The following is a 57,671-nucleotide window of genomic DNA, read 5'->3' as shown; positions in this document are numbered from 1 at the left end:
GTGCTTTCCGCCGGGGCATCGGCCTTGGTCTCAGCTTCGGTTTCGACCGGAGCCGGAGCTGGCGCGGCCTCGGCCGGCTGCTCCGCTTTTTCCGGCTTAGCCTCTTTGGGCTTCGGCTCGGGCATGGGCGCAGCGGCAAAGAGACTGCCGTCGATGAATTCGGTGACGTAGCCCTCGGTGACCAGCCAACGCAGGTCGAGGTGCATGCGCTTGACCTTGGGCTGATCCTCCGGGGCAAACGGCGACACGGTGCCGGACGCAGCCGGCGCGGGAGCCGGGGCCGGCGTTGGCTCGGCGGCGGGCGCCTCACCTTCGGTTTGCTCCGCCGCAGCGGGCTCCGTGGGCGGAGCAGTTTCCGCGGCGGGTTCGACAGGAGTCGGAGCCGGCTCGGGGGCGATCGTATCGATGCCGAGGAATTTCTCCGGCAGCTCGCTCACCTTCACCATCGGATGCGTTTCGATGAAGTTGATGAGTTCGTCGATCGAGTCGGCAAAGGTCTGGCCAGGCACGCGGAACTTACGCTTCACCGCGCAGACGTAGCTCACGCCCTTGGAGCCCTTCTTGAAGATCGTGAAGCCTTCGCGGCGGAGACGGCCGCGCAACGCGTTGGCCGTGTCCAGCGGGAAGCGTTGCTGGCGCTCGAGCGCACCGAGGACGGCCCGTTTGATTTCGCCGTCGGGCAACTTCTCCAGCGCGTGACCGTGGAAACGGCCGTGCTCGTAAGTGCGCACGGCCTTGTCCCGAGCGTGGGTGAGCAGAAAAACCTTCGCGTCGGTCAGAGAGTCGAAGGACAGCGCGTTCGAAGCCGGCGCGGTTGCCGCGGCGGCCTCCTCAACGGCCGGCGCTTCGGTGGCGGGCACCTCGGCGTCGGTCGATTCCGTCGTCACTTCGGATTCGGTCGCTTCGGCAGCAGGCGCCACCTCGGCCTCCGCCTCGGGTGCGGCTTCGGTCGCGGCGGGCGCGGACTCCGGGGCCGCCTCGGTGGCGACCGGCGCACTACCCGGACCGATCCAGGTGTAGCGGGTCACCTTCTTCATCGACTCGAGCCAGGCGTTGACGACCTCTTCGTCGCGCACCGATTCGATGCGGTTGCGGAAGTTGTCGAACGACATGCGGCTGAGGCGCGTGGCGTGGTGCTGCTGCACGATCTGGTTGTAGAGGTGGTAGTTCGGCGGGCCGAGCAATTCACCGGTGACGCCGCACTTGTTGATGACTTGGAAACTGCCCTTGGGCGGATCGGTCTCGACCTCTTCGGTGCGGAAGAACTTGTCCACGTGGTGCTGCATCACGTGGTTGATCGCCGCATCCTCTGACTCGAAGGGCAGACTATCGGGCACCGCGACGTAGAAGGGCTTTTTCTCGGCCGCATCCGCCGGGTTCTGCGCCGGCTTGCGCTCGAGCACGACGACGAAACGGTCGTGTTTGCCAATGACGGTCTTGGCGATGTCGAAAAGTTCGAAGGTGCGGCAGGACGCACGGATGGTCTTCGACAGGGCGGCGAAGCTCACGTCTTCCGGATAAAAGGTGACGTCGAAGAACGGGCTCACGTAGGGCGCCGCCGGAGCCTGCGGGCCACCGGGTCCACCACGACGGCGATCACCGCCGCGCGGGCCACCCGGGCCACGACCACCCCCGCCGGGACCGCCACGACGTTCGCGATCACCACGACCGCCACGACGTTCGCCACCACCGTAGCCACCGCCGCCACCAGGACCACGGTCCCCGCGCGGACCACGACCCTCTTGCCCCTCGGTCGGTGCACCGGCCGGACGCTTGAAGCCGCGGCGATCCTTGCGTTGGTCGCGCGGACCACCCTCGCGTCGGGGACGGTCGTCGCGGCCGCGTGAGCCGCCGCCCTTCTCGGGTTTGTCCTGGGTCCATTGCGTGCCGAAGCTGAAACTCTCGAGTTGGGTGAGATCGAGTTTGTTGAAGTCCTTCTTCGGTTCTTCGTTCGTTGGCTTGTCGTCCATGCGAAAACGGGCTGGGGCCCGTGCTAGATAGTGGTGTTTGAGTGGTGTCGGCAGATGAGCACGGAGGCTCAGGGGCGGAGTGTCCACGGCGCCCGACCGCACGCAAGCACGATTCCGCCTGCGCACCCGCCCGCGGGACGAAGTGTCCGGCGGCGAGTTTCGATGCCTAAAGTCGAGCCGTCTGCGAACCGATGAACCCCATGTCCCTTTCCGCGAAGATGCTTTCCAAACGCGATTTGCCCAATTCCCCACGCTTGCGTGATACGCCCAAATCCCTTGGCTCTTGGCCGTCGTCACCCCCCGCCCGTTCAACCATGGAAGAATCGCCCCAGTCGGACGTCATCCCGCCGCCGCAGGCTCTGCCCAAACCCGACCAGACCGAACTGCTCTCCATCGTTTCGCTGTCGCTCGCGAAGGAGTTGAGAACCGTCGTCTTCGATGACGACCATGTCATCGTGAAATACGTGCCGGCGCGCACCTACCTGGCGCTCACTCCGGCCCAGTGGAAGGTGTTGCGCGTCTTCGCCCATCGCACGGCGACCGTGCCGCAGGTTTTGTTCGAACTGATTTCCGACCGCCGCTGCATCCCGCTGCGCGAATTCTACGAGGTGGTGATCAAAGCCTACGAACGCGGCATCCTCCAAGCCGCCGGGGAAGCCCCGCTCGCCGAGGTGCCGGCCGAGGACTGGAGCCATCGCGCGTCCGGCCGCAAAGTGCGCCCGATGGTCATCGTCGCCGCGCTGGGTGCGGTGGTTTCGATGGTCCTGAAACCCTTTTCGTTACCCACCGCCTGGTGGGAGCTGTTGACGGGCTGGCTCATCGCCTGTGGCAGCGCCAGTCTGGGCTACTTCCTTTCCTGCTGCGTCGCCCGCGACGAGGAATCGGAGATCTACCACCCCGGCTGGCGATTCAAGACCCTGTTTCCCCATTGGCACGCTGACCTGCACGACGCGGTGATGGGCGGCCGCGACACGGTGGTGAATGTTTCGCTCGCACGCATGGCACCGTTGATCGTCGCGATGGGCATCGTGCCCTTCGTGCATCCCGGCATCTCCTTCCTGCTCTTCTGCGCGTTCATCTACCAACTTTCCCCCTTCTGGTGGTCACCGGGGCTGACCCTGTTGCACGCGCGTTACGGCAAACCTTCGCTGGACGCGTTTCGGTCCTTTGTCTTCGAACCCAATCGCAACCGCTGGTTCGCGCTGCGCACGCGACTGAAGCACACCGACGTCAAATTTCTCAATCTGCACCTCGGCATGACCGTGGGTTGGTTGCTGCTGGTGCTCCTGGCTGGTTCGCTGCCCCTGCGCGCCAACGCCGTCGAACTTTGGCAACAATACCAGGCCTCCGGCGGACTCCACTTCACCGCGCTCGCCATGCTGGCCCTGCTCGGACTCATGGTGGTCGGTTCCATCGGCACCGCGGTTTGGCTGGTGACCCAGTCGCTCGTCGATCGCGTCCGGGCCTGGATGCAAAAATCTCTCTCCCCCAAGCCGGTGCCCATTTCGCCCGAGGCGGTCCTCGAAACCGTCGCCACTTCCCTGTTGTTCAAAGGCTTCAGCCGCGAGGAACGGGCCCGTATCGCCGAAATCGCCGAGCCCTGTGAATACAAGAAGGGCGCCATGATTGTGCGCGAAGGTGAACCCGGCGAAGAAGTGTTCCTGGTCCACAGCGGCCGCGTCGAAGTGTTGCGCGATACCGACTCCGGACGCCCCGAGTGGGTCGCGACCCTGGAGCGCGGCGACGTCTTTGGCGAACGGGCTCTACTGGAGGCGGGCGTGCGCACGCGCTCGGTGCGCGCCCTCACCCCCTGTGTGCTGCTCGGCCTGCACCGCAAGACCTTCGAAGAGCTGGTGCTGTCCCGCCTCAACCGCACACAGATTGAGGAAATCCTGCAGAAGGTGGCCTTCCTCCACCGTATCGAACTTTCCGCGACTTGGAGCCCGCAGGCCATGTTCGCCTTTGCCCGCCGCGCACTCATGCAGAGCTTTGAGGTCGGCCAGACCCTCATCCGCGCACACGACGACAATCAGTATTTCTTTCTGCTCTACGAAGGCGAATTGTCGGTGGTGAAAAACAAAGAGGAGGTCGCCCGCCTCAAAGCCGGCGACTTCTTCGGCGAAATCAGCGCCCTGCAAAACAGCACCGCCACCGCCACGGTCAAAGTCCGCACACCGGCCAAGTGCCTCGTCGTCGCCAAACGCGAATTTCTGCAGTTCCTCGTGAACGACTTTCTCGTCGGCCTGCACTTCGAAAAGATCAGCTCCGACCGCCTCGGCGAACCCATCTTCCCCCTCAAAGGCCGCAGCTTCGACGTGCTGCGCTGAGGCACCGGTTCAACATTCGCCCTACCCGGCACACTCAGGGCACAAAAAAACCCGCACTTCGCGGGTTTAAAATGGTGCTCAGGAAGGGACTCGAACCCTTACACCTTTCGGCACACGCCCCTCAAGCGTGCGTGTCTACCAATTCCACCACCTGAGCAGGTTTTGAAGAGGGGAAGGCGGACTAAGAAAGATGCTCCGCACCTTGTAAAGCCCCGAAATGTATTTTCTAGATTCGACTTGGGGCCGGTTCCGTCCGACCCCTTTTTGACCGTATCTCCTCCGCCCATGACGATCGACGCCATTCAGCGCGCCCTGCTCGAGTCCTACGAGACCCAGGGGGGCATTAACCATATCGACGGCAGTAACTTGCCGTCGGATGAGTCCATCAATTGGCTCGCGGCCGAGATCATGCATCTGCTCTTCCCCGGCTTCTTCGAGCGCAAGCCGCTCGCCAAGGAGGACGTGCCCGCCATCACCGCCGAGCGCCTCAAAAACGTCTGCTTCCGCCTCGAGGAGGAAATCGCCAAGGCCCTGAGCTTCGACGGCGATCCCGACCCCGCCCGTCACGCGGCCGATCTCGCCCAACAACTCCTGCTCAAACTCCCCGCCATTCGCGACGTCTGCCAGACCGACGTGCAGGCCGCCTACGAGGGCGACCCCGCCGCCCGCAGCGTGGAGGAGATCATTCTCGCTTACCCCTGCGTGTTGGTGATCTCGATCCAACGCGTCGCGCACGAGCTCTACAAACTCAAGGTTCCGCTGCTGCCGCGCATGCTCACGGAGTATGCCCACGAGCGCACCGGCACCGACCTGCATCCCGGCGCCCAGATCGGCACCCACTTCTTCATCGATCACTGCACCGGCGTCGTCGTCGGTGAAACGACCCGCATCGGCAATCACGTGAAGATCTATCAAAACGTGACGCTCGGCGCGAAGTCCTTCGAGCTCGATGACGACGGCAACCCGGTCAAAGGCGTGAAACGTCACCCCGACATCGAGGACCACGTCACGATTTATCCGAGCGCCACCATCCTCGGCGGCAAGACCGTGATCGGCCGCGGCTCGATCATCGGGTCGAACGTCTGGCTGATGAAGTCCGTCGATGCCGACAGCATCGTCTACTACGAGGGCGATCGCACCTCGGTCGTGCGCAACCAAAAGGACCGTAAATCACCCAAGGGCACGCCACCCGACGCCGCCCTCGACTGGTCGATCTGAACGCTCGCCACCCGGCGGCGTCAGCTCGCCACATCCACGCGGAAAGGCTTTGCCTCGAACGGGTTGTTGCGCTTCTGCAACATCGTGAAACCCCAGTCGCTACTCCGTTCCCTCATCCTCTTGATTGCTTGGTTGGGCGCGGCCCATGCCGCGTCGGCCGCAAAGTGGGAATCGATGGACCTCCCCCCCGGAGCCCGATCGATCACGAAGCTGGCGAACTCGGCCACCGTCACGATCGGACTCATCAATTCCCACCTCTACCGCACCACCGATGGCTCGACCTGGGAGGAAACCGAGCTGACTGCCTCGGTGTGGAACATCGGCCACGCCAACGGACACTTCTGGGCCCTCACCGTCGACGCGATCTACTTCAGTCAACACGGCAAAACCTGGACGCGGGCGGGCACCCTGCCCACCGACATCGGCACCCCGAGCGAATTTCAACTCACGCCCTTCGGCGCCATCTGCACGGGGCGGATTTTTGATTCCTCCACCGGCGTGACCACGGTCACCAGCGTCCTGCGGATCAGCTCTGACCTGGAGAACTGGGAGCCGGCCGGCGCCCTGCCCGAGACCAACGACAAACGCTACCCTTCCCTGTCTCGGTCTGGCGTCGTCCAAGGCGGTGAAACGACCGTGGTCAACTACTGGGTCTACGGCGACGGCATCCCCAACAATTGGCCCATGCGCCTCCTCGCTTGGAGCAACGACGGTGGCCGCACGTGGACTCAGTCCGTCGCCGAGGACGACCAAGCACCCGAAACCTTAGCCTACGCCAACGGCGTCTTCGTCGGCATTTGGCTCGGAGGTCCCATTCTTCGCAGCACCGACGACGGCCGCAGTTTTCAGATCGTGCGCAAACCAGTGCCGGAAACCTTGTATAGTGAAGTTTGGACCGGTGGCGGCCGTTTCTTCACTCGCGCCGCAGCAACTTCGGAGGCTCGGCTCTACAGTTCCATTGACGGTGAAACCTGGACTGATGCCGGCACGGTGCCAGTCAGTCACTTCACTCCTCTGACCGGTGCGGCCTACGGTGCAGGTCGCTACTACCTAAGTGGCATGACCGGCGAGGCGGGTCTCGAACCGTTTGCCATCGTTTCCAATCTCGCGCCGCCGCCGGTGCTCACTCAGCAACCCGTTCCTCAGACCATCGCGGCCGGTCGAGCCCTCCACCTTTCGGTCCAATCCACCGCGGGCACGGCGACGAGCTATCAATGGCAACGTAACGGGGCCGACATTCCCGGCGCCACCGCCCCCGAATATTTTGTGCCCCGCGCCGCCTCAGCCGTGGAGGGCATATACCAATGCGTGGTCCGCAACGCCACTGCGACCATCCTTTCCGGCCGCGCCACCGTGACCACCATTCCCGCGACCGCTGGCGGACGATTGGTTAATCTTTCCGTCAACACGCTCACCGGTGCCGGCGACGAGTCGGTCAACGTCGGCTTCGTCGTCAGCGGCCCGTCCGCCAAACCCCTCCTGGTGCGGGCCATCGGGCCAACCTTGGCCGATTACGACTACACCGATCAATTGCCCGACCCGAACCTCGATCTGTTCACCGGGGGCGCCTCCATCGCCTCCAATGACGATTGGAACACCGACGACGGCCGTGGTTTGGGCGCCTTTCCGTTGCCTGCCGGCTCCCGCGATGCCGTGCTTCGCGACGACCTCGCGAGCGGCATCTATTCGATCGTCATCAATGGCAACGGCCAGGTCGCGGGCCGTATTGTGACCGAGGTCTACGACGCCAACCTCGACTCCGCCGACTCGTTGCTCACCAACCTTTCCGCCCGCGCCGTCGTGGCCAGCGACCAGACCTTCATCGTCGGCTTTGTGGTCGGCGGCACGACCGAACTGGATCTCATCATCCGCGCCATCGGCCCCGGGCTCGCCGCCCACGGGATCGAGAACGCGATGGGCGATCCGGAGGTCACGCTCTTTCGCGGTTCCGACGTCATCGCCACCAACGACGACTGGTCGGGCGACTACGGGCAGGCCCTGGGCGCCTTTCCCCTGGAACCGGGGTCCAAGGATAGTGTGCTCTCCGTCCGCCTCGCGCCGGGGCTGTATTCCGCCCACATCCGTTCCGCCGCAATCAGCGCGCCGGGCGGCATCCTGCTGCTCGAACTTTACGACGCCGACTGAACGCGGCCGCCGCCGTCGCTCAACGCCGCTGGCGATCCGCCAAACCGCGGGCGAGTTCGGCGGCGAAGAAGGGACCGCGGTAGATCATGCCGGAGTAGACCTGCACCAGCGTCGCGCCGGCATCGAGCTTCTCGCCGGCGCTCGCCGCATCGGTGATGCCGCCGACGCCGATGATCGGCAGCCGGCCGTGCGTGGCGCGCGCAATGTAGTTGATGATCTGGGTCGAACGCCGGCGCAGCGGCGCGCCGCTCAATCCACCCGTTTCCTGCACCGCCGCGAAGGGGCCGGGCCGCGCGATCGTTGTATTCGTGGCGATGATACCATCGAAACCAAACTCGGCGATGACCTCCAACACGCTGTCGATCTGGCCGTAGGTGAGGTCCGGCGCGATCTTCAGCAGCAACGGACGACGCGCCGCGCCGCGCGCCTGGTTGGCCGCACTGACCTCCCCCAGCAGCTCCCGCAGCCGCGCCTCGTCCTGCAGCTTGCGCAGGTCCGGCGTGTTGGGACTGGAGACGTTGAGCACAAGGTAGTCGGCGAACTCGGCCAGCTTGCCAAAGCTGCGCAGGTAATCGTCGACCGCCTTGTCGAGCGGCGCGGCCTTGGACTTACCCAGGTTCACGCCGAGCGGGATTCGCCGCTTCCCCACCCCCGGCTGCCCGGCGAGTCGTCGGGCCACCCGATCGGCGCCTTCGTTATTGAAACCCATGCGGTTGATCACGGCCTCTTGCTCCGGGTAACGGAACATGCGCGGCGCCGGATTACCCGGCTGGGCGAGCGCGGTGACGGTGCCGATCTCGACATGACCGAAGCCCATCGCCGCCGCCGCCGGCCAAGCTCGGGCGTTCTTGTCGAAGCCCGCCGCCAGACCGATTGCATTGGGGAACTTGAGCCCAAAGGCTTCGACTGGCTTGAAGCGCGACGCCGGCAGCCGGTTCCACGCCTCCATGAGTCGGCACGCCGGCTTCAGCCAGCCCAGTGCAGCCATCGCGGTGGCCCCCACTTCATGCGCCCGCTCGGAATCGAGCTGGAACAACATCGGACGCATTACCTTCTCATAGAGAAAATCCATCGGCGCCGGACACTGAAACTCCCCGCGCAAAACGCAAGAATGCGCCCGCCGCCGCCGCAAATCTCCCCGCGCCTTCCCACTAGAAATCCACCTCACAAGCATCCAGCGCTTCACTCCGGGAAAAAACGGCCGAATTCCGTCTCAAGAAAAGTCACGCGAAAGTGGTTTTCGTGGTTTGACTCGCGCAAAGCACACCCTTTTTCCTCCGACCAACCTAGACACCCGTAACATGGCAAAATCCTCCTCCACTCTCGATTGGTGCATCGTTCGCCTTGGTGAAGACCACAACTGGTGGGTCGACGAAGTGAGCGATCCCGTCCGCTGGGACGTCGATGGCTTAAGCATCGTCGACCCGCGCCAAGTGGATTACTTGGTCGAGCTGGTGGATCCGCTGCGCGACTACGGCTTCGACCAGGACACCCTCGACGTCGCCTTCATCCCCTTCCGCATCGAGAAAGATCTCGGCGAGGGCCGCGTGCGCCTCAAGCGCGTCAAGGACTCGCTCTTCGAGAGCGACGAGAAACTCTTCGCCCTGCCCGATATCGTCGACGACGAGAACGGCCCCTACGCCGATCTGCTCGACCACCTCACCCGCTGCCGCGTGAAGATGCTGAATGACGTCTTCGACTTTGAGTCCAAGCTCACCGTCGACGAGGTCGAGGACGAGATCCGCGAGGACCAGAACGCCAGCTTCATCGAGGGCAAGGCCATCCACACCTTCGAAGAGCTCACCGCCATCCTCGATTACGTCCCGGCCGGCTACGACACCGACGACGAAGACGGCGACACTTCTTCCGACGAAGAGGACATCGACGACGAGGATCTCCCCGACATCGACGAAGAGGACGAGAGCGCGCTCAAGGGCGACGCCTCCCTCAAGTGGGACGACGACGAAGAGGAGGAGGAATCCGACGACGAGGAATCCGAAGGCGACGACGAAGACTCCGACGAGGAATCCGACGACGACGAAGAGGAAGAAAAGCCCCGTCGTGGCGCTCGCCGCGGCTGAGTCCCGCCCCCCTCCACCTCACCTTTGCACAGCGCGACCCCTCCCGTGGGTCGCGCTTTTTGCTTCCGTCCGCTCCCTGCCTCGCTGAACTTCCGGCATGCGTCTCCGCTTGCCCCGCCTTCAAGCCGTCACGATCCCCTTCGTTTGCTGCTGGCTGCTGCTCGGACTCAGCGGATGTGAATCGACCGGCGGCACCGCCGGCGGCGGCGGCAACCCGCGCCTGCCGGAGTCGGCCAGCGCCGCGGTGCTGCGCGCCGGCGACAGCCTCGGCGTGTCGCTGCAGGGCATTCCCGATCCGAGCGTGCACAACGTGCAGATCGACGACCAGGGTTTGATTTCCCTGCCCTACATCGGCGGCATCCCGGCCGGTGGACTCACCGCCTCCGATCTTTCGGCCCGGATTCGTCAGGCTTACATCGATGGTCGCTTCTATCGCGCGATCGACGTTTCGGTGAGTGTGACCGAGCGTTACGTCTACGTCGGCGGCGAAGTCCAGCGCCCCGGCCGTATCCTTTGGACGCCCGACCTCACGATGACCAAGGCCGTTCAGGCCGCCGGCGGTTTCACGATCTACGCCAAGGAGAGCGCCGTGAACGTCACCCGGGAGCAATCGGCTTACCAGCTCGACGCCCGCCTGGCCCAGCGCAGCCCCGCCGATGACCCGCGCCTCATGCCAGGCGACTCGATCCAGGTCGACCGCTCGGCGTTCTGATCACCGGGGCGGCTTGGCGCCGAAGACCTGCTCGTAACCCGCCGCCAACTTGGCGCGATCGACTGGCGCGACGTGAGGCGAGGCCATCATCTGCCGATACCAGCGATCCGCCGCGCCTTGATCGCGCACGGCGCAGGCCGAGGCAGTCAGCAGCACCAGCGCGATCGGGTTTTGCGGTTCGACACCGAGTGAACGCTCCAGCATGGCGACGCCTTCTTCTCGTCGATCGAGCGCGAACAGCACTTGCCCGGCCTCGATGTAGGCGATCGTCGCCGCGGGCTCGGCGGCAATCACCGCCTCGAAATTCGCCAAAGCGTCGGCCAAGCGCCCGCGCCCCTTAAGAGCCCGCCCATTTTCCAAACGCAGCGCAGCCGACGCCGGATTCGCCGCCAAGGCCTCGCGCAACAAGCGGGCGGCTTTGCTGGTTTCACCGATCGCCTGGTTCAAGGTGATGAGCCGCAGCCACGCCTGCACCAGCGAGGGATCCAGTCGCACCGCCGCTTCGTATTCGGGCAGCGCGTCGACTTGCCGCCGCAGACCTTCCCACAGCACGGCCACGCGAAAGTGGATTTCACCGTCCTCCGGCGCGAGTTCGAGCGCCCGTGCAATATGACGCTCAACCGACTCCTCGTCCTCCAGCATTGGCCCCGCGGACGCGGCGTCCAGAACTCGACCGGCGTCGTGGGCCCAGGCCAGGTGCGTTGGGTCCCAGGTATCAACCGGGCGTGACCATGCCGGGTTGTCCGGTTCCCTCGCGCTCAATTCGGCATAGGCGACCGCCGCTTCGGCGGCGTAACCATTCGCCTGATACAAGCGGGCCAGCTCGGCCAGCCCCGTGAGTTCGCCCTGCCGTGCCGCTTGCTCCGCCGCCTGCACCCGCGCCACCAGCACCTCCGACTCTTCGCTCAGCGCTGGCCTCGGCGGCACCGCCCCTGCAACCGCCGCCCGATCAAGGGCCCCGACCGCATACCAGACCGCCACGATCAGGATCGCCACTCCACCGCACAGCCACGCCAGCCGACGGTTCATCGTTCAGGGCGCCGGGTTCGCGTCCGTCGGTCCGAACGCCTTGACCACGTAGGCCGCCAGCGCCTCCACCTCGGCGTCGGCCAAAAAACCGAAGGGGGGCATCTCCCAGCCCATCGGATTGTCGCGCCCCTGGAGGGAGGCCGAACCGCCACGAATGACGGCCGCGACGCGCTCCACGCCCTCCGCCACGATCGGGCCGTCAAGGATGCCGGGCTGGAAATTGGGCACCCCGCCACCATCCACCATGTGGCAGGTGGCGCAATGTTCCTGATACAGGGCCGCGCCGTCGGGCGCCGGCGCACGGGGCGGTGGCGCTGGCGTGGCGGCAGCCACCGGCACAGTCGGCGCGGCCGGTTTCTGCAACAGCAGTCCCGCGCCGATCACGCCGACGCCGAGAACCACCAAACCAACGCTCAACCGCGACGAGGAGCTCATTCGCCCGCGTAAAAGACGCGCCAGATGCGGTTGCCCTGGTCCGCGCCAATGTAAAGCGAACCATCCGGTCCGGCCGCGACGCCCATCGGGCGGAAGTCCGCATCACGCGGGCTGCTGATCTCGTCCTTGCCCATAAAGTCGTCGGCGAAGATCGACCACTCCCCCGTCGGCATTCCGGCATCATCGCAGGGGATGAAGACCACGTTGTAGCCTTTCTGCGAGGGACGGTTCCACGAACCGTGGAAGGCGAGGAACAGACCGCCGTGATAGGAGGCCGGGAATTGTTCGCCGCCGTAGTAGGTCATCTGCATCGGCGCCCAGTGCGCCGGGAAGGCGATGGTCGGGTCCTGGAATTTGCCCGGCGCCGGCGTCTTTTTCCCGTCGCCGCCATACTCCGGCGAGAACAGGCGCTTTTTCTCGATCGGGCTGTAGTAGGTGTAGGGCCAGCCGAGATTGGCGCCCCGCGACAGGACGTGAAACTCCTCGGCCACATGCTCCGCGTTGTAGGCGGTGTTGAAGACGTCGGGCTTCACCACATCGAGCACGTCGCGGCCGTTTTGCGCGCCGAAAAGTTGTTGCGAGACCGGATGCCACGCCAGCGACAGGATGTGGCGATGACCGGTCGACCAGTGTTCGCCCTGCGCCTGGGTGAGCGGCGCCTTGGCGGGGTCGAACTTCCAGATGCCACCGTGCTCGCTGAGGAACGTATCCACCTCGGCGTCGCTCAAGCCGGCCGCACCACGCGCCCGGTCGGGCTTGCCCAGCGAGTTGGAGGGCGATCCGACCTCCACATAGAGCATACCGGCGCCGTCGAAGGTAAACATCTTCGAGGCGTGCTGGCGCTGATCCGGCAGGCCGGTGACCACGGGCTCGATCGTGCCGCTCGGCACGAGTTCGCCGGCGGCCCGCTTCATCCGATAAACGGCGTCGTTGGTCGAAAAATACAGGTAACCACCGTGCACCGCGATGCCACTGCCCCCCCCATCCGTCGCGATGGTTTCCGTGACGTCGGCCACGCCATCGCCATCGGTGTCCCGCAGGGCGCGGATGCCGCCGCCGCGGAGGCGGCCGTAGAGGTCGCCATTGGGCGCCACCGCGATCCCGCGCACCCCATCGACGTTGTCCGCCACGACCACCGCTTTGAATCCGGCGGGCAGCGTGATGTCGCCGTTGTTGGGGCTGGCCGCCAACTCGGCGCGGGCCGCCACGGTGAGGGTGAGGAGCGATCCAACGATCGCAGCGTATCGGGTAAAGGAGGGCATCATGGTCGGGCAACCATAGGCGCCGGACAGATGCGCGCAACCTCCCCCGGCAACCCGTCTCGCCACGCCGAGATTGACGTTCAATACCCCCTGCGGCCCTGCGGTCGGCTCTGAAAAGCACGATCGTGACCGTCTTACGATGTTGCTCGCGACCGTTCCGCTCAGTTTCCTCCCTGCCAGTCCTCTGGCCCGTGCTTAGACCAACGCAACTTGTCTTTCTGGGGGCGGTTCTGCTCGCCGCGTTGGCGAGGAGCGAAACCGTCGGGGACTTCGTGCCCGCCACCCCGAGCGGCACCCTCGAGACCGGCGCCCCGAGTTTTACCATCATCGCCCCGCAATCCCTCGGCATCAGCAGTCCGCTGATCGACATGCACGTGCTGCCCGACGGGCGCCTCCTGGTCATGGCGAAGAGCGAAATGGCCATCGGGGACGGCGTCCGCTGGGTGAAGATTGAGAAGGCGCCGTCCCAGCCCAGCATCAACCTGGAACGCGTCATCGTCGGCGAAGATGGCACCATCTACGCCGGTTATTCCAACGCCTTCGCCCGGCTCAAATTCGACCCGGAGGGCACGTGGAGCTTCGAGCCGATCGCCCCCATTCCTCCGGTCGAAAGCTACGGCGACCCGCAGCTTACACATGTTACGGCCGCCGGCGGCAAGTGGTTCTGGTGGTGGGGGGCGGGACCCATTTTCCATTGGCAACCAGGCACCACGCCGCAGGTCGTCGGCATCGCTGAAAATCCCCGGGCCTTCTTTGCCGTGAACGGCGTCGTGCACATGAGCGACGGGGCCAACGGCAACCTGTATGCCTTCGACGGCGAACGCTTCACGTCGAAGCTCGGCCCGCCGGATCACTACGCCGAGAGCACCATCACCTCGAGCGCGCCGCTCGAGACTGGCCGCGTGCTGGTGGGCACCACCGGCCGCGGCCTGCTCACTTGGGACGGCACCGCGCTGCGACCCTTTGCCACCAAGGGCCTGCTCTCCCGCCCGCTCGGCATCACCAGCCTCTGCGCCGTCGGCCAGGGATTGTTCGCCGCCGCCTCCAACAATATCGGACTCATCTTCTTCGATCGGCACGCCCGCGTCATCCAGGTGCTCGACCGCAGCAACGACCATCGGCTCGCCCGTATCTCCAAGCTGATCCCGACCCCCAACGGCGCCCTCTGGGCCGTGCTCAACGACGGCATCGCGTGCATCGACTTTCCCTCCCGCCTCTCTCATTTCGAGGCGTTCATCGACACCGGCCTCGCCTACGCCAAACCGTTTCGAGTCGGCGACGACCTTTGGCTGTTGTCCGACGGGCATATTCAGCGCGGCCTCTACGACGAGGACCGGCGCATTCGCGGATTCACCATCGATTCCCCGCCGGGCTACGCCAACGAACTGGCCGTGCTCGATGGCGTCCTGCTGGCCGGGACGCGCGAAGGTTTGTTCCAGCGACAGGCCGATGGCACCTGGCAGAAACTCAGCGCCGCCTCCAGCCCCCTCATCCGGCTCGAACCCGTGGCACGCGGCCGCTGGCTCTACGCGGCCGAGGAGGAGGTGGGCTGGATCCTCGCCGACGGCCAAGGTTCGTTCACCACCGAACGCATCCCCCGGCCCGGTTTCGGCCACGTCTACGGCGCCATCACCGATGCGGCCGGCGACTTCTGGGTCGAGCTTGGCACCGGCAAGGTTGCCCGGGTGCGCCCGACCCTGCCCCAACCGACCGTGGATGCCTTCGGGCCCGGCAGCGCGCTCGGCGCACGCTGGCCCAACCTCTTCAAACTCGACGGCGAAGTCAGGGTGAACGCCCCCTGGCATATCTATCGCCTCGACCCGCTCACCCATCAACTGCGGCTCGACGAAGCCTTGCTCGAACGCATCCCCGCGATGAGTCAGGTGCTCGGTCGTCCGACCACCGACTCCCTGGGACGCCTGTGGATCACCCATGAAGGTCGCCTGCGCATCTACACGCCTGACGGCAATCGCTACCTGCCGACCAACGAGATCCTCCCCCTCGAACTGCAGCCGCTGCACATCTACCCCCAGACCGACGGCGTCGTCTGGCTGCACGAGCCCCAACGCCTCGCCCGCTACGACCCCAGCATCCCCCTCCCCCCACGCCCAGCGCCACGCGCCATCATCGCCCGCATCCAGCCGGTCGATCGCGGCCTGACGTTGTATCCACCTTTCGATGACGACGCGCCGCTCGACCCCGGCACCGACGCCCTCGTGATCCAATTGCAGGCCACCGGGGCGGCCAACGGCGAGACTGCCACCTTCGAATACCGGCTCGACGGTCGCGACGAGGCCTGGCTCGAGCTGGAAGCCGACGGTGTGCTCACGCTCGCCAACATCGCCGCCGGCGACTACCGGCTGCGCGTGCGCCCCCGCACCGGCGACGACGTCGGCGACGAGATCGCACTCGACCTGCACATCTCCGCCCCCTGGTTTCGCACCCCGTGGGCCCTCACCGCCTTTGCCCTCTGCGGCGCCGCCATCATCGGACTCACCGGTTGGCTCTCCTCCCACGTCGTTCGCCAGCGCAACGCCACCCTTGATCGCATGGTCACCGCCCGCACCGATGACCTGAAACGGGCCAACCAGGAACTCGCCCTGCAAGTGGAGGAAAACGAGCGCAAAGCCCACGAACTGGAGGCCAGCCAGGGCGAAATCCGCCAACTCAACGCTGCCCTCGAGCAACGCGTGCACCAGCGCACCCGCGAACTGCGCGAGGCCAACCGCGACCTCGAAGCCTTTTCCTACTCCGTCGCCCACGACCTGCGTTCCCCGATCGGCAACATCTCCAGTTTCGCGAAACTCCTAAACTCGATCGATCCACCCGAACCCGGCTCGGAACGCGACCAGGTCACCCGCCACATCATCACGGAATGCGACCACCTGATCGAGCTGGTGCAAAGTTTCCTCTCCTTTGCCACTGTGCAGAAGTCCGCGATTCGGTGGGGCCAGATCGACCTCACTCTCCTCCTCACCGACATCCGCGAACGCCTGATGCGCGATTGTCAGGATCGCTCGGTGACCTGGAAGATCGCCGCCCCACTCCCCACCGTGGCCGGCGACAGCACGCTGATCCGGCAAGTCTTCACCAACCTGCTCGGCAACGCCCTCAAGTTCACCGGCGAGCGCGAGGTCGCGGTCATTGAAATCACGGCGCACGTGACGCACGACGGCGCCCACGCCGAGATCAGCATCGCCGACAACGGCGCCGGTTTCGACCCCGCGACGATCCGACTCTTCGAGCCCTTCCAGCGGGCGCACGGCTCTCGCCGTTTCAAAGGCACCGGCATCGGCCTCGCCAACGTCCACCGCATCGTGACCCGCCACGGCGGCGCCATCACCGCCACCGCCGCCCCCGAACAAGGCGCAACCTTCGTCGTCACCCTACCGCGCAACCAACCCTTCGGCGGCACCCACCCGCCGATCTAGAGGCAAGCCTCCGCACGCGGCCCCGGCACCCTCACTTCAGCGCTTTCGCCATGTCTTTGGCGAAGTAGGTCAGGATGAGGTCGGCGCCGGCGCGCTTGATGGCAAGGAGCGACTCGTGGCGGATCTTCCCGAGGTCGAGCCAGCCCAGTTTGGCGGCGGCGTGGATCTGGGAGTATTCGCCGGAAACCTGGTAAGCGGCGACCGGCTTCGTCGTCGCGTCGCGCACATCGCGGATGATGTCGAGATAAGCACCGGCCGGTTTCACCATGATGAAGTCCGCGCCCTCCTCTTCGTCGAGCGCGGCTTCGTTCAGCGCCTGTCGACGGTTCGCCGGATCGAGCTGATAGGTTGCCTTGCTCAGCAAACGCGTGCCCGCGGCCTGCGCACTGCCCACCGCGTCGCGGAACGGGCCGTAGTAGGCGGAGTTGAACTTCGCCGAATAGGCCATGATCGCCGTCCCCGCAAAGTCATGCGCATCGAGCGCCTCACGGATCGCGCCGACGCGGCCGTCCATCATATCCGACGGCGCCACGATATCGACGCCCGCCTCGGCCTGCAGCACCGCCATCTCGGCCAGGATTTCGACCGTGCGGTCGTTATCCACGTCGTCACCGATGTCGGTCAACACGCCGTCGTGGCCGTGCGTGGTGTAAGGGTCGAGCGCGACGTCGGTGATGACCGCGAGCTCCGGCAGTGCCTTCTTCACCGCCCGCACGGCGCGGAGGATGAGTCCGTCTTCGTCGAGCGCGCCCGTGCCATCGGCGTCCTTCAGCTTCGGGTCGAGCTTCGGAAAAAGCGCCACCGCCCGCACCCCGAGTTTATTGAGCGCCCGACACTCCTTGACTAGGTCCTTGATGTTCAGGCGAAACACGCCCGGCATCGAACCGATCTCCTCGGGCGCCGGCTGACCATCGACCACAAACAGCGGCGCGATGAAATCCTCGGGACGCAGGAACGTTTCCCGCACCATGTCGCGCAGACCGGCGGTGCGGCGCAGGCGACGGGGACGTTCAACGAGATCGAGCAGGGCTTCGTGGGACATGTTTGCCGGTTTACAGGGCCGCGCCGCCAGCGCCACCTCAATTCTTCGAGCCGGCGGAAACAACTCCACCGTCACCCGCTTGCCTTTGCCATTCGGTCGCCCGGCGTAGATGGCCGTCACGCCGGCGAGCGTTGAAGTCGGTGCCCGCGCCGGGGTCGCCACCAGTTCCACCATCAAGGCCGGCGCATTGTTCAGCTCCACCGCAAAGGGCACCACGTAGTTCGCCGCATCCGCTGCCGTGGGACGCAGACGCCGACCATCGAGGTTCATGTTCACGCTGACCTGGCCCAGGCCTTTGATCAGCGCCCACCACGGGATATCCACCACGTCCAATAAAATCTCCTTCAACCCCGGCGTGCGGGCCGCGATCCCGAAGAACTCCACCAGCGCTGGCAGCGACCCCACCACCGCCCGCTCATCGTCAGCAGTGACACCACGCTCCTCCAACCGCGCCCGCGCCGCCGCCGTCTCCTCTTCCGGAAAAGGTTCACCGCGCATGCCGATGCCCACGCGCCCTTCCTCGTCCCGCAAACGCAGGATGGTCGCCGCCGCGCGATCCAATCCCGCCTGCAGGAACTCCACGTTCACCTGAAACCGGGCTTGCTTGGTCTCGGCTCTGGCGATCGCGCGCTCCACCTGCCGTTCGTCGCTCGCCAAGGGTCCCACGATCTGCACCTCCATGATCAAACCCTGCTGGGCAAACGCGTAGCTGCGACCGGTGGAGGTGAAAAGCTGGAAGGGCTCCCCGGTGGCCGCTTTCTCGATGTCCGCCTGCTCCTCCTCAGTGGCCGCGACGACTTCAAACCGGGCCAACCACTGGTCCACATCGTCTCTGTCGCGCATGGAAATCAACACCACACAGTGATCGCCCCACTCCGGTCTCACCCGGTCGGGCGCGTGCGCCACGCCCGCCAGAGACCAGCCGCGTTGCGCCGCCGCCGCGACAATGGCCGGGCCCGGGGCAAACGACTCCGCGTCCGGAAAAACCGGATCCTTCGCCGCCACGTTCAACGCAAGAAAGCTCCACAATAACAGCCGACGCACGCCTCTCTGACGCAGAGACCCGCCATTTGTTCATTTATCGAAAACCCGGCTCGGAATTTCTTTTCGTTTGTTTGCGCCTCGACCGCCCGCTAGCGCGGGAACCTGTCTCGTCGGCCTCCGCTTCGCTCCGTCGTGTTTTGAAATTATTCGTGTTTATTCGTATCCAATCGTGGTTACCTCGTCGTTTCCTATGGCCCTGCAGCTCTTCGATTCTCTGTCCCGCACCATCAAACCCGTCGCGCCCGCCCATGCCGACGGCGTGTATCGTTTCTATAACTGCGGCCCGACCGTCTACGCCGAGGCTCACATCGGCAACTTCCGCACCTTCGTGGTCAACGACCTCATCCGCCGCCTGCTCGAGCTCGAGTTCGGCGCAGACAAGGTGAAGCACGTGCGCAACCTCACCGACGTCGACGACAAGACCATCCGCCGGGCCCGCGAGGAAGGGCGCCCGCTGGGCGAAGTCACCAAGATCTGGACCGACAAATTCCACGCCGACTGCGACGCCCTCAATTGCCTGCGCCCGCACGTCGAACCCGCCGCGACCACCCACATCAAGGAGCAGGTCAACATGATCGAGGTCCTGCTCGAAAAAGGCCACGCCTACCGCGCCGCCGACGGTTCGGTCTACTTCAAGGTGTCCTCGTTTGATGGATACGGCGCGCTCTCCCGGGTGAAGGAACGCGAACTCAAAACCGGCGCCGCCGCCGCCGCCGGCAACACCGGCGCGAAAGACACCACCTCCGTCGATGCCGACGAGAAAGAGGACGGCACCGACTTCGCGTTATGGAAGGCCTGGAAACCGGAGGACGGTGACGTCAAGTGGGACGGCCCGACCGGAGCCTCCGCCGGTCGCCCCGGCTGGCACATCGAGTGCAGCGCCATGGCCAAGAAGCACCTCGACGCCACCATCGACCTGCATACCGGCGGCGAGGACCTGCTCTTCCCCCACCACGAAAACGAGATCGCGCAGAGCGAGTGCTGCAATGGGCAAACCTTCGCCAACCATTGGTATCACAGCCGCCACCTACTCGTGGACGGCGCCAAGATGAGCAAGTCGCTCGGCAACCTCTACACGCTCGATCAGCTCCAAGCCATGGGCCACTCCCCCGCCGCCCTGCGCTACGCCCTGCTCGCCGGCCACCCGCGCAAGCAACTCAACTTCACCCTCGATTCCCTCGGCGCCGCCGCCAAGGCGCTCACCACCCTGCGTAACTTCCGCGCGCAACTCGGCGACCAGTCCGGCGAGGCGTCCGCGTTCGATCCGGTGTTCTCTGCGCTCGGCGATGATCTGAACACCCCGGCTGCCCTCGGCGCCCTCTTCAGCATCGTCAATCGCGGCCCTGCCGGCATCGACGCAGCGACCTTCGACCGCGTGATCACCGCCTTCGGCTTCGACCTGACCGAACCGGAAAAGCCCAGCCTCGACATCCCCGCCGAAGTCGCCGCCCTCGCCGAAAAACGCTGGGCGGCCAAGCAGGCCAAAGATTGGGGCACCGCCGACGCGCTGCGCGGTGACATCACCGCCGCCGGCTGGACCATGAAGGACCGCAAGGACGGCTACGACCTTGAGCCGGCGAAGTGAAATTGGACGCGCACCGTCCGCCGTTTGAGACTGCCAAGGTTAGGATTTAGGATTTCCGCACGCCCCGCGCGCGGCATGGCATCAACGATGCTCTCGCAGCGTGACCGAGCCACGACGGCTCCGGTCGCCTCATCGCTGACAACCGACCGCCGTGAAGCAGAACCTTGTGCTCAATCCGCACGTCACCGGGCTGAAGGAGTCCTCCACCCTCGCCATCAACATGCGGGCCAACGCCCTCCGCCGCTCCGGTCGCCAGATCGCGCACTTCGGGTTCGGCCAGTCGCCCTTCCCGGTCCCCGACGTTTTGCAAGAGGCCCTGCGTGCCAATGTTCACCACAGCGCCTACCTGCCCACCCAGGGTCTGCCGGAACTGCGTGAGGCCGTGGTCGACTTTTACGCCGAGCACTTCGACTACCCCCACTTCCACCCCGATCTCACCTTCATCGGCCCCGGCAGCAAGGAGTTGTTGTTTCAACTCATCTACCTGCTCGAAGGCCCGCTGCTCGTGCCCGCGCCGAGTTGGGTCAGCTACGGCCCGCAGGCCTACCTGCGCGGCAAACCGGTCGTGCGCCTGCCCACCCGTCGAGACAACGGTTACAAGCTCACCGCCGAAAGCCTTGATGCGGTGTGCGACGAGCTCGGTCACGGCCCCAAACTGCTCGTTCTCAACAATCCCAACAATCCGACCGGCGCCGTCTACACCGACGCCGAGTGTCGCGACTTGGCCGAGATCTGCCGTGCCTACGGCATCATCGTGTTGTGCGACGAGATCTACGCCAAACTCGACTTCACCTGCACCCCGCAAGCCAGCATTGCCCGCTACTACCCGGAGGGCTGCATCATCTCGGGCGGTCTTTCCAAGGTTTTCGCCGCCGGCGGCTATCGGCTTGGCGTCATGATGTTGCCCGCCGAACTCGCCGCTCTCCGCGCACCGCTTGTCTCGCTCATCAGCGAAACCTTCTCCGCTGTCAGCGCGCCCACCCAATACGCCGCGCTCACCGCCTACCGCGACTTCGCCTCGCTCCGGCCGTTTGTGGAAAAAACCCGTGGCATCCATCAGACCGTGTGCCGCTACGTGCATCGCCGCCTCACCGCCGCCGGACTCGCCTGCCCGCGCCCCGATGGTGGCTTCTACCTTTTCCCCGACTTCAACGCGCAACGTGAGGCCCTGCGCACCCAAGGCATCCTGACCTCGCCGCACCTGGCCGAAGCCCTGCTCGAACCTCATGGCGTCGCGGCGCTGCCGGGCTCGGACTTCTACCTGCCGGCCTCCTACCTCGGCCTGCGCATTTCACCCGTCGACTACGACGGTTCCGCTGCGCTCGCGGCGACCGCCGATCCTGCCTCGATCGATGTGCACGCGCACCCCGTTTTCCGGCACATCCGCTTTGGTTGTGACCAGATGGCCGCTTTCGCCGCGCAACTGACCGCGCAACTGCCTCAGGCGGTTTGAGTCGCCAAACGCGGCCAACTGGCCCCGCGCATCCATAAACGGTGTTTCTAGAACGCCGTATCACCTTGTTGCGCAATTGTTTCCTTACTCAGGCTGCACCTGGGTTGACATCCCCTCCGATCGCCCCGGCAATGAGGCCCCCATTTTAACCCGGGCCTGAGGATGCCTTCCGGTGGTATTCCTCAGCCGAGACGCAAAACCCTCTCGCGATGTTGCTCATCGCACTCCGCGTCTCCCGCCCGATCCGAGCCAAACCTCCGATCCTTTACCCCGCGGGATCGCCAACGAAGGAACATCCATGAACCAGCCCAACAACCAGCCCACGCGAGCCGACTCCACTCCTCCGTTTTCCGCCGACATCGAACACCCGAGCGAGGCGCAGCGTAAACTTACCTTCCTGTCCCAAGTGAACTCCCCGCGCCACGATCGCGGCGGCGTCAGCGGACTCAAGCGCTACGCCGAGGGCAAAGTCGACGCGGCCTCCGGCCAACTCTACTCCACGGCCGAAGCCCGCAAGCTCATCGAGCTCGGCATTGAGGACCGCATGAAGGTCAAGATCAGCGACCACTACAACGCCCTCGTCACGGGCGACTCCGGCATGCCGCCCAGCGTCGCCTTGCGTAACCTCGTCACGGCCCGCGACGAAGAGGTGAAGGACCTCTCCGGCGAGATCGATCCCTCCAACCAGCTTTCCTACAGCCCCGCGCCCGGCATCCTGCACAAATACGAAATGGCCCTGCTCTACGTCGTGAAGACTTGCAGCGCCCACTGTCGTTATTGCTACCGCCTCGATTTGTTCACCGGTAAGTCCGGCAAACCGCTCGCGCAAATCGATGCCGTGCGCGCCTACATCGACGAGCACAACGAGGCCGCCAACGCCAACAACGGTTTCCACCCCACGACCGGCCGGCCCGTGCTGCGCGAGGTGCTGCTGTCCGGCGGCGATCCCATGGTGCTCAGCAACAGCAAACTCGCCGCCTGGCTTGTCGAGCTCGCCGAAGCCGGTATCTCCACCATCCGCATTGGCACCAAGGAACTCGCGTTCTTCCCGCATCGTTTCGACGACGATTTCTTCAGCATGCTCGACGCCTTCAACGAGGCCTACCCCAACGTGCGCCTCGTCTTCGCGGTGCACTTCACCCACCCGGATGAGTTTCTCTTCCGCGACGAGGAGGGCGCCTACGTTTCCGCCGAAAATCACAACCGCCACATGTGGCTCGCACCGGTGGAAAACGCCGTCGAACAGCTCACCCGCCGTCGCCACTTCATCTCGCTCGAAAACCAGACCCCGATCATCCGCGACGTGAACGACGACGCCCATCTGCTCAAGATCCTCCAGCAGGAGCTCTACGCCCACGGCATCGGTAACCACTATTATTTCCAGTGCCGCCAGATCGAGGGTCACAAGGCCTTCGCCGTGCCGGTCGAGGAATGCTGGCAACTCTTCACCGACTCCCAGCGCCACCTTTCCGGCGTCGAAGCCCACGCCCGTTTCGTCATGTCGACCGAGCAAGGCAAGGTCGAGGTCTGCGGCGTATCGGGCGATGCCTCGGACGGCTACGTGGTCTTCAAATGGCACCGTAACCCCGGCGCGGCCGACCAACGCGGCCACATTGCCATCGCCCGTCGCAACCCACAGGCGCTTTGGATTCACGACTACCAAGACCGCGTGTTCCAAGACCCTGAGGGCCTCATCGGTTCGACGGAATAGGGTCCCCCGGGTGGACGCCGACCTTCGGACGTCGTCTCCCTTGCCTCTCGGCCTTCCAACCACAACCGCGTCCGGAGGTCGCGGTCCACCTTTTCGTGCCTTGCCCGTGGTCCGTGGGCCAAAAATAAGACGTGCCACGCCCTCCCCGTTCGTGGTTAAACGACCGTTTCCCATCCACAGGACCGACAACCGTAGGCCGGTCCGCAACCCAACATCGCCATGTCCGCCATGACTCCGCTCGAAGAAATGCGCCACTCGTGCTCCCACGTGCTGGCCACCGCCGTTCTGCGCCTCTTCCCCGAGGCCAAACTCGATATCGGTCCGCCCACCGACACCGGTTTCTATTACGACTTCGATCTGGATCACAAATTCACCACCGAGGATCTCGAGAAGATCGAGGCCGAGATGGCCAAGGTGATTAAGGAAAACCAACCCTTCCGCCGCCGCGAGGTGTCGCGCGACGAGGCCATCGAGATCATCAAGGGCCGCGGTCAAGAGGCCTACAAACTCGGCCGTCTCGACGACATCCCCGAGGGCGAGGCCATCTCCTTCTACGAGAACGGCGAGTTCATGGATCTCTGCGCCGGCTCGCACGTGCGCTACACCAAGCAGATCAAGGCCTTCAAACTTCTCTCCATTGCCGGCGCCTACCATCGCGGCGACGAAAAGAACAAGCAGCTCCAGCGCATTTACGGCACCGCCTTTCCGTCCAAAGACGAGCTCGCCGCATACCTCGAGCGCCTCGAGCAGGCCAAGGCCCGCGACCACCGCAAGATCGGCAAGGACCTCAAACTCTTCGTCATCGACGAGGACGTCGGCCAGGGCCTCATCCTCTGGACGCCCGCCGGTTCCATCATCCGCCAGGAACTCCAGACCTTCATCGGCGACGAGCTCCGCAAGCAGGGTTACCACCAGGTCTTCACGCCGCACATCGGCAAGCTCGCCCTCTACAAGACCTCCGGCCACTTCCCCTACTACAAGGAGTCGCAGTTCCCCGCCATCCCCGAGCCCGACGATCTCGAACGCGTCGCCACCGAGGGTTGCTCCTGCGCCGAACTCACCGCCCGCCTCGAAGCCGTCTCGCCGCACTTTGCCAGCGAGATCAATCGCCGCACCGGCCGCGAGACGATCGGCGCCGAGCGCACGATGGATCCAACCAAGCTCCTCGACGGTTTCATGCTGAAGCCGATGAACTGCCCGCATCACATCAAGATCTTCGCCTCGCAGCCGCACTCCTACCGCGATCTCCCGCTGCGCCTCGCGGAGTTCGGCACCGTCTACCGCTGGGAACAGTCCGGCGAGCTCAACGGCATGACCCGCGTGCGCGGCTTCACCCAGGACGACGCCCACCTCTTCTGCACCGAGGACCAGGTCGCCGCCGAGGTGCAGGGCTGCCTCTCCCTTGTGAAGATCGTGCTCACCACGCTCGGCATGTCCGACTACCGCGTGCGCGTCGGTCTGCGTGATCCCGACTCCGACAAATACGCCGGTGACGCCGCCGTGTGGGACAAGGCCGAGGAGGCCTGCCGCAACGCCGCCCAAACCCTCGGCGTGCCCTTCACCGAGGAGCCCGGCGAGGCCGCGTTCTACGGCCCCAAGATCGACTTCGTGGTCAAGGACGTCATCGGCCGCGAGTGGCAACTCGGCACCGTGCAGGTCGACTACAATCTGCCCGTGCGCTTCGACCTCTCCTACATCGGCTCCGACAACAAACCGCACCGCCCGGTCATGATCCACCGCGCCCCCTTTGGCTCGATGGAGCGTTTCTGCGGCGTGCTCATTGAGCACTTCGGCGGCAACTTCCCGGTCTGGCTCGCGCCCGAGCAGGTGCGCCTGCTCCCGATCTCGGAGAAGACCCTCGATTACGGTCGCGACCTCGTCGCCCAGCTCAAGGCCGCCGGCGTGCGCGCCGTGCTCGACGAACAGAGCGACAAGCTCGGCGCCAAGATCCGTCGGGCCGAGTTGGACAAGGTGCCGCACACGCTCGTGCTCGGTGGCAAGGAAGCCGAAGCGCAGGCCGTCTCCGTCCGCACCCGCGGCGCCGGCGACCGTGGCACGATGCCGTTCACGGAATACCTCGCCTCGCTGAAGGAAGAGATCGCCACCCGCGCTCTGCCCTCCCGCGGCTAAGCTCTGGAATTTCGCCCCTCACCACGCAACGCGGCTTCCCTTTCGGAGGCCGCGTTTTCGTTTCATCGCACCGGCACTTTGGCGTGTTGCAGGAGCCAAGCCCGGGCTTCCCGACGGCTGCGGAAGAGCTGGAAATCCCACTGGGCGCGGGGCGCGTGCAATTGATACATCCGCGCCAAACCAAAGCCGACCGGGTCGTCCGTCACAATCGCGATTTGGCGACCGGGGAACCGTTGCGAGATCTCTTCATCCAGTCGCGCCGTCGAACGGATCGCTTCACTGGTGAGTTCAAATTTTGAGACCATCGACATGTCGCAGAGCTGGCGATGGATGGTCATGAAACGCGGGTCCGCGTGCATGTCTCGATGGGCCCCGATCAAATCTTCATCCGAGAAAATGCCCGAGTAATTCGTCAGGCATTCGTCTGTTTCCCATGTCAATTTGTAGGCCATCGAAGGGGTGGATAGGGAGTCTTACCTACCATGCGCAAAACTGGGAAATACGTATCGAAGTTCTACTTAGCATGATCACACCACCCTGTCGCCAGCGTCTTGCATTTTTTCCCTGTGGATCGGTGCCACCTGTCCCCAAAAAAAACGGCCCCGTAACCGGAGCCGTTTTGAAACGTGGTCGCGGGTGAGACCCCGCGTGAACGAGCAGAACAATCAGTTGGTGATGTCGAACGTCGTGCTGCCCGCGCGCGCCGGGTAGTAGGACGCATACCAATTCTTCTGCGCCTGGCTGCCGGCGTAGTCTTCCAGCGCTTTTTCGCTCTTGAACTCCATCACGAACGCATAGGTGCGCTCGCCCTGAGCCTTGATGCAGCGAGTCCAGACGCGGCTGATGCCGTCATACTCCTTGGCGAGGGTGTGCACGCCATCGAGCGCCGCTTTGATCTGCGCCTCTGTGGCATCGGCTTTCCAAGAAACGGTGACCACGTGGATGACCGACTTGGGCGCCATGGCGTCGCCTTCATGGTGGTTGGCGACCGCCGTGGAGGCGGCAAAACCGAGGGCGAGGAAGGTGCAGAGAACTGTGACGAATTTCTTCATGGGGATATGCGAAGGGTTGAGGTGAAGGGGACGGGCGAAGCTCACGGCACCGCCCAAACGCCGCGACCGAAACCGGGACGGCACGCGAACGTGGTGCAGGTCACGCGCAAATGAAAGTCGGTTGGTCATTTTGCGTTCACCAAGCACTGGTGGCCTTTCGCGCACCGCCGCCTGCTTGACCTTGAAAACTTCCAAAGGCGGCAAATTTACCGTGGTCAAACCTCAGTTAACGTCTATAGAACGTTCACCTGTCGCGAACCCCTTCCCCATGCGCCGCCGATCCGATACCCCATCCCTCGCCCGAATTGCCGAAGAAGCCGGCGTCTCCCGTGCCGCCGTCTCGATGGCCCTGCGCCACCACCCGCGCATCCCGATCGCCACCCGCGAACGCATCGAGGCCATCGCCAAGCGCCTCGGCTGGAAACCCAACCCGCTGCTCGCCGAGGCCATGAGCGCGATCCGCGCCGGCCAACCGCCCGCCGACCGCGTCACCCTCGCTTGGGTCACGACGTTCCCGGAGCGCGACGGCTGGCGAAACATCCATTTCTTTTCGCGCGTGCACGACGGCGCCGATGCCCGCGCCGCCCGCGCGGGCTACAAGCTCGAGCATTTCTGGCTGGGCGACGCGCGCGGCAATGTCTCACGCCTCAGCGACATCCTCTACAACCGCGGTATCAATGGCGTCATCCTCGCGCCCATGGCCGAGCCGGGACCGATGAACATGGCGTGGAAACATTTCGCCGCCGCCACCGTCGGCTTCTCCGTCACTTCTCCGCGACTGCACCGGGTGACCGACAACCACACGGCTTCGGTCCGGGTCGGAATCACGCGCCTCCGCGGCGCCGGGTTCAAGCGCATCGGCTTCGCCCTCTCCGGCAACTTCGACCGCCGCGTCAACGGGCTCTGGGGGGCAGGTTACCTGTGGCAAATGCACGAGTTCGGTGAATTCAAGGAGGAGCTGCTCCATCGTCCGCCCGAGCTCGACGAGACCGCCTTCGTCCGCTGGGTGCGCGAAACCAAACCCGACGCCATCATCAGCGTCGATCGTCGCATCCCGGAATGGTTGTCCGGCGCCGGCATTCGCGTCCCGCGCGACATCGCTTATGTCAACTTGGACATCCCTGCTCCCGACGGCTCGATCGCCGGCGTCTACCAGGACCCGGAAAGCATCGGCGCCGCCTGTGTCGACATGGTCGCCGGCCAACTTCTCCGCCACGAACGGGGTCTGCCAGAGAAGCCGCGCACCGTGATCATCGACGGCCGCTGGGTCGACGGCGCCACCGCGCCGGCCTGCGACCCGGAAAGCGACGCCGCCAAGGAAGCCGACACCCTGCTCTGCAACCTCGGCAACTTCCCCGAGCTCCTGCCCAGCGCGTTCGACTGAGTTGCCGAACGGCTGTCCGAATCAGTTCAAAAATCCTGCGGACCACCCACCCCCCGCACCCCACCTTCCGGCAAGGTCGGCTCGCGGCGTGGACGCGTTTCGACTTCCACCGGCGGCGGCGGCGGCGGGGTGTTGCCACCGCGCAGCCGGTTGAGCGTGTAGACGATCCACTCATTCACTAGCGGATGGCCGGTCACGCTGCGCACCCCGGATATCCGGAAGTCATAGATCCTCCACGGTGTCAGATCCGCCAGGGTGACCCGCACCGTGCGCCCGTCGGGCTGCAACGCAACGGCGCTCACGCCGACGTCGCGCCGGTCCATCTTCGGCGAACCATAGTTTTCGTGGTAGTTGTAGAAATAGCTCTCCACCGTCCAGGCCGTCGGATCGCCTATGCTCGCCGGATCGACCGGCCGGGTGAAGCGCAGGTCAAAACCCGTCTCGGTCAGCGTCATCGCCTCGACCTCCATCGGCACCACCCCGCGCCACGTGAGCTGCTGCAATCCGCTCTCGCCCACCCACGCCTCATGTTTGGTCTGACCGATCCACAGGCTGCCGTCCGGCGACCACGCCAGCCGGTTGTTGCCGAAGTGCAATCCATTCCCGTCAAAGAACGGCGTCACCGCGCCCTGCAACTCACCGTCGACCTCCTCCATCATCACGCGCATGAGCCGACGGTGGTTCATCTCACCGATGAACATCTGGCCACCAAACGGCCCAAAGGCCCCGCCGGTTTCGTCCCACCGCGGCTCGGTCGGCGAGTTCGACATGTCCCCGTAAGGAAACACCACCGCGGCCCGGGTGCGCCGCGCATCGAGTTCGGCCGGCGGCGTATCCAGCGGTTGCTTACCAGCGAATTCCGGATGCCAGGACAACGGCGCCACGTGGCCATAGAAACCACCTTCGCGAATGTGAAAGATCGCGCTGGCCCCAACCCAATCACCCTGGTTGTCGATGCAGAAGAGGCGCCCGGCCGGATCAATCCCGAGGCCGTTTGGTTCGCGGAAGCCCACCGCCCAAGGCTGCGTTTTTCCCTCCGGTGACACGCGCAGGATCCAGCCGCGGTAGGGCACCGGCGAATTCATCCGCCCCCAGGCGCCGAACTCGCTGTAGAAGCCCCGCACTTCATTCGTCAGCGGCTGACCGTAGTGCGAACCTGTGCCGAGACTGTAGTAAAGGTTGCCCGCCGGATCCCGCACCGGACCAAAGGCAAACTCCGCATAGTTGCCTGACACCCCGAAGGCGTCCGACACCGTGACAAACGCGTCGGCCTTGCCATCTCCGTCCCGATCCTGCACCCGCGTGAGCTCCGGTCGCTGCATCATCAGCACCGAGCCGTCGCTTTCCGGCAGCAACCCGAGCGGAGTGTGCACGCCGTCCGCAAACAGGGTCCATGCTTCGGAGTGGAAATCGTAGGTGTAGAGTCGACTCAAAGACGCCGCGATCATCATGCGGCCGTCCGGCAGGAAGGCCACGGCGTCCGCGCTGAACTCGCCTGCCGGCAGCGCCATCGATTCCAATCGATAGTAGTCCCGCATGCTCACCGGCAGCCCGGTGCGCAGCTCGACTTTAAACGACCGCGCCTCCTCACCGCGAAAAACCAGCGCGTCCCCCGACACGGTCCCCGAGGCCGATCGCCAGGCTGCCCCGCCGGTTATGAACCCCACGGCCCGGCCGGCCGCCTCCACGGCAAAGTGCCGCACCAACATTCCGCCCACCGCCTCGACACGCTCGCTTACGGCCGCTCCGTCGACCGTGTAGTGAAAAGTCGGCACCCCGTGCGCATCCAAGTCGTAACCCCGAAAAGCCAACTCCCGCGGGGCGGCGGCACGATCATCGCCGATACGCAGCGGATACCCGTGTTCCTCCCGGTAAAAAACCTCCCCCTCCAGTCGCATCGGCTGACGGTAGACCGGCTCCGCGAACCCGCCGTGCCAGGCGTAGCGCAAACGCACCGCGCCCGCGTCCCAACAAAATGAATACCCGTTGCCCAGATAAACCGCGATGCTCGCCGGTCCCGCGTCCGGCATGAAGGCTCGCACCACCCGCACCGTATCATCAAACACCCCTTCCGCCGCTTGATGGACATGCGCCGGCGGCGGCACCTCCACAAACTCCTCTTCCGGCTCGGGCTGGGGCAGCTCCAGATTCGTCGGCACCGGATCGGCCGTGACCCGGCTCACATGCATTGTGCCATACATCACGAATCCATGTCCCGGATACGTGCACACATAGGGATACGCGCCCTCGGTCGCCGGCGCCGTAAAGGCCAGCGTCACGCTCTCACCACTTGGCACCACCGCCGTATGCCAGAGCACCTGCGGCGAGTCCGGCACGTAATGCCTTTCCGCCCCACCCGGCCCCAGGGCCGTCGCCGCCGCCACGACGGCCTCCCGCGCCCCCGGTTGCGTGATGACCAGGTTGTGCTCCATGTCGTCATCATTGGCGAAGACGATCTCCACCGGCTCCCCCGGCGCCACCGTGAACTCGCTCACGTCATACCGCAGCCCCGGCAAGGTGCTCAGCCGAATGCTGGTGACTGCGACCAAGGACACGGCGCCGAGACCAAACAAAACAAGGATCGCGAGGATTCGGGCCATCCGGCCATGCTTTGGCCCCGCGCAGCGGAGGCAAAACGTATCGACGTGCTCCGTTAACCGCAAAGGAGCTGGCCCAAGTGGTCCACAATCTGCTGAATCCCAACCTACCCATGAAACGCTTCGCCATCGCCGCTCTCGCACTCGTCACCCCCATGATCGCGTCCGCCCACCCGGGGCATCCGGGCCATGATTTTGAATGGGGCTACACGCCGGTCATCACCGGCTGTTTGGTGCTCGTCGGCTTGTTTGTGACCGGCGTGGTGCTGCGCCGCCGCACGTCGCGGTAGTGGCCGGTCAAACCCGCCGGAGGCTGCAGTTCAGCTCGGGCTGAATCGCCGCCAGCCGTTGCCGCACCTCGCGGATCGAGTCGCGCAGAGCCAGGTTGTTGGCCGCGACCCACCGCAACGACCAGACCCGCGGTCCCACTTCCGTGGCGCCAAACCAGCAGGCCTCGGTGTGCGCGGCGCGAACCTTTTCGAGCAGCGATGTCTCGATGGGCAAGTCACCCGGCGCCACCCAAATCGCATTGGCAAAACAGGAACTCGCTCCGGTGCCCGCCGCGTCGGCCATGGCCCGCAGACTGCCACCACTCTGCTCCAAACGTTCCCGTAACACCAGCTTCCCCGCCACCCGCACATCGAGGTTCAGCACGAGGCGCTCCCAGGCCCAGGCTTCACCGTGCCCCAGGCGACCGGGCATGAGTTGATCGACGAAGAACGCTCCCGCTCCGGCCGCGAGGTCCAGCCGGGTTTCTTGTTTATAAACCGACTGTCGATGTGGCACCAACGGCTCGGGCAACATCTCGAGCCACCCCCCGGCGGCGACCGCAAAGTCCTGGCGGCACCTCGCTTCACCGGTGTTCATGGCATACACCCGACTCGCGCTCGGAGTGGTGACGAGCAACTTCGCGCCCTCGTCGATGGCGATCTCCAGCCGCAATGCATCGCCGGCCAAAATCCCCGCCGTCGGATTCGCCACCTGCACGTGCAACACACCGGTATCGTGATCCGCGTAGGCCTTGCCCACGTGATAAGGCACCCGAAATGACTGGTGCGCCAGCACCGTGCGACCATCCGCCCGCGCCTCCGCCCGCAACTCCAAATGCCCCTGTAGTGCAACGCTCATGACACCGTGTTTCTAACCACGTCTACGAACAAAGTGAGTGGTATGACATGGACACGAATGGGCTCCACTACCGTTCCGCCCCACTCCGAGATTCCTGCCATCGAGGGCAGTGCGTAGCCGGTAGGCGAAGCCATTCGTGTCCATTCGTGGTTAAAAAAAGTTTCAGTGCTTTGCCTGTTGCGCGAAGAGCACCTCGTGTTCGATCCACGCGATGACGGCCTCGAGGTTGTGTTCGCGTTTGAGATCACAGAACACGAACGGGCGTTCGCCGCGTTGCACCTTGGCGTCGCGGTCCATCACGTCGAGGTCGGCGCCAACCAGCGGGGCGAGGTCGATTTTGTTGATGATGAGCAGGTCGCTGAAGCGCACCGCCGGGCCGCCCTTGCGCGGAATCTTGTCCCCTTCGGCCACGTCGATCACGTAGATGAACGCGTCCACCAACTCCGGCGAGAACGTGGCCGAGAGGTTGTCGCCGCCACTTTCCACCAACACCAGCTGCAGGTCGGGGATCGATGCCTCCAACGCCTGCACCGCCTGCTCGTTCATCGTGGTGTCGTCCCGGATGGCGGTGTGCGGACAGCCGCCCGTCTCCACCCCGGCGATACGCTCGGCCGGCAAGGCGCCCGAGCGCGTGAGATACTGCGCATCCTCCTGCGTGTAGATGTCATTGGTCACCACCGCCATGGAGTAACGCTCACGCAGCGCGCGACAGAGTTTCAGGCAAAGCATCGTCTTGCCGGAACCAACCGGGCCACCAATGCCAATTCGAGGGGGGCGTATCTTCGTCATGTTTGTGGGCAATTGTTCAGGAAATGAAAAGTCGGGCCGCCGCCGTTTCGTGCCGCGCGGAGGCGATATCGAGCCAGGGGTTAAACCAGCCGATTTCTGCCCGCGGAATCTCCGCCGCGGCCGCCACCGTTGCCGGCGCGTGCTGCAGCGTTTCGGTCAGCAGGCTCTGCGCCGCATTCTGGCCGATCCGCAGCAACTTCATCGCCGCCGCCAACTGACCGGAAACCGTCGCGTAAAAAACGCCCCCCAACACGGCGCCCAACGGCGCCCCGTTCACGCCCCCCTCCAGGGCCGCCGCCACTGTCGCCGCGTGCGGCCAGGCATTCTCTTCCGCCCGCCGCGCAAATTCGGGTGCCAGCGAATCCGGGCGCAGGCGCGCCAACAGCTCCACGCGCTGGCGTCCCACGTTGCGACTGGCCACGCGCACTTCGCGCGTCGTCTTCAAGGCGCTGGCGAGTTCGCAGAGCTCACCCACCGCCACCCAGTCCCGCGCCACCAGCGCCCGCCACGCGTGCGCCACCACCGGGAGCTCGGCGCGCTCCAGCGACGGCAACACCGTTTGGAAATAGAAGGTGTGCAACGTCTCCGCATCCCGCAGCACGCCTTGATGCACCAGACCTTCCAGGCCGTAGGAATGCGCGTAACCACCCGTTGGGTAGAACGAATCCCCCGCCTGCAGTTGGCCGCAAAACCAGGCCGCGTCAGTGCCGATGGCTGGGTCCGAGTTCATGGCTGGCGGAGGTTTCATCGTGCCGGGCGAAGCGCCCCGGCCGAAAGACGGCGGTGGTCGGTGTAAAGGGAACTTGGATACGCTCGAGCAGTTGCCGCACCGCCCGATCGTCGATCGCCAGCAAACGGCGGGGTTCGGACATGAGCTCCAGGTGCAGGTTGCCCACCGCCCAGCCGATGCCCGCCGCGGCGCAGGGCGGGAAATCGAGCGCGATCGCCAGCACCGGTTCCGGTTGCTGCGCGATCACGTAGCGGGCGGTGTCGCTTTGCCAGACGCAGGTGTCGGGCCGCAGCGGTGCCGCCACCTCAAAGCCGAAGTCCGTCCCGTCGTCCGCCTGTCCGCGCCAGCGCCGCTTGGCCAGCTTCAGACGCTCCACCTTGATCGCCACAATCGGCAGGTCGGCGTTGAAATCGGTCAGCGGCGCATGGACGAGAATCATGGGGCGAACCATCAAGCCAACGAGCGGAGGTAGCCGCGCCAACCTCCAAATTCAGTCACATCGCGCGCGCCCTCCACCGCCACCGCTTCGCAGCAGAAACCCTGCAAGGCTTCACCGTTGGCGAGCTGCAGGGTGCCGATGCCCAAGGGCGCCGGAATTCCCGCCACAAAGCGGCCGTATTCCGCGATACCCAGTTCCCAGACCTCCACCTCAATCTCCGCACCGCCCCCGGCCACGCGCACCAAACCGGGCTTCGGCGGGGAAGTGTCGGGCAAGGCATACAAACGATAATCCGGCGTAGTCTGCGTGACTGCCACCTTGCGGGCCCCCAGCGAGGTGAGCTGGTGATTCAGCGGTAAGCCGGACAGGTGCGCCCCGCAGACCGCCACCCGCACCGTTCCCGCCGCCGTCAGCACCGGCGCCGGCGCCGGTTCACCAAGGAACTTCGCGCCCAGCCGCAACAAGCGGTCCTCCGCAAAGGCCGGAGCCGACAGCGTCACGCCCCACGGAATGCCGGTCGACAAACGCCCCACCGGCACGGCCAGAGCGCTCAGGTCGAGCAGGTTCATGTGGTTGGTGTAGAGCCCGAGATTGCTGTTCAACCGAATCGGATCCGCCGCCACTTGCTCCAGCGTATAACACGTCGGCGCGGTCGGCGTGAGCATCGCGTCGATCGTGGTCCAAACCGCCTCGGTCCGACGCCGGAGTTCCGCGAGGCGATATTGCGCCGCAAAGGCGGCCACGGCGGTCGCCCCCACCGCCCCGCCAATGATGTCCCGCGTGACCGGATACAGGGCCTCGGGCTTGGTCTCGATGAAGTCCCGAATCGCGGCGTAACGCTCGGCCACCCACGGCCCCTCGTAGAGCAATCGCGCGGTTTCGGTGAACGGCGCGTAGTCGATCTCGACGATCTCCGCGCCCAAATCGCGCCAGCGGGTCACCGCCACGTTGAACAAAGCGGCCGCCGACTCGTCTTCGCAAAAGTTAAGGTGCTCCCTGGCCGGCACACCGATGCGCCACGGGCGGGAACGGTCATCCACCGGCGGAGCCGCCGGCCGGCTGTAGGGATCCTCCGCGTCGTAAGCCGCCGCCACCGCGAGCACGTCCGCCGCATCGGCGATCGTGCGAGTAAAGATCGAAACGCAATCCAAGGTGCGGCAAGCCGGCACCACCCCGCGGGTGCTGAGCAGACCGCGGGTCGGTTTCAGACCGACCAATTCGTTGAACGCCGCCGGCACCCGACCGGAACCGGCGGTATCGGTGCCCAGCGCGAAGTCACATTGGCCGGTCGACACCGCCACGGCGGAACCACAACTCGAGCCTCCGGGAACCCACTCCGCCCCGAACGGATTCACCGGCACGCCGTAAGGCGTGCGCACGCCCACGAGGCCGGTGGCGAACTGATCCAAATTGCTTTTCCCGAGCGGCACCGCCCCGGCGGCCAGCAAGCGCTCGACCACGGTCGCACTGCGCTCCGGTGTGTATTCGTATTCCGGGCACGCAGCCGTGGTCGGCACCCCGGCCAGATCGATGTTGTCCTTGATCGCAAAGGTCGCCCCGCACAACGGTCCGTCCGGCGCCCGCGCCGCCCGCTCGCGCACCGCCGCGTCCGACAGCGGCGTGATCCACACCGGATTGTCCGCCTGCGCGGCACGTTGCTTCAGACAATGATCAATTCCCAGTGGCTTCATGTGAACCTTCAGTCGGTTTTGAGGATGATGAGTTTGTCACCGGCTTGGACGGGACGGCCTTCGACGCAGCGAACCTCAACCACCTCGCCCGCCAGCGCGGAGGCGACCGGGATTTCCATCTTCATCGACTCGAGGATGACCAGCACCTGACCGGCCTCCACGCGGTCACCGGGTTGCACCTGGATTTTCCAGACGTTGCCCGGCACGGCGCCCACCACGGGCTGTTGGCCCGGCGGCAACGGCGCGTCGTCGCCCAAAGCGGCGACCGCCGCTTCGGATTCGGCGGAGAAGTTGAGCTGCCCCGATTCCTCCCAACGCTGCCGCTCGGCCTCGAACGCCGCCTGTTGCTTGGTCTTGAAGGCTTCGACGCTGGCGGCGTTATCCGCCAGGAACCGCCGATAGTCGTGCATCCGAAACGTCTCGTGCTCGATGCGCAGCTTGAAGCGTCCCCGCGGAAAGTCCTCCCGGAACTGGGCGAGCTCCTCGGCGCTCACCTCGTAGAACCGAATCTGGTCAAAGAAGCGCAGGAGCCACGGTTTGCCCTCGGCGAAGTCGGCGGTCTGCCGCCAACGGTTCCACATTTGCACGGTGCGACCGATGAACTGGTAACCGCCCGGCCCTTCCATGCCATAAACGCAGAGGTATGCCCCACCGATGCCGACAGCGTTTTCCGGCGTCCAGGTGCGGGCCGGGTTGTATTTGGTGGTCACGAGGCGATGGCGCGGATCAACCGGCGTCGCAACCGGTGCGCCCAGATACACGTCACCCAAGCCCAACACGAGGTAGCTCGCCTCGAAGGCGATGCGCTTCACTTCGGCCACCGAATCCAGATCGTTGATCCGCCGAATGAACTCAATGTTGCTCGGGCACCACGGCGCGTCCTTGCGCACGATCTGCATGTATTTGCGGATCGCCAGCAGCGTCGACTCGTCCTCCCAGGACAGCGGCAGGTGCACGATGCGGGTCGGCACCTCGAGGTCGTCATTGTCCGGCAGCGTTTCCTCCAACTCGATGAGGATCGCCAGCAGCCGATCGAGCGGGAGCACCACCTGATCATAGTGGACCTGCAGCGAACGAATGCCCGGGGTCAGATCGACGATGCCCTCCGGGCGACATGCCTGCAGCGCGGTGTAGAGCGCGTGCACCCGGAAGCGGAGTTCGAGGTCGAGCACCATCGGGCCGAACTCAACCAACAAGTAGCGGTCACCGGCGCGCCGGTAGCAGACGGCCGGATTGTCGCCTCGCTCCGGCGTCGTGTGCAGGATGGCCGGCTCGGGTTCGGCGGTCCGCACCAACGGCGCCACTTCGCCACCGTCCAGGGCCGCGATCGCGGCGTCTTGCGCCGCTTCCGCCGCCCGCGCCGACTCGGCCGTGACGGGATGGAAGCGCACCTTGTCGCCGGGTTTGAGCTGACCCATTTTCCACAACTCACTGCGCACGATGGCCGCCGGGCAAACAAAGCCGCCGAGACTGGGACCATCCGGACCCAAGATGATTGGCATATCGCCGGTGAAATCGATCGCGCCGATGGCGTAGGCGTTGTCGTGGATATTGGAAGGGTGCAGTCCCGCTTCCCCGCCGTCCTGCCGTGCCCAACGCGGTTTGGGACCGATGAGTCGCACGCCGGTGCGGGCCGAATTGTAGTGCACCTCATAGGTGGCGGAAAAAAGATCGGCGATGTCTTCGGGTTTGAAGAAATCCGGCGCGCCGTGCGGCCCGTAGAGCACGCCGATGTCCCACGTGCGCGTCAGCGGTGGACGCAGCTTGACCGGCAACGCCGGGACCACGCCCTCACGCTGACGGCCACCCGCTGATTCGGCCAAGCGCAGCACGTCGCCAACGCGCAGCGCCCGACCGGCGTGACCGCCAAAGAGACCGAGGGTGAAGGTCGCTTTGCTGCCCAGATAGTCCGGCACATCCAAACCACCCGCGACGGCGAGGTAGGCGCGCATGCCCGGCGTGTCCGCGGTGGACGCGCCGATGCGCAACACCTGACCCGCCGCGACTTCGACACACTCGCCGTAGGCGACGGGCTGATCGTCCAAGGTCGCGGGCAGCGGCGACCCCACCAGCGCGATGGTGGTCGCGGTGTTGAAGCGCAAGGTCGGACCGGCCACGGTGATTTCCAACCCCGCCGCCGCCGCGTCATTGCCGAGCAAGCGATTGGCGAGGCGAAACGAAAAATGATCCATCGGCCCGGAGGGCGGCACGCCGACATCCCAGTAGCCGACGCGTCCGGGGTAGTCCTGCACGGTCGTCTGCGTGCCACCGTCCAAGACCTCGATGGTCGCCGCCGCGTAGGGCAGATCGGCCAGCGAACGCGTGATCGTGCGGCCTTCCTGAAACACCGCCGAGCTCACGATCTGGCGCAGGTAAACCAAGTTGGTCTCGAGCCCGTGCACCTGCGTTTCCGCCAAGGCCGCCGTCAGTTTCGCCAAGGCCTCTGCTCGATCGGCACCACGCACGATGATCTTCGCGATCATCGGATCGTAATAGGGCGAAACCTCGCTCCCCCGCTCCACCCAGGTTTCGACGCGCGCCGTCGGAGGAAACGAGAGGTCCGTGATCAATCCGGTCGAAGGCTGAAAGTTTTTCCCGGGATCCTCCGAATACAGGCGCACCTGAATCGACGCACCGTCACATTCGGATTTGAATTCGGTCAGCGAATCCAGCTCGCCCGCCGCCTGCTTGACCATCCACTCGACGAGATCGATGCCGGTGACTTCCTCCGTCACGCCGTGCTCGACCTGCAGCCGCGTGTTCACCTCGAGAAAATAGAACGCCGCACTGTCGGCATCGTAGACGAACTCGACCGTGCCCGCGTTGCGGTAGCCGGCGGATTCGCCAAGCCGCGCCGCGCAGTCCAACAACTCGCGGCGCACCGCGTCGGTCAGTCCGGGCGCCGGCGTTTCCTCAACCACCTTCTGGTTCCGACGCTGCGCCGAACAATCGCGTTCGCCCAAAGCGACTACGTGCCCCGCCCCATCGCCGAAGATCTGCACCTCAATGTGGCGGGCGTGTTCGACGAACTTCTCCAGGAATACCCCACCCTCCTTGAAGTTGTTCTTCGCCAACCGCTCAACCGAAGCAAAGGCCTCGGGCAAGGCCGTGGCGTCGCGGATCAGTTGCATGCCAATGCCGCCGCCACCCGCGGTGCTCTTCAACATGACCGGGTAGCCGATGCGCTCTGCCTCGGCCAGGGCCTCGTCGACCGAGGCGAGCAGGCCCGAGCCCGGCAGCAGCGGCACGCCCGCCTCTTCCGCCAAAGCGCGGGCGGTGTGCTTGAGCCCGAAGGCCCGCATGTTGTCCGGCGACGGCCCGATGAAGGCGATGCCGGACTGTTCGCAGGCCTCGGCAAAGGCGGGGTTCTCACTCAGAAACCCATAACCCGGATGAATCGCCTGCGCGCCGGTTTCGCGGGCGACAGCGAGAATCTTGTCGACATCCAGATAACTCTGCGCCGCCGGGGCCGGCCCGATGCAAACCGCCTCGTCGGCCTGCTCGACATGCAGCGAGCCGACGTCGGCCTCCGAATACACGGCGACGGAGCCGATGCCCATGCGCTTCAGGGTGCGAATGATGCGGCACGCGATGGCCCCGCGGTTGGCGATGAGAACTTTGGTGAAAGGCACGGTAGCAGTTGGTAGTTGGGAATTAGTAGTTTGGTCATTGGCGGCAGCGGCTTGTCCGCTAATTAACCTCCATGGCTACCTTCGCGTTGGACGACCTGCGGGTTTACGGAATGGCAGAGGAACTCGCCGACCTCGTATGGGATACCGTCAAAGATTGGGACAGCTTTGCGAAGTCCACCGTCGGTCACCAGTTGGTCCGCGCCGCAGACAGCGTGGGTGCCAACATCGCGGAGGGCTACGGCCGTGCTTCCCCACTCGATCACCAACGTTTTATCCGAATCGCCCGGAGTTCGCTCTACGAGGTGCGTCATTTCCTTCGACGCGCTGACAAACGAAACCTGGTGACCCGCCAACAAAAGTCGCCGCTGCAAGCGTTGCTCAAAAAGCTGCTCCCAGCGTTGAACGCCTACCTGCATTCTCTCGAGAAATCTCCTTCCTGAATCATTCACAGCGCGGACAAATTTCAAACTCCCAACTACAAACTACTCGGCGGTCTCCGCCGATGCGACGTCCCAGATCAGCACCTCGATGGGCGTGGGGTTCCAGCCGTTGCAAGGGTTGTTGAGCTGCGGGCAGTTGGAGATGAGACAGAGCACGTCGCGCTCGGCGCGAAGCTCGACGTAGCGGCCGGGCGCGGACACACCGTCGGCGAAGGTCAGACCGCCGTCGGGCGTCACCGGCACATTCATGAAGAAGTTGATGTTGCAGGTGATGTCGCGCTTGCCGAAGTCGTGGCCGCAGCCGCACTCCTGCGCCGCACGGATGAAGCTGTCGCGGCAGGCGTGCATCGACTCCTTCTCGTGGGCGTAGCGCATCGTGTTGCTCTCGCGTGAACAGGCCCCGCCCAACGTATCGTGCCGCCCGCAAGTGTCGGCCACGATGGTGAGCAGCGTGTCGCCCTGGGTCGAAATGAGTGGCGTGCCGGTCGTCAGGTAGAGCGCGCGTTGACGCCAGATCGTGTCGGAGGCGCTGTAGCGGTTCTCCGGATCATGCGCATCATAGAAGAGCGTATCCGCAGCTTGGTTACCCTCGAGATCGAGCAGGCGGATGACCTGCCCACGCTGCACGACGCCCGACCAGTGGTCGCCCGCGCCGACGATCTGGCGGTAGATGGCGTTGGCCGGATCCAAGGAGCTTTCGGTGAGAATAAAAGTGCTCATGGGTCAGAAACGCAGCGTGTGATAGGCCTCGGTGTTCTCGTGCGCCCGCAGGTTCTCCGGGCGCGACTGATAACACGGATCGGATGACGTGACCGGGACGGCTTCGAAGACCTCCAGTTTCACGGGACGCGGATGATACGCGGAATCGGGATCGAGCGGGTGCTGGCAGGTGTTGAGCACCACCAGCGTGTCCATTTCCAGCCGAAGCTCCACCTGAGCACCGGCCTTGGCGGCGGCGGCGACGAAGGTCAGTTTGCCTTCCTCGTCCGCCACCACCTTGCTGAAGAGGTTCAGGTTAGGCACGAGGTCGCGCTTCCCCAGGCCCCACTTTGCGAGCTCGATGAGGAAACACTCACGGCCATTGCGGTGAAAGTCGTTGTGAGCCTGCTGGTAAGTCTTCTCGCCGTATTTCGCCGCGACGAGTTTGGCGTCCGAGCATCCGCAGGCCGTGTCGTGCCAGCCCGCGGTATCGGCGGTGATCGACGCAAGCAGTCGGCCCATGTCGGAGTGCAGGCAATGGCCGGTGGTGAGCTGAAAGGTATGCTGCCCCTTGAGGGTGTCGGGCATGTTGTAGCGCTCGACCGTGAGGTGGGCGTTGAAGAGCAACAGCCCGACATTGGCGCCGCCTTCAAGGTCGGTGAAGCGCAGGGTGCGACCGCGTTTGATCACCCCGGACCACATGCCGGCGCCGCTGAGTTCGCGCGAGTAGAGTGGAATTGGAGAAACGGCAGCCATGGTCAGGACTTGGAATGAATGGGCGGCATGGTGAAGGTGGAGAGATTGAGGCTGCCGGTTTTCACGCCCTTGCAGGTAACCAGCTCGTCGGTGATGGCGCGCAGCTTCTGCGCCGGGCCCTGCACGACCATAACCTCCATGGTGTGATCGTCCTCCAGGAGCACGTGCAGCGAACTGATCACCTCGGCGATGTGCTTACGTTGGATGGCGGACAACTTGGCCCGCAGATCACTGGGTCGGTTGCCGTAGAACAGCGTGATCGTGCCGGTCATGACGGTCGCATCCTGCTCCCGCCCGAACTCGACCAGTTCCCGATTGATCAACTCGGTGACCGCTTGGGAGCGGTTGGCGAATCCGCGCTTGGCCAACATCGTGTCCAGCTGCCGCAGGGTCGATCCCGGCAAGGTCATGCTGATGCGCTCCGCGGTATCGCGGGGTTTGGGTTTGGTGGCTTTTCGGGCGGCGGGCATGACGGGATGCTGCAGAGCAGGAGTAATACCTTTCGATCACTTTATATTACTTTTTGTGACCAATTTTTCGACCAGATGGTCTTTCATCCACCGGTTCACTTCCCAAAGGTCAGCCACCGGTTCCGCCGTAAACGGCGCACACTGCAGGTAACCATCCGGACCGAACTCCGGCGTGATGGTGAACACCTCCCGGCCCTCCCCGACCGCGTGATCCACCAGGGTCTGCCACCACCGCACGTGGGCAGCGACATTGGCGGCATGTTCCGGGGCGGCGGGATGCGGCACCTGCGGCCCCTGGTCGTAGCCGACCCGGGCATGCAGGTGACTGCAGCGGGTCGCGAAGAAGGCCAGTAGCTCCGGATCGTCATCCATGACCAACCGCTCCGCCACGGCGCACCAGTGACTGAAATCGAGGTTCAGGCGCAGACCGGGCACCTCCCGGGCGATGGCCGCGGTCACCCACGGGTTGAAGGTCGAACGGCTGCGATGGGTTTCGACCGTGATGATGATTCCCAGCTCTTCCTGCAGCGCGAACACATCCGTATGAAAGGCGACCTGCGTCGCGAGCGGCCAGGCATCGAGCCCCGCCTGCGTGTTGACGAAGATCGGTCGCAAGGGCTGCGCGCGCTCAATCGCGCGCCGCAAGTCGTCGAGGTGCGAGGCCGGTGAACGCCGATGATCCGGCACATAGTTTCCGCCGGTGGTGGCCTCGGCGATGTAGTCGAAACCCAACGCGTCGAGCTGCGCCCGAAAGTCCGTCGCGACAGCGGGGTCGGAAGGAGGCGGTCCTTCGATGCCGTTGAACCCCGCTTGCTCGGCCAGGGTCACAGCCTCCGACAGTGACCCTTCGTGGCCCCACAGGGTTTTGAAATAGGCGATTTTCATGCGCGTTTTCCTTCCAGGCAGATTTCACGGCGGGCCTCGGGGTGGTCTTTCACGTAGCGGGCAATCTCGCTGCCCGTCGCGAACCACACGTCGCCGGTCGCCTGCATCGCGCCGAGCAGGCGCTCCAGCATTTGCACCCGCGATGGCCGACCCGAGAGCCACGGGTGCAGGGTGAGGTTAAAGCAGCAGCCGTAGGCCCGCATGGCCTCAAACTCGCGCCACCACAGGGTGTAGACCTTGTCGACGTCCTCCGGCATGAAACCCCAGGCCGGCTCGGCGTTGAAGGCGAACTGTTCCCAGTCTTCCAGCAACCATTGTCCGGGAATCTCCACCATGCCGTTTGGATGCACGTAGGGCGCATCGTCGTCCATCAGGCTGGCGCTGTAGGCAAAGCCCTGCTCCCCCAAGAGCGCGATCGTGCCCGGGTTGAGCTCAAACCACGGCGCCCGATAGCCGGTCGGGCGCAGACCCAGGACACGGTCCATGATGGCGAGACTTTGCGCGAGGACCGCGCGCTCCTGGTCGGGATTGAGCGTGATCAACTTCTCGTGCAGGTGACCGTGCGCGCCGATCTCGTGACCGGCATCGCGAATCGCCGCGCAGGTCTGCGGGTAGGTTTCGACGATGTAGGTCGGGATAAAAAAGGTCGCCCGGATCCCGAGGTGTTCGAGCAGTCCCAGCAGGCGCGGCACGCCGACGGTCGGTCCGTAACGCGTCTGCGACATTGTGGTCATCCGCGCGGCGAGTTCGGCGCCTTCGCTGAGCGCCGTGGTTTCGCCATCGACGTCAAAGCAGATCATGGCGGCGCAGCGCTTGCCGTGCGGCCAGCTGAATCGAGGCGCGGGCGCGTAGGGGCTTGGCGTCATGGTCATGGAGAAACTTTCTCGCGCAGCACCCGAAACCCGAGGTTGTCGTGGCGCGTGCCCGCCGGCAGGGCATCCCGACCGGAAAGGCGCAGCAGCCGCGGCAGGTAATCCCACGCGCCACCTCGCACCACCCGCCGCGCCGGATCCGGCGCGGCCGCGGGCTCGAGCGTGGGCGTCCACGCCGAGGCCGTCCACTCCGCCACATTGCCCAGCATGTCGCCGAGGCCGTAGTCATTCAGCGGATACTGACCGACCGGCACGCGTTTTCCGGGTCCGACTCGATCGCCACGTTCGTCGTAAAAATAGCAGGCCTCGGCAGGCGTGAGCGTGTCGCCAAATTGAAAGATGCTCTCCCCACCCGCCCGCGCGGCGTATTCCCACTCGACCTCGGTCGGCAGCCGGTGCCGGGCGCCCTGTCCCGCCGACAGCCAGGCGCAGAAGGCCTGCGCGTCGTCCCACGAGACATTGACCACCGGCAAATCAGACGGCTCGCGACTCGCATCAAAGGCCGCGTAGTCGGCCTCGGTCACCGGAAACACACTCAGCTCAAACTCGGCTTCGATCGTCACCGTGCGGCGCGGGCGTTCGGCGGCGCCGACAAACTTGTCGTTGTCGCGCCCGCCAAAGCGAAACTCACCCGCTGGGATCTGGACGAAGCGCAGGCTCATTCGACCCACGCGCCCCCTTGGAATTCCCGCGGCGGCACCGTGTCGTAGCGTTCCCACCCCGCCTGAATGCCCCCGTCGACCGGCAGGTTCACGCCGGTGAGGTAACTCGCGTCGTCCGACGCCAGAAAGTGAAACGCCGCCGCGATCTCCTCCACCTTGCCCAGTCGGCCCAACGGCGTGCGTTCGCTGGCGAACGGGATCTCCGGATTGTCGGGGATGTTCATCACCGCCGGGGTTTCAATCGTGCCGGGACACACGCTGTTGACCGTGATGCCACGCGGGGCGAGTTCGAGCGCCGCGACTTTGGTGAGGTGCATGACTGCCGCTTTGGAGGTGCTGTAAATCGCGGCACCCGGCACGCCCACCGCGCCGACGAACGAGCCCGTGTTAAGGATGCGACCGCCCGCCGCCATCAGCCGGGCGGCGTGTTTGATGCCCCAGACCACGCCGTGCACATTCACGGCGAAAGTCCGCTCCAACAGCGCAGGTGTGATCTCATCGAGCTGCACACCCAGCGGTTGGATGCCGGCATTGTTCACCATGATGTCGAGCCGACCGTGCTCCGCCACCACCGCGTCCAGCCCATCTGCGACTTGGGCTTCGTCGCTCACGTCAACCCGGCGCACGGCGAAGTCGGCATCCACACCAGGCTGTCGATCGAACCCCACCACCGTGGCGCCGGCCGCACGCAAGCGTCGCGCCACCGCGAGGCCGATGCCAGACGAGGCGCCCGTGACCACTGCGACTTTGCCGGCGAGAGAAAACATGGCGAAACTCAGGAGCGTTGCGACGGTGCGGCCGGGCGATCCATCGTCGGCCAGGTGCTGCGGCCACGCGCCGCAAGGTAGCGCTGGATCTGCCAGATCGACATCTCGAGGTGGCTGAGACGTCCGCGTTGATGACCGGCGGCATACATGCCGCGCTGCACCGCACAACAGACCTCCATGTCTTCGAGATGAAAGTCCACTGCCTGCCGCGCCATCTCGGCGCGCATGGTCTCGAAGTTCGGATGCGCCACCGCGGCCGGCGAGGCCAGCACCGTTGTGAGCAACTTCAACTTGTTCGGCCCCAGCGGCTGGATGCGATACCACACCGCGGCATCCGGCGTGACCAGGAAGGTGAAGATCGGATAGCCGAGAAAGAGGCCCCACTCGAAACGATCCTCACCCTGCAAACCCGGGATGGGCGGGAACACATCCCACTGTTCGCCCTTGGCTTCGGCGGCCGCGATTTCGGCGCGCACCTTTTCCTTAAACGGCAGATGACAGCGAATGTAGTGGGGGCGCTCCTCTTCGTTCCAGGTATCGCGGGCCGGCATCATGGGTTGGAGCGTCGTGGAGTGCGCGCCGGCGTGATGATACGACTCCATGAAGTTTTCCGTCAGCACCTTCCAGTTGAAGGGACAGTCCCATTCCTTTTCGACCACGACCTGATGGTCGGCGAGGTTCCACTTGCTCAGGTGCTCGCCCAGCGTGGCGTATTGCTCCGCGACTGACTTCGGCGCCTGGCCGTCGAGATTCACAAAAATGAAGCCCTGCCACACCTCGCTGCGGTAGCGCCGAAGGCCGACATCATCGCGACAGAAGCCCTTGGCCTGCTGCATCTCGGGACAGGCTTTCAACTGACCATCGAGTTCAAAGGTCCACGAGTGGTAAGGGCAGAGAAAGAGCCGGGTGTGACCGCAGCCGGGTTTGCCCTCGCGCGGCTCGGCCGGACCGTGACCGTCGTGCCCAAAGCCCGGCGGCATGATGTCCATCGCCCGGTGCGGACACACCCGGGACAGCACCTGAATCGTGTTGGACTTGTCGCGCACCACGATGAGCGGATCGCCAAACAGATCGAGGTTGAGGAAGTCGCCGATGGCCGGGATCTGCGACACGTGCGCGAGGCAATACCACTCGGCTTGGAAGACGTGTTTCACTTCCCAGTCGAAGAAGGCCTGGCTGGTGTAGGCCTGCGGCAGCAGCGATTCGGCCTCCTCCAGCGGCAGGTCGGCGCAGCGCGTGATCTCCGCCAAAATCTCTTCGACGGAAAGCTCCGGTTGCGCGGGACCGGTGCGAACCTGGGCGGTGTAGGTGAGGGTCTCCGCGGAGGCGGCGGACGCGGCGCGGACCTGGGTTTCAGTGAAACGTGACATGATGAAAAGAGGGCCGGCGTTCAGTAGAGCCGCGCGTAGGTATCGACCTCCCACTGGCTGACGCGCTGGTGATATTGGCGCCATTCCTCGGCCTTGTAGGTGATGAACTCCTGCGCCAATTCGGGACCGAGGGTGGCGGTGACAAAGGGATCGGCCGCGAAGGCCTCGACCGCTTCGTGCAGGGTGCGCGGCAGTTCCTGAATGCCGCGTTCGGCGAGCTGAGCATCGCTGAGCTCGTAGAGGTTCACCTCCTGCGGGAGGCCGGGATCGAGCTTGTCGCGGATGCCTTCGAGGCCGGCCGCGAAGACGAGCGTCGCCGCGAGGTAGGGATTACACGCGGCATCGGCGTTGCGGGACTCGACGCGACCACCACCGCCGGGAATGCGCACCGAGTTGGTGCGGTTGTTGCGGCCGTAGGAATTAAAGACGGGCGCCCACGAGTAGTAGGACATGAGGCCGCGGCGCACGAGCCGCTTGTAGCTGTTGACCGTCGGCGCGAAGGCCGCGCAGAGAGCCGGACCGTGTTTCAGGATACCGCCGACAAAGTGATACCCCAGCTCGGTGAGCCCGAGTCCCCGCGGATCGTCGGCCGGGTCGCGTTCGAAGAGGTTCGCGCCGGTTTCGAGATCGCAGAGCGACATGTTGAAGTGGGCGCCGCTGCCGGTCTTGTCGGCAAAGGGTTTGGGCATGAAGGTCGCCAACAAACCCTCCTCGGCCGCGTAATGTTTCGCCATCATGCGAAAGAAAATGAAGCGGTCGCACATCGTGACCGCGTCGGCGTATTTGAAGTCGAACTCGAACTGCGAGTTGGCGTCCTCGTGGTCAAAGGAATACAGGTCCCAGCCCATCGCATCGATGGCGGTGGCCATCTTGTCGAGCCACGGGTAGCGATCCATGAAGCGCTTGAAATCGTAACAACTCTTCACGAGGTCGTCGTCGGGATTGGGCACGGCGAGCGAACCGTCCGGGTTTTGCTTCAGCACAAAGACCTCGCACTCGATGCCGAGGTTGAGTCCGAAGCCCATCGCCTTCGCCTGCTCGGCGACCTTCTTCAGCGCGACGCGCGTGTTGATCGCATAGGGTTCGCCGCGGAAGGTGTTGTCCGCCGGCATCCAGGCGACCTCGGGTTGCCACGGCAACTGCACGATGCCGTCGAGGTCAGGCACGCTGGCAATTTCGTCATCATTGGGCCCCTGCCCCAGTCCATCCAAGGCATAGCCGGTGTAGAGTTCGGAACCGGCGGCGAAGGAGGCAAAGTGGCTGAGCGGCGTGACCTTGCCTTTCGGCACGCCGTGCAGGTCGACGTAGGCACCGACGCAATACTTGACCCCCTTGGCGGCGAGGTCGGCTTGAATCACGGCAATCTCTTCGGGCGTTTTCATGCGAGGAGCGAGGTGCAGAGATGGGCAAACCGTTCAGATGAAACGCAGGCGACGGGCCTTGTGTTCCGGGTTGATCGGGAAGAAGGCCTCGTCCCACTCGCGCTGCTTCTGGGCGAGGTAGATGTCGCGCATTTCAGCCCCGAAGGCTTTTTCGACGATCGGGTCGGCCTCGAACGCCTCGATCGCGTGCAACAGCGTGCGCGGCAGGAAGGGCGTGCCGCTGGCCTTGAGCTGCGCGGGCGTGAGCTCATAGGTCGATTCGTTGAGGGGCTGCCCCGGATCGAGTTCCTGCTCAATGCCGTCGAGCCCGGCGGCGAGCGTGATGGCAAGCGCAAGGTAGGGATTGACCGACATGTCCGGCGCGCGGTTTTCGACGCAGTAACGGTTCGGCGGCACGCGCAGCATGGCGGAGCGGTTGTTATTGCCGTAGGCGACGAGGATGGGCGCCCAACTCACGTCGGCCATGGCGCCCTGCGCGATGAAGCCTTGGTAGCTGTTGTAGGTCGGCGACGTGACCGCGGTGATCGCGCCGGCGTGCTTCAACTGGCCGGCGGCGAAGTGGTAGGCGAGCTTGGAGCACCTGATGCCGTATTTGTCGATGAAGGGGTTCCCGTCCGGCTCCGGCGCGAAGAGATTCTCCCCGGTCTCCAGGCTGGCGAGTGACATGTTGAAATGGTTGCCGCTGCGGAAGTCGTCCTCGTAGGGCTTCGGCATGAAGGTCGCGACCAGGCCGAGCGACTCGGCGACGTTCTTGGCCATGAGGCGCAGAAAGACAAAGCGGTCGGAGGTCGTGAGCGCGTCGGCGTAGTTGAGGTCGAACTCGAATTGGCTGTGCCCGCCTTCCTGATCGAAGGAGTAGAGCCCCCACCCCAGCTCCTCGATATAATCGGACATCTTTTCCAAGAACGGGAGCGAACCCAGCGTCTGGTGCACATCGTAAGCCGGGCACAATCCTTGATAACGATAGCGGGCAATCATCTCCGTCTCACGGGACGGCGCGTCGGGTCGCACGACGTAGAACTCAGGCTCGGTGCCGACATTGAACTTCAGGCCCATCGCGGCGGCGCGCTCGAGCTGCCGTTTCAGGATCACGCGGCTGTCATTCCCATAGGGCGCACCGTGGTAGTAGAGGTCGCCGAAAAAGTAACCGACGCGTTTGTCCCAGGGGCAGATGGTGAGCGTGTCGAGATCCGGCACGGCGGCACACTCGTCCTTCTCCGGGCCGACAAGCCCCATGCCTTCCATCGCGCCCACCGTGAAAAGCTCGGAACCTTGAGCGACTTTCTCGAGCACGCCGACCGGGTTCATCTTCGCCTTCGGCACCCCATGCACGTCGACGTAGGTGGAGACGATGAACTTGCAGCCTGCATCGGCGAGCGCGGCCTGCGTCTTTTGCAGTTTGGCGGGATCGACCGTGAAGTCAGCGGGCGTGGCGAAAACGGGAACGGAGTCGGAGGACATAAAAAAAGAGGGTTCAGGTTTTAGAGCAGCGGCGTGGTCACGTCGGACCATTCACTCGGCGGCAGCGGCGGAACTTCGGTCTTCGCCAACTCGATTTTGGCGGCGAGCGCTGCGCCCATTTCGAGGAGCAGCGACTGGCCGCGCTCGGCGGTGCCCTCCGACGGCGCACCCGTCAGGCCGTTGAGGCTGGTCTGCGCGACCGGGCAGGAAAACACCATGCCGCCGGTGCGGTCCGGGTCATCCTCGGCCTGACTCATGTCGACCAACTCAGGCGCGAGGAAGAGCATGAGGTCGGTCTCGGCCTTGTTGGCGTGGAGGTCTTCCGCATCGCTGATGAAATAGTCCCAGATCGCCGGGCTCAGGCGGAAGGTGTGCAGCAGCCCGATCTGCAGTTTGCCGAGGTGGCGCACCCGCGCCTGATCGAGCGCAACCCGCAGCGAGGCATCGTTCCCGAAATGGGAGTTCACCCAGAGGATCCGACGCCAGCCCATGTGCACCGCCCACGCGGTCCACTCGGCCATGACGGCGATGAAGGTTTCGTGCTGGAGCGAAAAGGTGCCGGGCCACTTGCCGGTGTGGCCGGACGAAACCGTGTAGGCCAGGGCCGGCGCCACCCACGCACCGCTCATGGCCGAGGCCAGGTCGCAGACCGCGGTGCCGATGCAGGTATCCGTATTGATCGGCAGGTGCGGCCCATGCTGCTCGGTCGCGCCGATGGGCAGGATGAGCACGGCGTGCTCATCGCGCGCCGCCTCTCCCACGGTTGGCCAACTCAGGTCCTCGAGCCGCCGCGGGAGCCCGAGCTTTCGGGCCTGCAGCAAGTCGAGCAAGGGGGTCGCGATCGGCATGGCGGGGACTCAGAAAACGGTATCATCCGGCGCGGTCATGCGCGTGATGTTCAGCCCGGACTTGTTGGCAACCTTGGGGTCGTTGCAGGGCGGGTGAATGAGGTGCTCGATGTGTTGCTTCGTGGCCAGGAATTCGGGCGACACGATGCAGTCATCGGCGCGCGGCCGCGGCACCGGCGACTCGATGATTTCGTTCACCCGACCGGGGTGCGCATCCAAAACCAGGATACGGTCGGAGAGATACACCGCCTCCTCAAGGTCGTGGGTGATGAAGAGGATGGTCACCTCCACATTGCGCCAGATCTCGAGCAGACTTTCCTGCATCTGGAAACGGGTCTGCGCGTCGAGCGCCCCGAAGGGTTCGTCCATCAGCAGGATACGCGGCCGGTTCGCGAGCGCCCGGGCGATGGCGGTGCGCTGTTTCATGCCACCGGAGAGCTCAAAGGGATAGGCGTTCTCGAAGCGCGACAGCCCCACCATATCGATCCAGAAGCGGGCATCGCGCTCGGCCTCGGTCTCGCTCGTGCCGGCGGTCATTGGCCCGAACATCACGTTGCGCTTCACAGTCAGCCACGGAAACAGCGTGTAACCTTGAAAGACCATGCCGCGATCCGCACCGGGGCCGCGCACAGGATGGCCATCGAGCAGGACTTCGCCCGAAGTCGGGTAGTCCAGGCCGGCCAGGATGCGAATGAGCGTCGACTTGCCGCAGCCGGACGGACCAATGACGCAATTGAACTCCCGCCGGCGGATGGAGAAATTGATGTCCTTGAGTGCGTGGACGGGGCCGCTCGCGGAGTTGAAGGACTTGTTGAGCCCCTTCACTTCCAGCACGACCGGGCGCTGGTGGAAACGAGTGAAGCGCTCGCGCACCGCGGGCGATTGATCGCGGTAGTCGGGCAAGGATGCGTTTGCAGCCGTCATATCAGGAAACAGACCGCTCCTTGGCGGCGTTCATAAACCAACGCGGAATCCACAGCGCGACGCGGATGACACCGCGCGTGACCGGGCCCGCCGGTTCGCCGAGCCACGGAAAGAGCGGGCGATGCAGCCAGGCCAGAAACTGATCGGTGAAGTAGCCGATCAGACCGATGAGGATGATGATCGGGTAGACGTTGTCGAAGTTGCGCCAGCGGCCCTGCGTTTCGATGAACTCGGTGAGGCCGGACTTCACGCCGATGAGTTCGGCGATGACCAACCAGGTCCAGGCCCAGCCCAGCATGATGCGCAGGTCGTTGTAGAGGTTGGGCAGAATGCCAGGCAGCGTGACACGAAAGAGCAGATGCTTTTGCGATGCGCCGAGCGTCTGCGCGGCTTCGAGCAGGGAGCGGTCGAGCAGGCGCGTTGTTTTGGCGAGCACGAGGATCATTTGGAAAACCGTGCCCAGCACGATCATCGCGACCTTGGGTCCGTCGTTCACCGCGAGGATGGCCACGAGGACGGTCGAGAAAGTCGGCGCCGGCATGTAGCGGAAGAAGTCCACAAAGGGTTCGACCAACTTCGAAAAGAGCGCGATCGAACCGCAGAGCACGCCCAGTGGGATGCCGATCACGCAGGAGATGAGGAAGCCGGTGAAGACAATGTTGACCGAGTGGGCAGTGCGTTCGGCCATGGTGGGCTGCCCGTCATCGACCGGCTTGGTGAAGGCGCGGATTCCGGACAGCAGCGCTTTATGCGGCTCCGGCAGGTAGTCGGGGTTGGCGAGTCGCCCCTGGGGAACCAGCTTGTAGAGCGGCAGCTCAGGAAAGGTGTCCTTGTCGTAACGGTCGCCACTCGCGGAAAGCAGCGCCCAGTTGCGGCGCACCAGCTCGAGGTTCTCCTCGGTCAGCGCCGGATCGGTCGCCACCAGACGGCCGGTGGCCAAACCACCCCAGACATCAAACATCGCTGCGGTGTCGCGCTCCTGCTCCGAAGTGATCCAACCGTGAGCCACGGCGAGCGGCGAGAGTTGGCGCAACTGTTTGATGTTGTCGCGCCGACTCGATCCCGCGGTCTCCGTGGTCCCGGCATGAATGGCGCCGGTGGCGGCGTTCTCCGTCCGGATCGCCTCCTGGAATTCACCGAAGAAATCGCGCCCGACGTGGTCGCCTGGCACGTAGACCGAGGTCGAGTCCGCCCGCGTCACCGGCAGGCTGAGTTCGATGTCAGGGTGCCAAATGAAGGGCACGTAACTGACCACCGACCACAGCAACAGCGGCAGCAGGAAGGAGAGCGCCGTGAGGATGGTGGGACGTGAGCCGGTAAGCTCCCGCCCCACCTCAATCCACGGACGACGATAGTTCCGTTGGGAGGCCACGTGAAAGGCGTTGGGATTGAAGTCGGTGGGGCGAGTTGCCCCGTTGTATTCAACCCATGATCACATCGATTCCTTGAGCACCTCGAGCGTGAGGCTCGGGTCGAGATACTTCTCGATCGGCTCGGGCGAACCGTAGACTTCGAACTTCACGTTGAAGTCATCGACGATCTTGGAGGAACCGTAGAGCGAACCCAAACCTTCGGCATCCGCCCAGATCTTCGCCGCCTCGGCGGCCGTGAGAATGTAGGTGCCCTGCAGGAAGGGCTCGTATTCGTCGGGGCTTACGCTGACCTTCGACGACATGATGTCCAAAACCTCATCGAGGTTGTCCTCATCCTTCATGTAGTCGACGACTCGATACCAAACTTGGACGACCTTTTTCCACTCGGCGCGGCGGGACTCGAGGCTCTCGGGGGAAGCGTAGAGCAAATCGTAGATGATGCCCGGGGCATCGGCCGAGGTGAAGAGGGTCTTGGAGCCATCCACCAGTTTGAGGGCCTGGCCGGAGCTGGGCTGCCAGGCACAGATGGCATCAACACCGCCGCTGGCGAGAACCTGCGGCGCTTCGCCATTGGGCACATTCACCACCTCGACATCCGCTTCGCTCAGGCCAGCACTTTCCAGCGCGGTAAGCAGGAGCAGGTGCGACACGAAACCCACCTCGACGCCAACTTTTTTGCCCTTCAGGTCCTTGACCGAGGAGAGGCCGGCGCGACCGATGAGCATGTCGTTACCGTTGGAATAATCGTTGCAGATGATCGCGACCGAGGGCTTGCCGGTCGCGCCCGTCACGAGCGCGTCGCCGTTGGTCATCGACACCGCGTCCAGCGCACCGGCGGCATAGGCATCCATGGACTCGACGTAGTCCATGAACTGGAAATCAACCTCGACACCAGCTTCCTTGAACCAACCCTTCTTGAGCGCTATCTCCCAGGGCAGCCATCCTGGCCAGTCACTGTAACCGATCTTGAGCGGCGCGGCGGAGAGGGACGAAACGAGGAGACCGGCGGCAGCGGTCGCCGTGAGCGCGAAGCGCGCAAGCGGACGAAGGAGCATGTTCATCGAGTAATACTTTTTGACGTTTTTGTGTTACCGAAAGGTTCCACCCCCTGAGCACTTGGTGTGCCATCCATCGCCGCAGTCGGGTCGATAAAACGTGCTATGAATCGATTCTATGCGAAGGACGTTCCGGACTGCGCAGAACTGCACGCAGCGCCAATAGCCGGCGCCGCCAAGCGTCGGAAAACGGGCAACGCAGAACGCGTTGCTCAGAACAAAAAGTAACGCTGCGCGAGCGGCAGCACGGTCGCGGGTTCGCAGGTGAGATGCTCCCCGTCGGCCTTCACCGTGTAGGTCTCCGGATCGACTTCGATCTTCGGCATGGCGTCGTTGAGCACCATGTCGGCTTTACCGATCGCGCGGCATTTGAGCACCGGTTCGATCCGGCGTGAAAGGCCCAACGAACCGGGGCCGTTGGCTTCGTCCATCGAAGCCTGGCTCACAAAAGTCAGGCAGGTGCTGCCGAGCGCCTTGCCGGCCGCGCCCCACATGGGTCGATAAAACGTCGGTTGCGGCGTAGGGATCGAAGCATTCGGATCGCCCATGTTGGCCCACGCAATGAAGCCGCCCTTGAGCACGAGCTCCGGTTTCACGCCAAAGAAAGCCGGCTTGAAGACGGCAAGGTCGGCGAGCTTCCCGATCCCGATCGAGCCGATGATGTGTCCCATACCGTGGGTGATCGCAGGATTGATGGTGTATTTGGCCAGGTAGCGCAGGACGCGAAAGTTGTCGGCGGCGGCGTGCTTCGGCCCGGTGAGTTTGCCGAACTGCAGCTTCATCTTGTGCGCGGTTTGCCAAGTGCGGCAGATGACCTCGCCAATGCGACCCATGGCCTGGGAGTCGGACGACATCATGGAGATCGCACCGAGGTCGTGCAGCCGATCCTCCGCCGCGATCGTTTCGGGACGAATGCGCGATTCGGCGAAAGCGACGTCTTCGGGGATCTTGGAGTCGAGGTGATGGCAGACCATGAGCATGTCGAGGTGCTCATCGATGGTGTTCACCGTGAACGGACGCGTCGGATTGGTCGACGACGGCAACACGTTGGGTTCACCGCAGACACGGATGATGTCCGGAGCATGCCCCCCACCCGCGCCTTCCGAGTGGTAAGTGTGGATGGCGCGTCCCTTGAAGGCGCCGAGGGTCGATTCGACGAAGCCGGCTTCGTTGAGGGTATCGGTGTGAATCGCCACCTGCACATCGAACTCCTCCGCCACCCCCAGGCAGGTGTCGATGGCGGCCGGGGTCGTGCCCCAGTCTTCGTGGAGCTTGAGACCGAGGGCGCCGGCCCGGACCTGTTCGCGCAGGGGCTCCGGCGTCGAGCAGTTACCCTTGCCGAGGAAGCCAAGGTTGATCGGGTAAGCCTCGGCGGCTTCGAGCATGCGGTGAATGTTCCAGGCTCCCGGCGTGCACGTCGTCGCCAGCGTGCCGTGCGCAGGGCCGGTGCCGCCGCCCAACATGGTGGTGAGGCCGGAGCTGATGGCTTCGTTGATCTGCTGCGGGCAGATGAAGTGGATGTGCGAGTCGATGCCACCGGCGGTGACAATGCAGCCCTCGGCGGCCAGCGCCTCAGTGCCCGCGCCCACGATCATCGGATCCTTCTTGCCGGTCTTCGGATCGGCAAACACGGAACCGATGCCGCTTTGAATCCCGGGATTGCCGGCGTGGCCGATGCCGACGATGACGCCGTGTTTCACCCCGATGTCGGCTTTGATCACGCCGAGCACCGGATCGAGAATCGTCGCATTGGTGATGACCAGATCGAGCGAGTCGGCGTCGCAGGCCGTGGACGACTGACCCATGCCATCGCGAATGACCTTGCCGCCGCCAAATTTGACCTCGTTGCCATAACCCGCCGCTTCGGCGATGAGGTCACGTTCGACCTCGATGAACAGTTCCGTATCTGCGAGCCGAACCTGATCGCCCACGGTGGGCCCGAACATTTCAGCGTATTGGCGGCGAGTGAATTTTAGGGACATGGCGGGAATCCTGGAGAAATGGTTTTTAAACCACGGATGAACACGGATGGACACGGATTGATTCCGTGACTTTCCGATCTGTGTTCATCTGTGTTCATCCGTGGTTGAAAAACTGCGCCTATAAAGGTCCGTTGATTTTGGCGTTGAGGCCGTAGACTTCGCGGGTGCCGGCGAGGGCGACGAGTTCGACCCGTTTGGTGTCGCCCGCCTCAAAACGCACGGCGGTGCCGGCGGGGATGTTGAGGCGGAAGCCACGGGCGGCCGCACGGTCGAAATCGAGTTCGTCGTTGGCTTCGTAGAAGTGAAAATGCGAACCAACCTGCACGGGGCGATCGCCGGTGTTCACGACCTCGACCGAGATCGTCTCCAGGCCGGGGTTGGCTTCGAGATCAGGCGCGTTGGCGGGGATGATTTCTCCGGGGATCATGGGGCAGCCTTCAACGGATGGGGTTGTGCACGGTGACGAGTTTGGTGCCGTCGGGGAAGGTGGCTTCGACCTGCACCTCATGGATCATGTCGGCGATGCCCTCCATGACGTCGTCTACCTTCAGAATGGTGGTGCCGAAGCTCATGAGCTCGGCGACGGATTTTCCGTCGCGGGCACCTTCGATGATCTCGTAGGTGATGATCGCCACGGCTTCAGGGTAGTTGAGCTTGAGCCCCCGCGCCTGGCGGCGCCGGGCGAGGTCGGCCGCGGTCACGACCATGAGCTTTTCAATTTCGCGCGGGGTAAGGTGCATTAAGAATACGAACTAAACTTGGAGATGGGTGGCGACGACTTCGTCGGTCAACTCGGCAATCGCGCCCGAGGCGGTGATGGTGCCGCGATCCATAGCGTAAAAGCGATCCGCGACCTCGCGGCAGAAATCGACGTATTGCTCCACCAGCAGAATCGCGAGGGCCTTTTCTTCGTGGAGCTTCTGCACCGCCGCCATGATTTCCGCGGCCTCCTTGCGCCCGGGCGCGGTGACTTCCTCCTCTGGCACGGGGTTGACCTTCAGCTTCTTCAGCGTGTCACCAATCTGGTCGATGATGGAGGGCTGAATTCCCTCCGTGGGCTCGTCGAGGATGAGGAGTTTGGGTTCGGTAAGCAGCGCGCGGCCGATCGCGAGTTGTTGCTGCTGGCCGCCGGACAGGACGCCGCCTTTGCGGCTGAGCATCTCCTTGAGCACCGGAAAGAGTTCGAAAACACGATCCTGCGCCCGGGCCGCCTGTTTGCCCTTGATGCCATGCACGACCAGACCGACGCGCAGGTTCTCCTCCACCGTGAGATGGGGGAAGATGTCCCGCCCCTGCGGCACGTAACCGATGCCGAGCCGGGCCCGTTGGTCGGCCGCAAGTTTGTGGATGGGTTGACCCGCCAGTTCGATCGAACCGGCGCGCACCGGCAGCGCCCCGGTGATCGAGCGCAAGGTGGTGGTTTTCCCCACCCCATTGCGCCCCATCAGCGCGACCACTTCGCCGGCATTCACCGCCAGTTCGAAGCCGCGCAGAATGCGGGAACCGCCGATGTCGGTTTCCAGCGCGGTGATTTGCAGGACAGGCGTATTCGTGGATTCCATACGTCGCTCCCTCAATCGTGTTTGCCGCGCCCGAGGTAGACCTCGCGGACCTTTTGGTTGGCCTGCACTTCGTCGAACTTGCCCTCAAAGAGCACGGTGCCCTGGTGCAGGACGGTGACATCGGAATCCCGCGCGATTTGCTTCACAAAAGTCATGTCATGCTCGACCACCACGAGGCTGTGTTTGCCCGCGAGGGAGAGCAGCAGCTCACCGGTGCGATGGGTTTCTTCGTCGGTCATGCCCGCCGCCGGCTCGTCGATGAGCAGCACCTGCGGGTCCGAGGCGAGCAGCATGCCGATCTCCAGCCACTGCTTCTCACCGTGAGCCAACGCGCCCGCCTTCCAGTCGCGCTTGGCATCGAGGCGGATAAGTTTGAGCAACTCGTCGAGACGGTCGGACTGGGTGGAGCTCAGGCGGAAGACCAAGGAAGCAAAGACGCCGCGCGTGCCCTGCAGGGAAAGCAGCAGGTTCTCCCAGACCGTGTGGTTCGAATAGACACTGGGGGTCTGAAACTTGCGGCCGATGCCGAGTCGGTTGATCTGATACTCGTTAAGGCCGGTGAGGTCGTTTTCGCCAAATTCGATCTTACCCTTGTCGGGTTTTGCGCGACCGGTGATCAGGTCGAAAAAGGTCGATTTACCGGCGCCATTGGGGCCGATGATCGTGCGCAGTTCACCTTTGAAGAGGTAAAAATTGAGGTCGGTGATCGCCTTGAAGCCATCGTAGCTTTTGGAGACGTCTTCGACGTTGAGAATCGGATGCGGCATGGCAGCGAAGGAGCGCGGGCGGCGGATCAGCCTTGTTCGGCAGCGGGTTTTTTCTCCGGCAGCAGGCTGCGCAGCCAGAGCCAGACGGGCTTGAGACGTTCCGGCAGACTGACCAAACCGCCGGGCAGAAAGAGCACCACGATGATGAACAGGCCGCCCAGCAGCAGCAGCCAGGAGTCGGGATAAGCCCGGGTCGCCCAGCTCTTGAGCATGTTGATGGAAACCGCTCCGAGAATGGGGCCGAGCAAGGTGCCGCGACCGCCGACGGCCACCCAGACCACGGCCTCAAGCGACTTCTCCGGGATCATCTCACTGGGGTTGATGATGCCCACCTGGGGCACGTAGAGCGCGCCGGCCACACTCGCGATCAGCGCCGCCA

48 protein-coding genes and 1 tRNA gene (2 of these 49 cut by a window edge) are annotated in these 57,671 nt (G+C 64.4%); 13 read left to right on the top strand and 36 right to left on the bottom strand.

Going from position 1 to position 57,671, the window contains the following annotated elements; translation table 11 throughout:
• Nucleotides 1-1,970: the 5' portion of a hypothetical protein gene (locus tag AC0MRV_RS06750; protein WP_472763677.1), read on the bottom strand. 166 nt of this gene lie to the left of the window's left edge; the window shows 1,970 of its 2,136 coding nt (coding positions 1-1,970); it begins with the start codon at nt 1,968-1,970; the stop codon falls past the left edge of the window.
• A gap of 314 nt (nt 1,971-2,284) precedes the next feature.
• Here AC0MRV_RS06750 and AC0MRV_RS06745 point away from each other — a divergent pair, with 314 nt between their 5' ends.
• The gene (locus tag AC0MRV_RS06745; protein ID WP_472763676.1) at nt 2,285-4,297 is read left to right on the top strand and encodes a cyclic nucleotide-binding domain-containing protein; all 2,013 of its coding nucleotides are present in this window, start codon (nt 2,285-2,287) and stop codon (nt 4,295-4,297) included.
• A gap of 72 nt (nt 4,298-4,369) precedes the next feature.
• Here AC0MRV_RS06745 and AC0MRV_RS06740 read toward each other — a convergent pair.
• Nucleotides 4,370-4,454: transfer RNA gene (locus AC0MRV_RS06740), tRNA-Leu, on the bottom strand.
• Nucleotides 4,455-4,582: 128 nt separating this feature from the next.
• On the opposite strand from AC0MRV_RS06740, the gene AC0MRV_RS06735 reads away from it, so the two are divergent.
• Both AC0MRV_RS06735 and AC0MRV_RS06730 read left to right on the top strand, forming a co-directional pair.
• Nucleotides 4,583-5,515, top strand: coding sequence for a serine O-acetyltransferase (locus AC0MRV_RS06735; RefSeq protein ID WP_472763675.1), 933 nt, complete (start codon nt 4,583-4,585; stop codon nt 5,513-5,515).
• Between the two features lie 84 nt (nt 5,516-5,599).
• The gene (locus tag AC0MRV_RS06730) at nt 5,600-7,660 is read left to right on the top strand and encodes a hypothetical protein (RefSeq protein ID WP_472763674.1); all 2,061 of its coding nucleotides are present in this window, start codon (nt 5,600-5,602) and stop codon (nt 7,658-7,660) included.
• Nucleotides 7,661-7,679: 19 nt separating this feature from the next.
• On the opposite strand, the gene AC0MRV_RS06725 is transcribed toward AC0MRV_RS06730, so the two are convergent.
• Complete coding sequence (locus AC0MRV_RS06725) at nt 7,680-8,732, bottom strand: quinone-dependent dihydroorotate dehydrogenase (RefSeq protein ID WP_472763673.1); 1,053 nt, start codon at nt 8,730-8,732, stop codon at nt 7,680-7,682.
• A 229-nt stretch (nt 8,733-8,961) separates the two neighbouring features.
• On the opposite strand from AC0MRV_RS06725, the gene AC0MRV_RS06720 reads away from it, so the two are divergent.
• Nucleotides 8,962-9,741 carry a hypothetical protein gene (locus AC0MRV_RS06720; RefSeq protein WP_472763672.1) on the top strand — a complete coding sequence of 260 codons (780 nt, stop codon included), beginning with the start codon at nt 8,962-8,964 and terminating at the stop codon, nt 9,739-9,741.
• A 97-nt stretch (nt 9,742-9,838) separates the two neighbouring features.
• A complete protein-coding gene (locus tag AC0MRV_RS06715) occupies nt 9,839-10,453 on the top strand; it encodes a polysaccharide biosynthesis/export family protein (RefSeq protein WP_472763671.1) in 615 nt (204 codons plus the stop codon).
• Here the strand turns inward: AC0MRV_RS06715 and AC0MRV_RS06710 are convergent, their stop codons facing one another.
• Genes AC0MRV_RS06710 through AC0MRV_RS06700 form a run of 3 tightly spaced genes read right to left on the bottom strand, consistent with a single transcriptional unit; the run spans nt 10,454 to nt 13,182 of the window.
• Complete coding sequence (locus tag AC0MRV_RS06710) at nt 10,454-11,482, bottom strand: tetratricopeptide repeat protein (protein ID WP_472763670.1); 1,029 nt, start codon at nt 11,480-11,482, stop codon at nt 10,454-10,456.
• A 3-nt stretch (nt 11,483-11,485) separates the two neighbouring features.
• Nucleotides 11,486-11,917 (bottom strand): c-type cytochrome, encoded by a 432-nt coding sequence (locus tag AC0MRV_RS06705; RefSeq protein WP_472763669.1) that lies wholly within the window; start codon nt 11,915-11,917, stop codon nt 11,486-11,488.
• Entirely contained in the window at nt 11,914-13,182 is a 1,269-nt protein-coding gene (locus tag AC0MRV_RS06700) for a PQQ-dependent sugar dehydrogenase (RefSeq protein WP_472763668.1), read from the bottom strand. The genes AC0MRV_RS06705 and AC0MRV_RS06700 overlap by 4 nt, the downstream gene beginning before the upstream one ends.
• A gap of 188 nt (nt 13,183-13,370) precedes the next feature.
• Between AC0MRV_RS06700 and AC0MRV_RS06695 the strand changes: the two genes are divergently transcribed.
• Entirely contained in the window at nt 13,371-16,610 is a 3,240-nt protein-coding gene (locus AC0MRV_RS06695) for an ATP-binding protein (protein ID WP_472763667.1), read from the top strand.
• Between the two features lie 31 nt (nt 16,611-16,641).
• On the opposite strand, the gene hemB is transcribed toward AC0MRV_RS06695, so the two are convergent.
• Entirely contained in the window at nt 16,642-18,696 is a 2,055-nt protein-coding gene (gene hemB, locus AC0MRV_RS06690) for a porphobilinogen synthase (RefSeq protein ID WP_472763666.1), read from the bottom strand.
• Between the two features lie 190 nt (nt 18,697-18,886).
• On the opposite strand from hemB, the gene cysS reads away from it, so the two are divergent.
• The 4 genes from cysS (at nt 18,887) to thrS (ending at nt 25,575) form a co-directional block, all read left to right on the top strand.
• On the top strand, nt 18,887-20,281 hold the full coding sequence (cysS, locus tag AC0MRV_RS06685) for a cysteine--tRNA ligase (RefSeq protein WP_472763665.1): 1,395 nt from the start codon (nt 18,887-18,889) through the stop codon (nt 20,279-20,281).
• A 151-nt stretch (nt 20,282-20,432) separates the two neighbouring features.
• Complete coding sequence (locus tag AC0MRV_RS06680) at nt 20,433-21,734, top strand: pyridoxal phosphate-dependent aminotransferase (RefSeq protein ID WP_472763664.1); 1,302 nt, start codon at nt 20,433-20,435, stop codon at nt 21,732-21,734.
• A gap of 298 nt (nt 21,735-22,032) precedes the next feature.
• On the top strand, nt 22,033-23,445 hold the full coding sequence (locus AC0MRV_RS06675) for a hypothetical protein (RefSeq protein WP_472763663.1): 1,413 nt from the start codon (nt 22,033-22,035) through the stop codon (nt 23,443-23,445).
• A 219-nt stretch (nt 23,446-23,664) separates the two neighbouring features.
• On the top strand, nt 23,665-25,575 hold the full coding sequence (gene thrS, locus AC0MRV_RS06670) for a threonine--tRNA ligase (RefSeq protein ID WP_472763662.1): 1,911 nt from the start codon (nt 23,665-23,667) through the stop codon (nt 25,573-25,575).
• A 62-nt stretch (nt 25,576-25,637) separates the two neighbouring features.
• On the opposite strand, the gene AC0MRV_RS06665 is transcribed toward thrS, so the two are convergent.
• Both AC0MRV_RS06665 and AC0MRV_RS06660 read right to left on the bottom strand, forming a co-directional pair.
• Nucleotides 25,638-25,934, bottom strand: a complete 297-nt coding sequence (locus AC0MRV_RS06665) for a hypothetical protein (protein WP_472763661.1) — start codon at nt 25,932-25,934, stop codon at nt 25,638-25,640.
• A 306-nt stretch (nt 25,935-26,240) separates the two neighbouring features.
• On the bottom strand, nt 26,241-26,627 hold the full coding sequence (locus AC0MRV_RS06660) for a Dabb family protein (protein ID WP_472763660.1): 387 nt from the start codon (nt 26,625-26,627) through the stop codon (nt 26,241-26,243).
• A 268-nt stretch (nt 26,628-26,895) separates the two neighbouring features.
• Between AC0MRV_RS06660 and AC0MRV_RS06655 the strand changes: the two genes are divergently transcribed.
• Entirely contained in the window at nt 26,896-28,011 is a 1,116-nt protein-coding gene (locus AC0MRV_RS06655; protein ID WP_472763659.1) for a LacI family DNA-binding transcriptional regulator, read from the top strand.
• Nucleotides 28,012-28,037: 26 nt separating this feature from the next.
• On the opposite strand, the gene AC0MRV_RS06650 is transcribed toward AC0MRV_RS06655, so the two are convergent.
• Nucleotides 28,038-30,611, bottom strand: coding sequence for a plastocyanin/azurin family copper-binding protein (locus tag AC0MRV_RS06650; protein WP_472763658.1), 2,574 nt, complete (start codon nt 30,609-30,611; stop codon nt 28,038-28,040).
• Between the two features lie 110 nt (nt 30,612-30,721).
• On the opposite strand from AC0MRV_RS06650, the gene AC0MRV_RS06645 reads away from it, so the two are divergent.
• The gene (locus AC0MRV_RS06645) at nt 30,722-30,898 is read left to right on the top strand and encodes a hypothetical protein (RefSeq protein ID WP_472763657.1); all 177 of its coding nucleotides are present in this window, start codon (nt 30,722-30,724) and stop codon (nt 30,896-30,898) included.
• A gap of 7 nt (nt 30,899-30,905) precedes the next feature.
• On the opposite strand, the gene AC0MRV_RS06640 is transcribed toward AC0MRV_RS06645, so the two are convergent.
• The 6 genes from AC0MRV_RS06640 to uca form a co-directional block, all read right to left on the bottom strand.
• Nucleotides 30,906-31,736 (bottom strand): urease accessory protein UreD, encoded by an 831-nt coding sequence (locus AC0MRV_RS06640; protein ID WP_472763656.1) that lies wholly within the window; start codon nt 31,734-31,736, stop codon nt 30,906-30,908.
• 162 nt (nt 31,737-31,898) lie between these two features.
• Nucleotides 31,899-32,525 carry an urease accessory protein UreG gene (gene ureG, locus AC0MRV_RS06635; RefSeq protein ID WP_472763655.1) on the bottom strand — a complete coding sequence of 209 codons (627 nt, stop codon included), beginning with the start codon at nt 32,523-32,525 and terminating at the stop codon, nt 31,899-31,901.
• A gap of 16 nt (nt 32,526-32,541) precedes the next feature.
• The gene (locus AC0MRV_RS06630) at nt 32,542-33,255 is read right to left on the bottom strand and encodes an urease accessory protein UreF (protein ID WP_472763654.1); all 714 of its coding nucleotides are present in this window, start codon (nt 33,253-33,255) and stop codon (nt 32,542-32,544) included.
• Nucleotides 33,227-33,694: an urease accessory protein UreE gene (locus tag AC0MRV_RS06625; RefSeq protein WP_472763653.1), complete on the bottom strand. Its 468-nt coding sequence runs from the start codon at nt 33,692-33,694 to the stop codon at nt 33,227-33,229. Before AC0MRV_RS06625 ends, AC0MRV_RS06630 begins: the two co-directional genes overlap by 29 nt.
• An 11-nt stretch (nt 33,695-33,705) precedes the next feature.
• Complete coding sequence (gene atzF, locus AC0MRV_RS06620) at nt 33,706-35,385, bottom strand: allophanate hydrolase (protein ID WP_472763652.1); 1,680 nt, start codon at nt 35,383-35,385, stop codon at nt 33,706-33,708.
• 8 nt (nt 35,386-35,393) lie between these two features.
• On the bottom strand, nt 35,394-39,017 hold the full coding sequence (uca, locus tag AC0MRV_RS06615; RefSeq protein ID WP_472763651.1) for an urea carboxylase: 3,624 nt from the start codon (nt 39,015-39,017) through the stop codon (nt 35,394-35,396).
• Nucleotides 39,018-39,088: 71 nt separating this feature from the next.
• Between uca and AC0MRV_RS06610 the strand changes: the two genes are divergently transcribed.
• Entirely contained in the window at nt 39,089-39,457 is a 369-nt protein-coding gene (locus tag AC0MRV_RS06610; protein ID WP_472763650.1) for a four helix bundle protein, read from the top strand.
• 42 nt (nt 39,458-39,499) lie between these two features.
• On the opposite strand, the gene AC0MRV_RS06605 is transcribed toward AC0MRV_RS06610, so the two are convergent.
• The 20 genes from AC0MRV_RS06605 to urtC all read right to left on the bottom strand — a co-directional run.
• Nucleotides 39,500-40,165: an urea amidolyase associated protein UAAP2 gene (locus AC0MRV_RS06605; protein ID WP_472763932.1), complete on the bottom strand. Its 666-nt coding sequence runs from the start codon at nt 40,163-40,165 to the stop codon at nt 39,500-39,502.
• 15 nt (nt 40,166-40,180) lie between these two features.
• Nucleotides 40,181-40,912: an urea amidolyase associated protein UAAP1 gene (locus AC0MRV_RS06600; RefSeq protein ID WP_472763649.1), complete on the bottom strand. Its 732-nt coding sequence runs from the start codon at nt 40,910-40,912 to the stop codon at nt 40,181-40,183.
• 2 nt (nt 40,913-40,914) lie between these two features.
• Nucleotides 40,915-41,382: a nickel-responsive transcriptional regulator NikR gene (gene nikR / locus AC0MRV_RS06595; protein WP_472763648.1), complete on the bottom strand. Its 468-nt coding sequence runs from the start codon at nt 41,380-41,382 to the stop codon at nt 40,915-40,917.
• A gap of 36 nt (nt 41,383-41,418) precedes the next feature.
• The gene (locus AC0MRV_RS06590) at nt 41,419-42,267 is read right to left on the bottom strand and encodes a sugar phosphate isomerase/epimerase family protein (RefSeq protein WP_472763647.1); all 849 of its coding nucleotides are present in this window, start codon (nt 42,265-42,267) and stop codon (nt 41,419-41,421) included.
• The gene (locus AC0MRV_RS06585) at nt 42,264-43,133 is read right to left on the bottom strand and encodes a polysaccharide deacetylase family protein (RefSeq protein WP_472763646.1); all 870 of its coding nucleotides are present in this window, start codon (nt 43,131-43,133) and stop codon (nt 42,264-42,266) included. Before AC0MRV_RS06585 ends, AC0MRV_RS06590 begins: the two co-directional genes overlap by 4 nt.
• A 2-nt stretch (nt 43,134-43,135) precedes the next feature.
• Nucleotides 43,136-43,801 (bottom strand): formylglycine-generating enzyme family protein, encoded by a 666-nt coding sequence (locus tag AC0MRV_RS06580; RefSeq protein WP_472763645.1) that lies wholly within the window; start codon nt 43,799-43,801, stop codon nt 43,136-43,138.
• Nucleotides 43,798-44,568 carry an SDR family NAD(P)-dependent oxidoreductase gene (locus tag AC0MRV_RS06575; protein WP_472763644.1) on the bottom strand — a complete coding sequence of 257 codons (771 nt, stop codon included), beginning with the start codon at nt 44,566-44,568 and terminating at the stop codon, nt 43,798-43,800. Before AC0MRV_RS06575 ends, AC0MRV_RS06580 begins: the two co-directional genes overlap by 4 nt.
• 8 nt (nt 44,569-44,576) lie before the next feature.
• A complete protein-coding gene (locus AC0MRV_RS06570) occupies nt 44,577-45,938 on the bottom strand; it encodes an aromatic ring-hydroxylating oxygenase subunit alpha (protein ID WP_472763643.1) in 1,362 nt (453 codons plus the stop codon).
• 20 nt (nt 45,939-45,958) lie between these two features.
• Nucleotides 45,959-47,320 carry a type III glutamate--ammonia ligase gene (gene glnT, locus AC0MRV_RS06565; protein ID WP_472763642.1) on the bottom strand — a complete coding sequence of 454 codons (1,362 nt, stop codon included), beginning with the start codon at nt 47,318-47,320 and terminating at the stop codon, nt 45,959-45,961.
• Between the two features lie 33 nt (nt 47,321-47,353).
• On the bottom strand, nt 47,354-48,781 hold the full coding sequence (locus AC0MRV_RS06560; RefSeq protein ID WP_472763641.1) for a type III glutamate--ammonia ligase: 1,428 nt from the start codon (nt 48,779-48,781) through the stop codon (nt 47,354-47,356).
• A 20-nt stretch (nt 48,782-48,801) separates the two neighbouring features.
• Entirely contained in the window at nt 48,802-49,629 is an 828-nt protein-coding gene (locus AC0MRV_RS06555; protein WP_472763640.1) for a creatininase family protein, read from the bottom strand.
• Between the two features lie 9 nt (nt 49,630-49,638).
• Nucleotides 49,639-50,553: an ABC transporter ATP-binding protein gene (locus AC0MRV_RS06550; protein WP_472763639.1), complete on the bottom strand. Its 915-nt coding sequence runs from the start codon at nt 50,551-50,553 to the stop codon at nt 49,639-49,641.
• Between the two features lies 1 nt (nt 50,554).
• Complete coding sequence (locus AC0MRV_RS06545; protein ID WP_472763638.1) at nt 50,555-51,925, bottom strand: ABC transporter permease; 1,371 nt, start codon at nt 51,923-51,925, stop codon at nt 50,555-50,557.
• A 60-nt stretch (nt 51,926-51,985) separates the two neighbouring features.
• Complete coding sequence (locus AC0MRV_RS06540) at nt 51,986-52,981, bottom strand: ABC transporter substrate-binding protein (RefSeq protein WP_472763637.1); 996 nt, start codon at nt 52,979-52,981, stop codon at nt 51,986-51,988.
• A gap of 212 nt (nt 52,982-53,193) precedes the next feature.
• The gene (gene ureC, locus AC0MRV_RS06535) at nt 53,194-54,963 is read right to left on the bottom strand and encodes an urease subunit alpha (protein ID WP_472763636.1); all 1,770 of its coding nucleotides are present in this window, start codon (nt 54,961-54,963) and stop codon (nt 53,194-53,196) included.
• Between the two features lie 118 nt (nt 54,964-55,081).
• Nucleotides 55,082-55,390, bottom strand: coding sequence for an urease subunit beta (locus AC0MRV_RS06530; protein WP_472763635.1), 309 nt, complete (start codon nt 55,388-55,390; stop codon nt 55,082-55,084).
• A 10-nt stretch (nt 55,391-55,400) separates the two neighbouring features.
• Nucleotides 55,401-55,703 (bottom strand): urease subunit gamma, encoded by a 303-nt coding sequence (locus AC0MRV_RS06525; protein WP_472763634.1) that lies wholly within the window; start codon nt 55,701-55,703, stop codon nt 55,401-55,403.
• Between the two features lie 12 nt (nt 55,704-55,715).
• Entirely contained in the window at nt 55,716-56,525 is an 810-nt protein-coding gene (locus AC0MRV_RS06520; RefSeq protein WP_472763633.1) for an ATP-binding cassette domain-containing protein, read from the bottom strand.
• An 11-nt stretch (nt 56,526-56,536) separates the two neighbouring features.
• A complete protein-coding gene (gene urtD / locus AC0MRV_RS06515; protein ID WP_472763632.1) occupies nt 56,537-57,292 on the bottom strand; it encodes an urea ABC transporter ATP-binding protein UrtD in 756 nt (251 codons plus the stop codon).
• 26 nt (nt 57,293-57,318) lie between these two features.
• Nucleotides 57,319-57,671, bottom strand: partial view of an urea ABC transporter permease subunit UrtC gene (gene urtC / locus AC0MRV_RS06510; protein WP_472763631.1) — the end only. The gene runs 769 nt beyond the window's last position; only the last 353 of its 1,122 coding nucleotides appear in the window; its start codon lies beyond the right edge, outside the window; the stop codon is at nt 57,319-57,321.

Origin of the sequence: Actomonas spartinae (genome assembly GCF_051209155.1) — a bacterium.
In the GTDB taxonomy this organism is placed as follows: domain Bacteria; phylum Verrucomicrobiota; class Verrucomicrobiia; order Opitutales; family Opitutaceae; genus Actomonas.
The sequence above is the reverse complement of the archived record's forward strand: the minus strand, read 5'-3'. Positions and strand labels throughout refer to the sequence as shown.

Excerpts from the sequence above, each read along its gene's own strand:
- AC0MRV_RS06625 (WP_472763653.1), bottom strand. The coding sequence starts at position 33,694 with ATGATTCTCGTCCATGCGCCGCTGACCGATTTCAACGCCGACCTGCCG.
- atzF (WP_472763652.1), bottom strand. The coding sequence starts at position 35,385 with ATGAAGCCACTGGGAATTGATCATTGTCTGAAGCAACGTGCCGCGCAG.
- urtD (WP_472763632.1), bottom strand. The coding sequence starts at position 57,292 with ATGCCGCATCCGATTCTCAACGTCGAAGACGTCTCCAAAAGCTACGAT.
- AC0MRV_RS06710 (WP_472763670.1), bottom strand. The coding sequence starts at position 11,482 with ATGAACCGTCGGCTGGCGTGGCTGTGCGGTGGAGTGGCGATCCTGATC.
- cysS (WP_472763665.1), top strand. The coding sequence starts at position 18,887 with ATGGCCCTGCAGCTCTTCGATTCTCTGTCCCGCACCATCAAACCCGTC.
- AC0MRV_RS06640 (WP_472763656.1), bottom strand. The coding sequence starts at position 31,736 with ATGAGCGTTGCACTACAGGGGCATTTGGAGTTGCGGGCGGAGGCGCGG.
- AC0MRV_RS06570 (WP_472763643.1), bottom strand. The coding sequence starts at position 45,938 with ATGTCACGTTTCACTGAAACCCAGGTCCGCGCCGCGTCCGCCGCCTCC.
- ureC (WP_472763636.1), bottom strand. The coding sequence starts at position 54,963 with ATGTCCCTAAAATTCACTCGCCGCCAATACGCTGAAATGTTCGGGCCC.
- AC0MRV_RS06525 (WP_472763634.1), bottom strand. The coding sequence starts at position 55,703 with ATGCACCTTACCCCGCGCGAAATTGAAAAGCTCATGGTCGTGACCGCG.
- AC0MRV_RS06580 (WP_472763645.1), bottom strand. The coding sequence starts at position 43,801 with ATGAGCCTGCGCTTCGTCCAGATCCCAGCGGGTGAGTTTCGCTTTGGC.
- AC0MRV_RS06725 (WP_472763673.1), bottom strand. The coding sequence starts at position 8,732 with ATGGATTTTCTCTATGAGAAGGTAATGCGTCCGATGTTGTTCCAGCTC.
- AC0MRV_RS06575 (WP_472763644.1), bottom strand. The coding sequence starts at position 44,568 with ATGTTTTCTCTCGCCGGCAAAGTCGCAGTGGTCACGGGCGCCTCGTCT.
- AC0MRV_RS06520 (WP_472763633.1), bottom strand. The coding sequence starts at position 56,525 with ATGGAATCCACGAATACGCCTGTCCTGCAAATCACCGCGCTGGAAACC.
- AC0MRV_RS06655 (WP_472763659.1), top strand. The coding sequence starts at position 26,896 with ATGCGCCGCCGATCCGATACCCCATCCCTCGCCCGAATTGCCGAAGAA.
- AC0MRV_RS06600 (WP_472763649.1), bottom strand. The coding sequence starts at position 40,912 with ATGGCTGCCGTTTCTCCAATTCCACTCTACTCGCGCGAACTCAGCGGC.
- AC0MRV_RS06560 (WP_472763641.1), bottom strand. The coding sequence starts at position 48,781 with ATGTCCTCCGACTCCGTTCCCGTTTTCGCCACGCCCGCTGACTTCACG.
- AC0MRV_RS06530 (WP_472763635.1), bottom strand. The coding sequence starts at position 55,390 with ATGATCCCCGGAGAAATCATCCCCGCCAACGCGCCTGATCTCGAAGCC.
- AC0MRV_RS06720 (WP_472763672.1), top strand. The coding sequence starts at position 8,962 with ATGGCAAAATCCTCCTCCACTCTCGATTGGTGCATCGTTCGCCTTGGT.
- AC0MRV_RS06540 (WP_472763637.1), bottom strand. The coding sequence starts at position 52,981 with ATGCTCCTTCGTCCGCTTGCGCGCTTCGCGCTCACGGCGACCGCTGCC.
- AC0MRV_RS06660 (WP_472763660.1), bottom strand. The coding sequence starts at position 26,627 with ATGAAGAAATTCGTCACAGTTCTCTGCACCTTCCTCGCCCTCGGTTTT.
- AC0MRV_RS06590 (WP_472763647.1), bottom strand. The coding sequence starts at position 42,267 with ATGAAAATCGCCTATTTCAAAACCCTGTGGGGCCACGAAGGGTCACTG.
- AC0MRV_RS06585 (WP_472763646.1), bottom strand. The coding sequence starts at position 43,133 with ATGACGCCAAGCCCCTACGCGCCCGCGCCTCGATTCAGCTGGCCGCAC.
- AC0MRV_RS06735 (WP_472763675.1), top strand. The coding sequence starts at position 4,583 with ATGACGATCGACGCCATTCAGCGCGCCCTGCTCGAGTCCTACGAGACC.
- ureG (WP_472763655.1), bottom strand. The coding sequence starts at position 32,525 with ATGACGAAGATACGCCCCCCTCGAATTGGCATTGGTGGCCCGGTTGGT.
- AC0MRV_RS06705 (WP_472763669.1), bottom strand. The coding sequence starts at position 11,917 with ATGAGCTCCTCGTCGCGGTTGAGCGTTGGTTTGGTGGTTCTCGGCGTC.
- AC0MRV_RS06700 (WP_472763668.1), bottom strand. The coding sequence starts at position 13,182 with ATGATGCCCTCCTTTACCCGATACGCTGCGATCGTTGGATCGCTCCTC.
- AC0MRV_RS06555 (WP_472763640.1), bottom strand. The coding sequence starts at position 49,629 with ATGCCGATCGCGACCCCCTTGCTCGACTTGCTGCAGGCCCGAAAGCTC.
- AC0MRV_RS06675 (WP_472763663.1), top strand. The coding sequence starts at position 22,033 with ATGAACCAGCCCAACAACCAGCCCACGCGAGCCGACTCCACTCCTCCG.
- AC0MRV_RS06610 (WP_472763650.1), top strand. The coding sequence starts at position 39,089 with ATGGCTACCTTCGCGTTGGACGACCTGCGGGTTTACGGAATGGCAGAG.
- AC0MRV_RS06645 (WP_472763657.1), top strand. The coding sequence starts at position 30,722 with ATGAAACGCTTCGCCATCGCCGCTCTCGCACTCGTCACCCCCATGATC.
- AC0MRV_RS06550 (WP_472763639.1), bottom strand. The coding sequence starts at position 50,553 with ATGACGGCTGCAAACGCATCCTTGCCCGACTACCGCGATCAATCGCCC.
- glnT (WP_472763642.1), bottom strand. The coding sequence starts at position 47,320 with ATGAAAACGCCCGAAGAGATTGCCGTGATTCAAGCCGACCTCGCCGCC.
- AC0MRV_RS06650 (WP_472763658.1), bottom strand. The coding sequence starts at position 30,611 with ATGGCCCGAATCCTCGCGATCCTTGTTTTGTTTGGTCTCGGCGCCGTG.
- AC0MRV_RS06745 (WP_472763676.1), top strand. The coding sequence starts at position 2,285 with ATGGAAGAATCGCCCCAGTCGGACGTCATCCCGCCGCCGCAGGCTCTG.
- AC0MRV_RS06630 (WP_472763654.1), bottom strand. The coding sequence starts at position 33,255 with ATGAACTCGGACCCAGCCATCGGCACTGACGCGGCCTGGTTTTGCGGC.
- AC0MRV_RS06715 (WP_472763671.1), top strand. The coding sequence starts at position 9,839 with ATGCGTCTCCGCTTGCCCCGCCTTCAAGCCGTCACGATCCCCTTCGTT.
- nikR (WP_472763648.1), bottom strand. The coding sequence starts at position 41,382 with ATGCCCGCCGCCCGAAAAGCCACCAAACCCAAACCCCGCGATACCGCG.
- AC0MRV_RS06665 (WP_472763661.1), bottom strand. The coding sequence starts at position 25,934 with ATGCACGCGGACCCGCGTTTCATGACCATCCATCGCCAGCTCTGCGAC.
- thrS (WP_472763662.1), top strand. The coding sequence starts at position 23,665 with ATGTCCGCCATGACTCCGCTCGAAGAAATGCGCCACTCGTGCTCCCAC.